Here is a 56,091-nt window from a genome sequence, read left to right as displayed (position 1 = left end):
CCTGGCCGGGGGCCACCTCGTGCACGCGGTCGGCCGGTGCGCCACCTGCCCGCAGGGCGTCGGCGGCCGGAGTGGTGGCCCACACCTGGATGTCCGGCGCGGACCCGAGATGCTCTACGACCACTGGTACGTCCACGTGGTCGGGGTGGTCGTGGGTGATGAGCACGGCCGCGGCGCCCGGAAGCGCGGCGGCGGTGTCGCTGAACGTGCCGGGGTCGATCACGAGGGTGCCGCCGCCGTCGGGCAGGCCGAGGGAGACGCACGCGTGACCGTGGAAGGTGAGCTGCATGCTCGCAGATTACGCCTGACCCCTGGATACGGCAGACCGCCTGGTCGGGGTGCGTCGCGCCCCGTTCCAGACGGCTGAGTCGTGAGGTGTGGTGGTGGCTGTCAGACGGCGGACCTGGCTGCCCGGCGCTGGGCGAGCTCGTCGCCCTCGACGGAGAGGACCTCGGAGGTCTCACCCTGGTCGAGGGTCTCGGTAGGCATCTGGGCCAGGGTGCCTTCGATCTCGCGCCACACCCGCCCGACCGCGATGCCGAACACACCCTGGCCCCCGGCGACGAGATCGATGACCTCGTCGGGTGAGGTGCACTCGTACACGCTCGCGCCGTCCGACATCAGCGTGATCTGCGCCAGGTCGTCCACGCCGCGCTCGCGCAGTGCGGTGACGGCGGTGCGGATCTGCTGCAGGGAGACGCCTGTGTCGAGGAGTCGCTTGACGACCTTGAGCACGAGGATGTCGCGGAAGCTGTACAGCCGGTGCGTGCCGGAGCCGGTGGCCGGTTTGATGCTCGGCTCGACGAGGCCGGTACGGGCCCAGTAGTCGAGCTGACGGTACGTGATGCCGGCGATGTGGCATGCCGTGGTTCCGCGGTAGCCCGTCGTGGCGTCCTGCTCCGTCAGGTCCTCACCGAAGAGGAGACCCTGCGCGCCGTGCGGGACCGTAGCGCGTGTGGCTCTCTCACCGCTGGTGTTCACTGTGCCTCCTGGGGTGTCGTGGCCACGCTAAGGCGCGTCGAAGGTGATTTCAAAGATGCGCGCCGTGAAAGGTTCGGCGTGTCGCGAGTTGGTGGGTTTTCACCCACCAGATTGATCCCTTTTCACCCGGTTCGACCACCACCGCCCTGGGTGCCGCCTCCTGGCGGCCCCAGGAAGTCTTCGGGCGTGACGTGGTCCAGGAAGTCGCGGAACCGCTCGACCTCGGCCTGCTGGTCGACGTCGACGATCTCGACACCGGCCAGGGCGACGATCTCGGCGGAGCACAGGACGGGGCTGCCGGTGCGCACGGCGAGCGCTATCGCGTCGGAGGCGCGGGAGTCGAGGTGGACGCCGTTGCTCAGGACGAGCTCGGCGAAGTAGATCCCGCCTTCCAGGGCGACGATGTCCACTCGTTCGAGCGCGACGCCCACTGCGCCGAGGACGTCACGCAAGAGGTCGTGGGTCATGGGGCGGGGGGTAGCGAGCCCGGCCTGTGCCATGGCGATGGCGCTGGCCTCGCGCGCTCCGATGACTATGGGGATGGCCAGGTCGGCGGCGCTGTCGAGCAGCAGCACGACGATCTCCTGATCTCGCTGCTGCTGTCGGACGCCGAGGATCTCCACGGGAACCATCGGCACGTCGTCAGGCCTCACGCTTTCACCGTACGGCCATTGACGGTCACTCGTCGCGCGCTCGGGACAAATTTCTGGTCACGTACCGGTCGCCCGGTGGCAATGGCGGGTGAATCTTTGTGGCGGTGACGACTCAGCCGAGGTCGTCGATGCCCTGTCGGACCCATGCGGCGTGCAAGCGGGTGAACAGTTCGCCCATGTCGCTGGCCATGCTCGCGGCGCGGCCGCGGGCGGCGCTGGCGTGCTGGCTGCGCAGGGGTGCGACGACCTGGTCCACGAGCGCCACCTGCCGGTCGGCGGCGGTGCGGAAGGAACGCAGGTGGCGCGGTTCGATGCCGAACTCGGCGAGGGCGCCCGCGATACGGGCCACCTCGACGGCGCCCGAGCCGAACGTGCCGCCCGACGCGGGCAGGAGCCCTGCCTGGGCGAGGTTCTGCACGAACTCCTCGGTGACGCCGGCGGCCTCGGCCACGGCCTGCGCGGTCCAGCGGCGTCGGGCGGGCGAGCCCGTACCGGCGAGGCGGGGCGCGGGGTGCTCGGCCGATTCGGGGTCGGCGTCCATCGCGGCGAGGCGTTCCTTGATCACCTTCAGCGGCATGTAGCTGTCGCGCTGCTCGGTGAGGACGAAGCGCAGGCGCTCGACGTCGGCCTGGCTGTACTGGCGGTAGCCCGACGGCGTGCGCACCGGCTCGATCAGGCCCTGCTCCTCGAGGAAGCGGAGCTTGGAGTGCGACACGGACGGGAACTCCTGGCCGAGGGCGCGCAGGACGTCGCTGATGCGCATGGTGGCCTGGCGGGAGATCCCGCGGGGCCAGGGCGCGTCGAGGTCGTCCTGCGCGGCACCGTGCTCCCCACCACGTTCCGGACCGAGTTCCTGGCCGCGCAGCTGGTCGTGCTGCGGGCCCTGCTCGTCATGGGTGCGCTCGTGGGCGCGGTCATGACGCGGTGCGGTGCCGCCGTGGACCCCACGATGGTCGCGTGCGGCTCCGGCCGTCACGGGGCGGGCGTCCCCGCGCCCCACTGCGCCGGCGACTGCGGGCTGGCGTGGAAGGTGAGGCGGAACTTGCCGATCTGCACCTCGTCGCCGGTGACCAGCGTGGCGGCGTCGATGCGACCGCGGTTGACGTAGGTGCCGTTCAGGGAGCCGATGTCACGTACGACGAACGAGTCGCCCTCGCGGACGAACTCGGCGTGCTTGCGCGAGACCGTGACGTCGTCGAGGAAGATGTCGGCCTGCTCGCTGCGGCCGGCGACGCTGCGGCCGGTGTCCAGGAGGAAGCGGGCGCCGAATCCGGGGCCGCGCTGCACGATGAGCAGCGCGGAGTGCCGCGGCAGGGCGGCGACGGCGGCGGCTTCCTCGGGGCTGAGCGCCGTGCGGGGCGACTGCTCGTCTGAGGTCGGGAACGCGATCCGACCCAGGTTGGCCGTGGTATCGGGCCCGACCGGATGGGCGCTGGGGTCCGTCATCAGGTCTCCTCGGGTGCGGTGGTGATACTGCGGCGGTGGTGAGGTGGGTCGCTACGTTCGGACAACGGTCGGGACCGCGTCCGGGTTCCACTCAACCTACCTCGATCAGGATCGAGGCGGGAACCAAAGAAGGGAACCAACCCGGATAAAACTACCCAGGTCACGGCCGTTCCGCATGCCAGATTTCACAGCTCGGCCAGTTGTGGCGGTGATCTCCGCCAGGAACCGGCGCAAACGTGGCGCGAGTCACTTCTCCAGCCACTTCTACTGGGCCGGTTCGGCGTGCTCCGGCTCGCCGGGGATGCGCACGGCATCGACGCTGACCTGGTCCGAGACGGTGGTGGTCGCTTCGCCGCCCTCCTCCCGGATCCGGGGCAGGGCGCCGCCGGGGATCTCGAGGGCGCGGTCGATCGTCTCGGGGTTGCCGATGGCGGTCCACTCGTACGGGGAGGCGATGGCGGCGCCGTCGAGCACGACGCCGCCGCCGGAGTCGACGAAGTAGCTGGTGGTCACCAGCCGTACCCCGTTGACCTCGATCGCCTCGGCGCCGGCGTTGCGCAGCTCCTCCAGGAGGTTGAACAGGACCTGCGCCTCCAGCGGCCGGTCGCCGTCGGCCACGTGGACCTGCACGCCCGGGCCGTGGGCGGGAAGCCGGCCCGAGAGGATCCCCTCTTGCTCTGCGCGCTGCCGCGCGAGGTCACGCGCGGCCTGGTCGCGCCCGTCCTCCGAGCGCAGGTCGTCCCGGATCTCCTCCAGGTCGCTGACCTGTGCGTCGAGCTGGTCGGCGCGCTGGGTCACCTCGTCCAGGAGCCGCACGAGCTCGTCCTGGCGCAGGCTGCTGAGCTGGTCCCCCGTCGACTGCCCCACCTGGACGGCGAGCGCGAAGCCCAGCGCCACGCACAGCAGGCCGGTGAGCAGCTCGGAACGCGTGCCGCGGGGCCGCAGCAGCTGCGCCACCCGCTTCCAGCCCGACGCCGCAGCGGCCGGCTTCGGCTCCGCGTCGTCACGGACATCGTCACGGACATCGTCGTGGACGTCGTCGGCCGTCTTCTCGGCCTCGTCCTGTGCGCGGTCCTTGCCGTTGCCCATGCTCACGCCTTGCAACCATGCCCGTGGGTGCTGGTGTCTCCGTACATCGCCAACACTCTACTCGGGAGCAGATCGCCGACACGCTGGGGCCGGGCCCGGATCTCGGGTCGTCGCCGGGTCGAGGTCAGCTCAGCCGCAGCAGGCGCGTGCCGTGGGCGGGCACGGTCAGGCGCACGCTGCCGTCGCGCACCGGGACGTCGTCCCCTGCCCACAGGTCGTGGGCCCGCCCGCGGCGCTCGCTGCCGACGTCGGAGAGATGGACGGTCACCTCTTGCGGCTCGTCGCCGAGCCAGAAGACCGCGCACACCTCGTGGTCCGGGAAGTCCGCGCGCCAGATCACCAGCGAACCGTCTCGCACGAGCTCCCTGCTACCGGTGCTCGAAAGGAGCCTCAGCACGTCGGCGTTCTGCAGCAGCCCCAGGGTCTCGGGCAGCGTGTCGGGCAGGTGCCCGCCGAACATCAGCGGCGAACGCATCACCACCCAGAGCGTGATCATCGTGCGCTGCTCTTCCAGCGTCAGCTGCGAGTCCCGCTCCTGGCCGACATGCGCACGAACACCAACGCGTCCCAGGGGCAACATGTCCGCGTCGGCCCAGGCACCCGGGCGCTGATGCGGCGCCCAGCGGGCGGCGCGCTGGAACATCTCCTCCAGCTGCGGCCATCCGTCCCACAGGTCGTCGGAGATCCGCCACATCTCCGAGTGCAGCGCCAGCTCGTCCCGGTGCGCCAGGGACAGTTCCTTGCCCGGCGAGAGGCTCAGGACGATGGGTCGTCCGCACCGCTCGATCGCTCGCGAGTAGGCGGCGATCTCGGCACTCTGGGTCGGCGGGTGGAGCACGTCGTCGAGCTTGACGAAGTCCACTCCCCACTCGGCGAACTGCGCGAGCTGGGAGTCGTAGAACGCCTGCGCTCCGGGAGCCGAATGGTCGATGCCGTAGTTGTCAGGGTTCCAGGGGCACACGTTCTCCCGGTCGGCGATCTGGGCCGCCGTGGTGTTCCCGCCGAGTACGGGCAGGTCCAGCTCCACGGCTCTGCGTGGGATCCCTCGCATCATGTGCAGGCCGAAACGCAGCCCGAGGTCGTGGATCCGATCCGCGAGCTCCCGGAACGAGCCGTCGGCGGCCGACGGGAAACGCCCGGGAGCGGGGAGCTGCCTGCCCCACTGGTCCAGCACCGGATCGGATACCGGCTGGTAGGTGTGGACGCCCGCTTCGGGCTCGTACCACTGGATGTCGACCACCACGGTGTCCCAGCCGTACGGCAACAGGTGCTGAGCCATGAACTGGGCGTTGGCCATGACCTCGGCCTCGGTCACCGAGCTGCCGAAGCAGTCCCAGCTGTTCCATCCCATCGGCGGCAGCGCCGCACGGACCTTGCGTTGCGAATTGATGTGCACGTCGCTACCTCACCGCACCGCGTGCGGTGTCTGCATCCGGGTGTCTGCGGCAGACTTCCGGAATCCTTTGGCAGCTCACGCCTTGAAGATGTGCCGGCGGATCGAGGCTGCGTTCGAGAAGATGCGGATACCCAGCACCACCACCACGGCCGTGGACAGCTGCCCGCCCACGCCGAGCTGGTCGCCGAGGAACACGATGAACGCCGCCACCACCACGTTCGACAGGAACGAGACCAGGAAGACCTTGTCGTCGAACAGCCCGTCGAGCATCGCCCGCAGACCTCCGAACAGGGCGTCCAGGGCCGCGACCACCGCGATCGGCAGGTACGGCTGCAGTATCAGCGGGACGGTCGGCTGCAGCACGAGACCGGCGACCACCCCGATCACGAGCCCGACGATCGCGATCATCCGTTGTCCTCCTCGGATCGGTCCTGCGTCGACTGCATTGACTGCGCTGTCCGTACTGACTGTGTTGGCTCTGCCGTTGCTCGCGCGCTCGCTCGCGGGGTTGCCGTCTCCTGCGCACCCCCGGACCGCTCGGAGTGCGCGTACCGCAGCGTCGGGGAACCCGCACCCGGCAGGTCCATCCCCTCGCTCGCGGTCACCTCGTGCTCGATGCCGTACTCCGCGCTCAGCAGCTGCAGGAACCCCAGGCCCGCCGAACGCGCGAACTCGACCTGCATGTCCTCCGGGTCACCCACCGCCTCGACCGTGTACACGGGGCCGTTCAACGGCTGCAGGTCCACCAGGATCGCGTCACCCGCGTTCCGGATCGCCGACAACGACGTCAGCCGCTGATCGTTCACCGCGATCGCCTCCGCCCCCGCCGCCCACAGCTCGTTGACGACGAACTGCACGTCCGCGTCCCGTACCCGCGACTCCGCGGGCGCGTCACCCGGATCCACCAGCCCACCACCCGCGCCGTCCGTCAGCTTCACCACCATGCCAGGACCCCGCACCGGCATCGCACCGTTGACCCAACGGTCCAGCTCGTTGATCTCCACCAACGCCGACGGCAGCAACGCGGCACCCTGCAGCCCGTCCACCTCCGAGCTGAGCGCCGCGGAACGCCGCGACAGCGACTCCACCTCAGCACTGCGCTCCTGGATCTGCTCCATCAGCACCGTACGACCCTTCGTGACCAACGGCTGCGGCGCTCGCAGGTCGAGGACGGCGACGGTGGTCGCGGCACCGAGCAGCACGGCGACCAGCAACAGACCCAGGGCGCTCGCCGTCCCGCGGCGCGACGTCGTCTCCCCCGCCTCCGCGCGTCGCCGTGCCATCAGTGCGTAGCCCGGGTCCAGGGGTCGCTCGGTGACCTCGCGCAGCAGCGTCATCGACTCGTCGGGACGCCGCCCTGCGGGGCGTGCGGTGGTGGTGTGCCGCGCGGGGGCGTGCGGAGCCGTCATGCCGCGGCCGCCAGGCGCCGCACCTGGGCCACGTACTGCAGCCCCGCCAGCCAGTACAGGCCGACGCCCCACCAGGTGAAGGCCCAGCCCACCACGTGCGCGACGGCGCCCAGCCAGCCGGGTACCGCGGCGAGGAGCAGCAGCGGGAACGCGTAGAGCAGGGCGAACGTCGCGACCTTGCCGACCAGCGTCACTTCCAGCGTCCCGTAGCCCAGGCGGGCCAGGACCGGCACCGTCAGCGCGAGCAGCACGTCCCGCGCCACGATCGCCAGCACTAGCCACAGGGGAACCACCTCGCGCCACGCCAGACCGATCAGCGTCACGAAGATGAAGAGCCGGTCGGCGAACGGGTCAAGGATCTGCCCCAGCCGGGTGACCTGGTTCAGGCGACGGGCAAGGACACCGTCGAGCCAGTCCGAGGCGCCCGAGACAGCGAGCACCAACAGCGCCCAGCCGTCCTCGCCCACGACGATCAGCACCGCGAAGACCGGCACGAGCGCCAGCCGCACCAGGCTGATCACATTGGGCACGGTCAGGACCCGGGAGCTCATCTCTGCCCCAGTGGACACGCTCACCGCCCTTGCTCACGCCGGTTTCGTCTCGGCCGCAATACTACGGGGAGAGCGTTGCGTATCCGCACTGGCGCGCCGTCCGACGGCCCGACAACGCCCCTCACCACGCACGACATCACCCAGGTGCACACCCGCGTGCTGCACGTCACGCTCCATAACTCTGTGCCGAAGACCCCGGCACCGGATAGGGTGGTGCCACATCCCCATGGAGTTCGTCGTCTTCCCGTGTGTGCACGAAACGTGCGAGACAGGCCCGCAGCCTCGGCTGCGGGGAAGGTGTTTCGGGAGCGAGCGACGCGAGGGCCCTCACCTCGGCCCTGACTCCGCCCGCGACGACGAACGGTGCATCACTGCATGTCTATCGACACCCATGACCTGATCGCGCCTGCTGAGCAGGACACCGAGCAGGTCACCGCCGACACCGGCGACCAGACAGCCCCCGAGGCCGTCACCACTGAGGACACCACCCCCGAGGACACCACCTCGGAGACCCCGGCCCCCGAGGCATCCGCCCCGGAGCAGGCCGCCGAGCCGGCCACGACCGAGCCCGCAGCGCCCGCCCCGGAGCCCGAGCCCGCCGGCCCGACCTTCGCAAGCCTCGGCCTCCCCGCGCAGCTCATGGCAGCCGTCGACAAGCTCGGCTTCGTCACGCCCTCCGCCATCCAGGCACGCGCCATCCCCGAGCTCCTCGCCGGCCGCGACATCACCGGCGTCGCCCAGACCGGCACCGGCAAGACCGCCGCGTTCGGCCTCCCGCTGCTCGCCGCCATCGACCCCAAGCTCCGCAAGGTCCAGGCCCTCGTCCTGGCCCCCACCCGCGAGCTCGCCATGCAGGTCGCCGACGCCATCGAGTCCTTCGCGACCGAGCTCGACGACGTCCGCGTCCTGCCCGTCTACGGCGGCTCCCCCTACATCCCCCAGCAGCGCGCCCTGCGCGACGGCGTCCACGTCGTCGTCGGCACCCCCGGCCGCATCAAGGACCACCTCGACCGCGGCGCCCTCAAGCTCGACGACATCCGCTTCCTCGTCCTCGACGAGGCCGACGAGATGCTCCGCATGGGCTTCGCCGAGGACGTCGAGGAGATCTTCGGCCAGGCACCCACCAAGCGCCAGGTCGCCCTCTTCTCCGCGACCATGCCGCCGGCCATCCGCAAGGTCGCCGACCACCACATGACCGACCCCGTGCAGATCGCCGTCACCCGGCAGGCCTCCACCGTCACCGCGGTGCGCCAGACCTACGCCGTCGTGCCCTTCCGCCACAAGGTCGGCTCCCTCGCCCGCGTCCTGTCGACATCCGACGCCGACGCCGCGATCGTCTTCACCCGCACCCGTGGTGCAGCAGAAGACGTCGGCTCCGCCCTCATCGAAAAGGGCATCTCCGCCGCCACCATCTCCGGTGACGTCGCACAGAAGGAACGCGAGAAGATCGTCGAGCGACTCCGCTCCGGCGCCCTCGACGTCCTCGTCGCCACCGACGTCGCAGCCCGCGGCCTCGACGTCGACCGCATCGGCCTCGTCGTCAACTTCGACGTCCCCGGCGAGCCCGAGGCCTACGTCCACCGCATCGGCCGCACCGGCCGCGCCGGACGCACCGGCGAAGCACTCACCTTCGTCACCCCCCACGAGCGCGGCAAGCTCCGCAGCATCGAGCGCACCATCCGCGCCTCGCTCGAAGAGGTGGAGATCCCCTCCCCCCGCGACGTCTCGGCCCACCAGGTCAAGCGCGCACTCGGCAAGGTCGCGGCCCGCCGCGAAGCCGGACGCCTCGACATGTACACCGAGATGATCCGCACCTACGCCGAGGAGTCCGGCACCGACCCCGTCGAGATCGCAGCCGCCATGGCGGCGCTCGCGGTCGGCGACGACGGTCCCCGGGCCCGTGCGGAGCAGGAGGAGTACGAGCGCGAGCGGACCGAGGCCAAGTCGGCGGCCGCCAGGCGCACCACCCGCGACGGTGACCGGCACGACCGGTCCGGCGACCGTGGCGCTCCGCGCGGCCGGTCCGAGGGTGACCGCGGCATCCGCCGTCCGGCCCGTGGCACGCGCTACCGCATCGCCGTCGGGCACACGCACGGCGTGCAGCCGGGCGGGATCGTCGGCGCGCTGACGGGCGAGGGTGGCATCACCGGCGCCGACGTCGGCAAGATCGACATCTTCGGCAGCTTCTCGCTGGTGGACATCATCGCGCCCCTCGACACCGAGGCGCTGGACCGTCTGGGCCGTGCCCGCGTGGCCGGCAAGCCGCTCCGCATCACGCTCGACCGCGGTCCCGCGGCGCGTACCGGCGGCGACCGTGACCGTGCCCCCCGGAGCGGTGGCGACCACCGCCGTCCCGACGGCGAGCGTGGCCCCCGTGCCCGCACCACCCCGCACTGGGACGCGCGCACCAGCCGCTGATGCGGTGAACGCAGTCGCATGACGACGGCGGTCGTGCCCACCGAGACCTGATCTCGGTAGGCACGACCGCCGTTCTTTGTCGTTCGGTCGGGTGACCAGCTACGTGCGGTCGGGTTCCGCGGCCTCGCCCAGCTCGGCGATGAGCGCCACCAGGCGGCGCGCCTCGGCCATGCCGTGCTCGCCGTCCGCTCGCTGGATGCCCATCACGGCCAGCACGTCGCCGTCGGCCAGGTCGAGGTGCACCCACGGGTCGTTCAGCCCGAACCGCACGGTCACTATCTCGGCCCAGACGAGCCGGCGGCTCGTGGCGTAGTTGACCACGGTGAGGCCGCCCGGGTCCGGGACGGCGCGCACGGCGCCGAAGCGCCACGCGATCACGGCGCCCACCAGCCCGAAGACGATCATCGCCACGCGGTTCGCGGTGTCCGCCGTGCTCGACGCCAGCGCGACGAACGTGCAGCCGCCCCCGGCCAGGATCGCCAGACCGTACGCCGTCGGCGTGCCGAAGCGACCCCGGAAGGTGCGGAAGCGGTCACGGTCACGGCGAGGGGCGCTGCCTGCTGTCCCCTGACCCGTGCCCGCCCCCGCACCCATGAGGCCTACAACCGCGAGGCGTGGATCGACGTCACGATGATGGCCCGCGCCCCGACGTCGTACAGGGCGTCCATGATCCGGTTCGTCTCCCGGCGCGGGACCATGACGCGCACGGCGCAGGCGTCGCTGTGGTGCTGCGCCGAGACGGTCGGGGACTCCTTGCCCGGCGTGATCGCCACCGCCTCCTCGAGCCGCGACGCGGGGACCACGTAGTCCATCAGCACGTACTCGCGGGCGGTGATCACGCCCTCCAGCCGGCGCGTCAGGATGTCGAGGCCGACGGGCGGCTCGGCGTCCGACTGCCGGATGAGCACTGCCTCCGAGCGCAGGATCGGCTCGCCGAACACCTCGAGGCCGGCGGCCCGCAGCGTGGTGCCGGTCTCGACGACGTCGGCGATGACGTCCGCGACGCCGAGCCGCACGCTCGACTCCACGGCGCCGTCCAGGTGCACGATCGCGGCGGGCTCGACGCCCTGCTTCGCCAGGTGCTGGGCCACGAGCGTGGTGTAGGACGACGCCACGCGCCGCCCGGCGATCTGGCTGACGGAGGTCACGGGGTCGGTCTCGCCCGGACCGGCGGGTGCCGCGTACCGGAACGTGGACCGGGCGAACCCGAGGCCCAGGTGCTCGACGGCGTCCGCGCCGGAGTCGAGCATGAGGTCACGGCCGGTGATCCCGACGTCGACCGTTCCGGTGCCCACGTAGACCGCGACGTCGCGCGGGCGCAGGAAGAAGAACTCGACGTCGTTCTCAGGGTCGGCGAGCACGAGCTCACGGGTGTCGCGGCGCTGGCGGTAGCCCGCCTCGCGCAGCATCTCGGAGGCGGGGCCGGACAGGGCACCCTTGTTGGGGACGGCTATGCGCAGCATGTGGTTGGTTCCTCTCTGGGTGTACGACGGATCTGGGCGCGAGACACAAGGTCCCGCTACAGATGCGTGTACACGTCCTCGAGGGTCAGTCCCTTGGCAACCATCAGGACCTGCAGGTGGTACAGGAGCTGGGAGATCTCCTCAGCGGTCTCGCTGTCCGACTGGTACTCGGCCGCCATCCACACCTCGGCGGCTTCCTCCACTACCTTCTTGCCGATCGCATGGACGCCGGCGTCCAGCTGCGCCACGGTGCCCGAACCCGCTGGACGGGTCTGGGCCTTCTCGGTCAGCTCGGCGAACAAGGTCTCGAAGGTCTTCACGGGCCCAGCCTAGTCGTGGGACGGGGGCGACGGCCGTCCCCGTCCCACGTGGTGGCCACGCGCCGCTATGACGCGGGCCACTTCGACGGCAGTCCGCCGTCCTTGGCCGGGGTCAGCACACCCTGGTACGGCGTGATCAGGTGGAAGCCGTCGACGCCGCCGTCGCCCAAGGCTGCGGACACGAGGATGATCACGGAACCGTCCGCGCCGCCGAGACCGCTGGCCGGGTCGAGCGGGTCGCCCCCGGGGTACCCCTGCACGCTGCACGTCTCCGGCGTCGAGACGACGGCGATCTGCTCCCCGGGCGAGACCTCGAGCTCGGGCTCCGCCTGCGGGTAGCCCGACGGCGGATCAGGCCGCTCGAGCACCTCCTCGACGGTGACCAGCCAGCGGTTGGCGTCGACGCCGTACATCGGCGCCGTGCCGTCCTGCTCCACCACGGTCCCGCGGAGCACAGCGCCTGCGCCGGACGCCGCCTCGGCCGGCGTCTCGAACAAGACCCAGTCGACGCAGGCGTTGGGGTACTCGCCCAGCGGGTCCTGCGACGGATCCAGCGACGTGTCCATGGTTTCCTCTGTGCCCGAGGGTTCCGCTCCCCCGGCCGGCTGCGCCGCCGCGCAGCCGCCGAGACCGCCTGCCGTGACCGCTGTGACGACGGCGCTGACGACCGCCGTCGTCAGCGCCGAACGTGAGGTCGACCGCGGCATCGATCGCCGAGCATGTGTGGTTCTCATACTCCGTACATGTGCCGAGAGCCCCGTCCTTTCAGGCTTTGGTCGGAGTGTTTGCCAAGTGCGGGTGATGTTCTAGGCGCTTGGCACACTATTAATGCAGGACGGGAGCGAGAGTCAGATCGCGCAACGCCGTGGGGGACGGTGGCCTCCACCGCCCATCCGCCGTCCCACGTTCCGGCCATAGCGCCGGCTATTCGGGCAGCCAACCGGCCGGCAGGGAGCCATCCAGATCCGGGGTGAGCACTCCCTGGAACGGCGTGATCAGGTGGAGCTCTCCCTCACCGCCCTGACCGTCCCCGTCGACCAGTAGCACGATCACCGAGCCGTCCGCGTCCCCCAGGCCCGTCGCCGGGTCCAGCGGGTCACCCCCGGGGTACAGACCTCCGGCGGTGCACGTCTCCGGCGTCGAGACGACGGCGACTCGCTCCCCCGGCGAGACCTCGACCTCTGGCCGGGGCTCCACGTCGTTTGCAGGAGCCGGTCGCTCCAGCACCTCCTCGACGTCGAACAGCCAGCGGTGTGCGTCGACGCCGAAAAATCGTGCCGTGCCGTCCCGCTCCACGACGCTCCCCCGCAGCACGACACCGGCGCCGGACGCCGCCTCGGCAGGCGACTTGAAGGTCACCCAGTCGGCGCACGCCTCGCCGCTCGTGGCCGTCGTCGTGGAGCCGAGGACGGCGCAGCCGGTGACCCCACCCAAGAGCGCCGCCGCCAGGGTCGCCGAGGCCGAGGCCGAAGCCACTTGCCAGGGCCGTGAAGGTCTCATACCCGGTCAGTGTGCCCTGGCCGCCTGCTCTTGCGGCTTTTGGCGCGTTGTCCGCCGGAATCTGGGTGCCTTCAGTACGCATGACACACTATTAATGCAGCACTGGAGCGAGAGTGAGACGCGCAGGGTCACCGCCGTGGCGACGGCTGCCTCCACCGCCTTGGCCCCCTGTCCTCGCGGGAGCCCCCACCAGTTGTCCCCGCCCTTGGACTCAGCTGTCACGTACGCTGATCCGATCCATCCTTCGCAGGCGGACGAGCACCCAGCCGACCAGGCGGGAGGCCGCGAAGGACGCCTGCGGAGAGAGATCGCCCATGCCCATGTCGTTCGCCGTCGGCCAGCTGATCCGCGAGCTGCGCGAGTCATTGGGCTGGTCACAGTCACGCTTGGCCTCTGAGGTTTGCCGCGTGGCTGAACGCGACACCCTCACCCGCGAGGACGTTTCCCGCTGGGAGAACGGAAAGCGGACACCTGGACCTTTTTGGCTACGCCACCTAGCGTCGGTCCTTCAGATTCCCCGAGAGACCCTGGAGGACGCCGTGGACCGTCGCAGCTTCCTGACGACGGTCGCCGGGGTAGCCATCGCCCCACTCGTTACCTCGGACCTCATTGAGCGTGGCTTCGCCGCCGCTCTGCGGAGCGACGGGCCAGCCCTGGATGACTGGCTGGAAACCGTAGACACCTATGGCCGCGACTACATGACCGCTGGCGCGGCGGAGATCCAGCGACGGCTGGCCGCCGACCTGGTGGTGCTCCAACAACAGCTCGACGAACCGCGCATGTGGGCCGTGGCCGCGAAGCTGGCCACCCTGTACGCGAAGACATTCCCCGGAAGCGACGGGGCCAAGGCCGTCACCTGGTACCGCCGGGCAGCAGAGTTCGCCGACCGGTCAGGCGACCTCGAAACACGCGTCTGGGTACGCGGCCGGGCGGCCATCGCCCTGGGCTACGAGGGTGCTTCCCTCGGTGTCGCCAACATCCTCGCTGGACAGGCCATCGAGTTGGACGACCGGCCGACGCTGGGCAGAGTCAACGCGATTATGGGACAGGCACACGTCGCAGCAATCCGGGGCGACGATGCAACGGCGCTGACCTTGGTGGAGGACGGGCGGCGGGTGTTCGACCGTGCCGGCACGGACGACGGAGAAAGTGACTACGCCGTGCCGTGGTGGCGGTTCAACGTCTTCACGTCGCTGCTTGCCGCTCGCATGGGTAATGACAGGCTCGCCCTGGAGGCACAAGACGAGGCGCACCACACCTTGCCGGAGACGCTGCCCAGGTTTCGGACGCACCTGGAGATGCACCGTGGCCTCATGCTGGTGCGGTCCGGGGATCGAGACGGGGGCGTCGCATACGCTCAGTCGGCCCTGAACGAGCTGCCCGCCGAGAAGCATTCGCTGACGCTGCGGATGCTCATGGACGAGATCAAGTCTTAGCAGTGGCTACTAGCTTGGCCACTCCCTTGCTCTGACTCGTACCGTGACGCTGGTCACATGACGCGAACCACCCCGACAGAGCCAGCCGACCGGCAGACACACCTGGTCGGACTCGACATAGACGGCACTTTGCTTGTCACCGGTCAGCTCCCCTCACCTGCCGTGGTCGCCTCCATCAAGGCCGCCCGGCACGCGGGGCATGAGCCGGTGCTCGCGACCGGCCGCTCCCTGTCCGGTGCGCTGGCCGCCGCCCGCGTCCTCGAGATCGGGGAAGGATATGTCGTCGCCTCGAACGGCAGCGTCGTCGCCAAGATGGCCCGTGCCGGGTGCGAGGTGACAGGGATACACACGGTCGACGCGAAGGCCGTCGTGCAGCTCGTTTCCGCCGTGCGCCCAGACCTCGCGATAGCAGCCGAGATAGTCGGCGTGGGCTACCACGTCACGAAGCCCTTCCCGCGGCAGGATCTGGGCGGCGAGCAGGTCGAGGTGACGCGGATCGAGAATCTGTGGGCGGAACCAACGCCGCGCCTTGTCATCCACGGCGAGAACGCGCAATACCTCGTGCCGTCGATCCGCACCGGTGGGATGACCGCCACGCGGACCCGCCCGGACTGGGTCGATGTGACGCCTGGCGGCGTGAGCAAAGCGACTGCCCTTGAAGCCATCCGCCGCGAACTCGGCATCCCCAAGAGCCGCACGATCGCCATCGGAGACTCCGAGAACGACATCTCTATGTTGCGGTGGGCCGAGCGAGGCATCGCGATGGGTAACGCGTCTGCGCTGGTCCGGTTCTCCGCCAACTACGCGACCAAGGACATCGACGACGACGGCGCGGCACTGATTCTGCACGCCCTTGCCCGGTCAGACCAAGGCTTCACGGACAGCGAACCGTCGGCCATGTCGACCGCGACCCATTGATCTTGTGGCTGGGCCGTGCCCAGCACCGCCACCCGGCCGCAAGCCCGCTTCTGGCGGGCGCACGTGCAGGCACCACCCGCACAACGAGGAGGAAGCACATGACCACCACCACATCACGCGACCTGCGAGAGGGCAGGGAGCTTGTCGACCCCGAGCTGTTCCACCGGCTCGTCCAGCGCGTCGCTGAGGAGCACGACCACGACCTGATCATGGCCGGTCGGATCATGGACCAGGTCCTCGCGTTCCTCGGGACCACCGCGACTCACCAGGGGCGCCCGCTGTCGCCGTCGGAGATCGTGGACCCGGGGTGGCACGAGTTCATCCTGCACACGGTTGACTACGCCGAGTTCTGCGGGCGGATCGCCGGACGGTTCCTGCACCACGTGCCCACCGACCCTGAGGAGTCTGCGGAGGGCGAGGGTGCCCACGACACGCTCAGTTACACCGTGGACGCCATCGACGCCGCAGGGTTCTTTGTCGACACCGAGCTGTGGCCGACCGTGCACGCGGGCAAGTGCTCGCAGTGCCACGCGGGCTGCACCAGCTCGCCCGCCTGATCGACAGGAGACTCACATGAACCGCCGATCCTGGGACGAGCTGCCCGACGACGTCCGCAACGCCATCGAAGCGCAATGCGGGCCAGTCCGGCGGACGGATACTCCGTCCGCCGGTCGGAACTCGGCTCTGTCCGCGTTGCTGCAGACGGCGGACGGGAGCGTGTTCGTCAAGGGCATCCCGACCGACGTTCGGCTGTTCAACGCCCACCAGCACGAGATCCGCGTCAACACCTGGCTACGACACCGCGTCACCGGTGCCCCACGCCTGCTGTGGACGATCGAGGCCGGAGGCTGGCTGCTCGCCGGGTACGAACCCGTACCCGGCGAGCACGCCGACTTCACTCCCGGCTCGCCCGACATCCCATCCGTGATCGACACCATCTCTCGCCTCGCCGAGGAACTGACCCCGAGCCCCGCACCCGACATGGCCCCGCTCGGCCGGAAGTACGCGCGCTTGGCCGGATGGCAATGGCTCGCCGACAACCACCCGGACGCGCTCGACGCGTGGGAGAAGCAGCACCTCGACCTGCTGGTCCACCTCGACAGCGAGGTGCCGAGCGCGCTGGCCGGGGACAGCCTTGTCCACGCCGACATCCATGAGCTGAACATGCTCGTGGACAACGGCACGGTGCGCGTCATCGACTGGGCATGGTCTAGGACCGGCCCGCCCTGGGTCGATGCCGCGCTACTCACCATCCGGCTGATCGCCGAAGGACACGACCCGGCCGACGCCGAACAATTGGTGTCAGGCACGTGGGGCATGCAGCACGCCAGCGCGACGGCGGATGCCCTCACGACTTTCGCCGCGACCACCTACGGCCAGTGGAGACGCTTCTCCATCGAGTTCCCCAGCCCGCACCGCGAGGCTCCGACCCGCGGCGCACAACGCTGGACCCAACACCGACTTCCCAGTAAGTAGAAAGCCGCCTTCGTCCTCAACGCGCCACCGCAAAGAGGTCACGCAAGGCTGCTGCCGTCGCGACGGCAGCCTCGGCCGCCTCGGCTCCCTTGTCCTCGTTCGAACCCTCAAGTCCCGCACGGTCCAGAGCCTGCTTCTCGTCGTCGCATGTCAGCACCCCGAACCCGACGGGGACGCCCGTGCGCACGCTGACGTCCGTCAGGCCCGTCGTCGCCGCGGAGCACACGTACTCGAAGTGCGGCGTGCCGCCCCGGATCACTACCCCGAGCGCCACCACGGCGTCCGCTCCCCCGGCCGCCGCCCGCGAGGCCGCGACAGGCAGCTCGAACGAGCCGGGCACGCGGACCTCCGTCCAGTCGGCGCCCGACTCCCGCAGCGCCCTCCTGGCCCCCGCCAGCAGCCCGTCCATCACCTGCTCGTGCCAGCTCGCCGCGATCACGACGACCCGCAGGCCGCTCCCGTCCACAGTCACCTTCGGTGCCCCAGCGCCGCTCATGCGCGTACTCCTTCGTCCTCGTTCATGTTCAGGTCTCTTGTGTCGAGCTCGACGTGCACCTCATCCAGGTCCAGGCTGCCGATGTCGTGCCCCAGCACGACCCGCTTCGTCTCCAGGTACCGATGGTTATGCACCCCGTGCCCAACCACGAGGCTCCGCTGCCCTACGACGTCTGTACCCGCCGCTCGTAGACCCGACACCTTCTCCGGGTTGTTCGTCAGGAGCGTCACGCCGTCGAGCCCGAGGTCCGCCAGGATGGCCGACGCCGCGCTGTACTCTCGCGAGTCCACCGGCAGCCCCAGGTCCACGTTCGCCTGCACGGTGTCGCGCCCCGCATCCTGCAGCGCATACGCCCGGATCTTTGCCGACAGGCCGATCCCCCGGCCCTCATGACCACGTAGGTAAATGACGGCACCACCCTCGGCGGCCACGGTTGCCAACGACGCCTGCAGCTGCGGACCGCAGTCGCACCGCAGCGAACCCAACGCGTCACCCGTCAGGCACTCCGAGTGCACCCGCACCAGCGAGCCCCGCACCGAGCTACCCGCCGTGCCATCGTGCGCTGAGCCCAGCGGCATCAACGCGAGGTGCTCCGCACCAGAACGCAGATCGCGGTAGGCCACTACGCGGAATTCCCCGTGCCGCGTCGGCAAAGACGCCTCCCCAACCCGGTGCACGCGCACGCCAGGATCGGCATCCGCCACTACGACCGGGTCGTGCGTCTGGCGCCACGCCACCAGATCAGCAACAGTCAGCACCACCAGACCGGCCTCCTCCGCCAGGGCACGAGCCTCGGGCAGCCGCATCACCGCACCGTCGTCCCGGACCAGCTCCGCGATAGCGCCCACCTCGCCCAGGTCTCGCGCTGCACCACCCGCCAACCGCACCAGGTCCACGGTGGCCTCTGTGTGCCCGGCTCGCTCCAGCACCCCGCCGGCGCGGGCCCGTAGCGGAAGCACATGTCCCGGCCGAATCAGGTCCCGCGCGCCCGACGCGGGGTCGCCTAGCGTCCGCAGCGTCAGCGCCCGGTCCGACGCCGAGATCCCCGTCGTCACGCCCACAGCAGCGTCCACGGACACCGTGTAAGCCGTCCTCCGCGGGTCTTCGCTGCGCTCCACCATCAGCGGCAGCCCGAGCGCGTCCGCCCGGTGGGCCGGCATCGGCGCACATACGTATCCGGACGAGTGCCGCACAGTCCACGCGACCCACTCGGCTGTCGCGGTCCTCGCGGCGAAGACGACGTCGACCTCGTTCTCCCGGCCCGCGTCGTCGGCCACCAGCACGGGCCTCCCCGCGGCGAGCTCTGCAAGGGCTCGCTCGACCAGGTTCGTGTCTGCCTCGTTCGTCTCTGCCGGGCCCGCGGCGTTCACCGTGCTCATCGTGCGGCCCCGGTCAGGTCGCCGACGCCGACCGACGCATCCGCTGCGACCGACCCGCCCGGCACCGACACCCCTGCTGCAAGGAGCCGCTCGACGTACTTCGCGAGCACGTCCACCTCGACGTTCACGACGTCGCCCGGGACCAGCCTGCCGAGCGTCGTCGCGGCGAGCGTGGTCGGGATGAGCGACACCCCGAAGCCGCCGTCGGACACCCACGTGACGGTCAGCGAGACGCCCGCCAGCGCGATCGAGCCCTTCTCCGCGACGTACCGGGTGAGGGCTGCGGGAGCGGAGAACTCCAGGTCGTCCCAGCGCGGGCCGGGCGTGCGGCGCACCAGCGTCGCGATGCCGTCGACGTGCCCCTGCACCACGTGCCCGCCCAGCCTGCCGTTCGCGGGCAGTGCGCGCTCCAGGTTGACCACCGAACCCGGGACGAGGCCGCCGAGCGAGCTGCGGCGCAGCGACTCGGGCATGATCTCCGCGACGAACGAGCCGTCCGCCACGGAGACGACGGTGAGGCACACCCCGTCGACGGCGATCGAGTCACCAGGTCGGGCGTCGGACGCGGCGAGCGGGCCGGCGACGGTCACGACGGCGTCCGCACCGTCGTCACCATCGGGGCGGACGAGCGCGACGACGGAGCCGAGCTCCTCGATGATTCCGGTGAACATCAGATCTCCTCCTTGGTGTGCCGGCTGAGCCGGCCGGGCTGGACTGGCTGGACTGACTCGGTGGCCGCCGTGGCCTCCGTGGGCCGGGCGGGCTGAGCCCGACGCGCTACCAGGAGCACGTCGTCGCCGAGCCGGGTCACGTCGTGGGTGGTGAAGCGTGCGGCGTCGCCGATAGTGGTGACGCCCAGGTCGCCGACGGCGGTGGCGCCCACACCGAGCAGCACGGGTGCCACGTACGCGTGGAGCTCGTCCACCGCGTCGGCGGCGAGCAGCGCGGTCGCCAGGGTGGGGCCGCCCTCCACGAGCAGGTGGCGCACCTCGCGCTCCGCGAGCCGGCCGAGGACGGCGTCGAGGTCGTGCTCGGGCAGCTGCAGCAGGGCGCCGCCCGGCCCGCGCAGGCGAGCGCCGGCGGGCACCGCGCGACGGCCGACGACGACCCGGAGCGGCTGGTGCTCGAAGAGGCCGCCGTCGATCGTCCGTGCGGTGAGCGACGGGTCGTCGGTCAGGGCGGTCCCCGTGCCGACGGCGATCGCGTCGACCTGCGCGCGGATCGTGTGGGCGTGGGCGCGGGCCTGCGGGCCGGTGATCCAGCGGCTCGTGCCGTCCGCGGCGGCGACCCGCCCGTCGAGGCTGGTCGCGAGCTTGAGGGTCACGTAGGGACGTCCGGTCCGGACGGCGTGCAGCCACTGGCGCAGCAGCTCCTCGCCCTCGTCGGCGAGGATGCCGGTCGTCACCTCGATCCCTGCGGCGCGCAGCCTGGCCGCGCCACCCGTCGCCACCGGGTTCGGGTCCGCGACCGCGACGTGCACCTCGGCGACGCCGGCGTCGATCAGCGCGTCGGCGCAGGGTCCGGTCCGGCCGTGGTGGGCGCAGGGCTCGAGCGTCACGACCGCTGTCGTGCCCCGCGGGTCGACGCCACGCGAACGTGCGTCGGCCAGCGCAGCCGCCTCCGCATGCGGTGTGCCCGCGCCACGGTGGAAGCCCTCGGCGACCGGGTGACCGCCCGGGTCGAGCAGCACGCAGCCGACGCGCGGGTTCGGGCCGTAGGCCGGGCCCTGTGCGGCCAGCGCGAGAGCGCGGCGCATGGTGGTCCGGAGCGTCGTCGTCCCGAACGTCGCGGCCGCATATGCCGCGGCGCGGCCCTGCGGTGGCTGGGTCATGCTGTCCTCCCCGAGCTTGGGTGCTCCGGGGTGGACGACGGGGCGCGGACGAGGCCAACCGGCCCTGCCCGCGCGCACGACGTCACGACGACGCACGCCCCAGGGGACGGCGACGCCGCACGTGCTTCCTCCCATCCGGACTTTCACCGTCGGTCCTGGAGTTTCACCAGATCAACCGGCCCTCCTTGCGGAGGACGCGGGTCGCGGACTGTCACCGCCGGCTCGGAATTACACCGACCCCGGAGCACGTGTGCGTACTGCTGCGTGCCAGCATGCCATAAACCTCGCGGACGTCGGCATGGCTTGCGTCACACCCCGTCACACCCTGGCCGTGATCCGCCGCCGACGGATCACCCACTCGGCGACCGCCGCGTTGATGACCCATGCAGCAGTCATGAGCACCGTGTTGGTGACCGGACCCGGTATGCCCGCGAACACGACGTACGGGCCGAGCAGCAGTGCCTGCGTACCCGCGCCCATGGCCAGCGCGTAGGCCCGCATCATCCACGCCGGGTGCGCCACGAAGTCGTGCCGCAGCGCCGCGCGCACCCCGAGGACCAGCGACACCACCATCACGACGCCGACCACATAGCGGACCCCGTTGACGACCACCGTGTCCTTGGTGGGCAGGTCGTAGAACGCGGTCATCCAGAGCCCCGTCAGCGCGACCCCGAGCCCGGCGGGGAACAGGACGCGGCCGGCCAACCGGTGCCAGCCGCGCCGGCGCAGGCTCGGGACGAACTGGAAAGCGCCCAGCATGCTGTAGACGGTCACGCAGACGATGTGCACCAGCACCGGGATCGGCTGGGTCACGAACCGCGCGTTGTCAGCGGTGACCAAGGGGTCGGCGGCCAGCTCGGAGACGCGTACGGCGCCGCCGAGGGCGGGGATGAGCGCGAGCAGGAGGAGGCCTGCGGGAACGAGCCATTGGCGGCGGCTGGTGAGCTTGGTCGTCACCTGGGATGTGGTCATGGTGCGAGCCTGCTCCGCCAGACCCCTGCGGGTCATGGGCCCGCGGACCAGTCTCGGCCTGGCCGAAAGTACGAGTGCAGGCCGAGTCAGAGCCGAGTCAGGACCGGGTCAGGGCCGGCGCGTGGAGTGCGCCGGGCGGACACGCCCCGTGTCGTACGCCCAGAGCGCCACCTCCACGCGGTTGCGCGCCCTCAGCTTGGTCATCAGGTTCGCGACGTGGGACTTCACGGTGCTCAGCGTGACGAACAGCTCGCGCGCTATCTCGGTGTTCGTGCGGCCGACGGCCACCGCCAGCAGAACCTCCTCCTCGCGTGCGGTGAGGGGGTCCAGCGGCTGGGCGGGCAGGTCGCGGGGACCGGTGTCGGCAAAGGCGCGCAGGAGGCGCGTGGTGACGCTCGGGGCGATCAGGGCCTCACCGGATGCGGCGGCCTCGATCGCCTGGGCCAGGAGCGCCGCTCCGGCGTCCTTGAGCAGGAAACCGCGAGCCCCGGCGCGCAGGGCCGCGTACACGTACTCGTCCAGGTCGAACGTGGTGATCACGACGACGGCGAGCGGCTCCGCGACACCGGGACCCGCGAGCAGCCTGGTGGCCTCGATGCCGTCGATGTCCGGCATCCGGATGTCGAGCAGGGCGACGTCGGGGCGCAGCCGCTGCGCCAGCTCGACGGCGGTCCGGCCGTCGGCGGCCTGCCCGACGACCTCGATGCCCTCCTGGGCGTTCAGGATCATGGTGAGGCCCGTGCGGACGATCTCCTGGTCGTCCGCCACGAGGACCCTGATGTTCCCGACGGTCATGCGCCCGGCAGTCATGCGGCGCCCGAGAACGGGAGCATCGCCTCGACGGTCCAGCCGGCAGCGTCAGGTCCGGCGTCCAGGGTGCCGCCCAGCAGTGCCGCACGCTCACGCATGCCGGCCAGCCCGTACCCGCCGTCGCCCGGAGCGTCTGGCGCACCGCCGTCGTCGGACACCCGGAGCCGGACGGACGTCTCACCGACGGTGACGCGGACCGCGATCCGGGTGGCGCCCCGAGCGTGACGGCGTGCGTTCGTGACCGACTCCTGCGCGATGCGCTGCACCGCGCCGCCCACGGCCGCCGAGACCCGGGTGGAGTCGCCCTCCAGGTCGACCTCGACGCGCGGCACGGTGGCGTCGGCGAGGCGTTCGACGTCGGCCAGCGTGGGCCCGGGAGCGAGCTCGTCCGCCTCGTGGGCACGGTCGCCGCCGTCCTCGCCGGGGCGCAGCTCGTCCGACCGCAGGACGCGGACCAGCGTGCGCATCTCGGCCAGCGCACGGGAGGCCTGCTCCTCGATCACCCGCAAGGCGTCGACAGCCGCTCCGGGATCGGTCTGCGACACGGCGAGCCCGGCCTGTGCCCGCACCGCCACCGCCGAGATGTGATGCCCGACGACGTCGTGCAGGTCCCGGGCCAGCCGCTCCCGTTCGAGCAGCACCACCTGCTCGCGTTCGCGCCGCCGCGCGCCGGACCGGTACCGGAGCGCCAGGCCGAGCGCGAACGTCGAGCCGAGGATGAGGCAGCCGACGCCCACGTCGGCGAGCGTGAGGAAGCCGAGCGCCGCGTTCGTCCCCATCTTCGCGAGGATCACCACCGCGCCGAGCACCATCGCCCGCCCGGTCCCCCACCGGAACAGCGCGTACGCCAGGACCAGCATGAAGACGTTCGAGGCGAAGGCCAGGTCGCGGCCGAGAACGAGCGCCGGCGCCGTCGACGCCACGAACGCGACGACGACCGTCGTCAGCGGGTGCGTCCGGCGCCACAGCAGCGTCGGCGCGAGCACGACGACGGTGGCGAGCTCCAGCCACCGTCCCTGGACGTCCGGCCGCGTGACCACCTCGATCATGGCCCCGGCGACGACAATCGCGACGAGCACCCAGTCCCGCCACACGCGCACTGGCGGATCGGCGGGCCGCGGTTCGTCCCAGACCGAGCGGATGGCGGACACGCGCTCATGCTACGAGGGCCAGGGGCATCACCGGATCAGGCAAAAGTACGAGCCGGGCTCCCCCGGTCCGGGCTGTTGGTGACGCGATTGATCGGGAGGATGCTGTGCAGCACGCGCTTGGCACACTTTTTTATCTGGGTGTCGAAGCGAGTCATGGCCGGCGACCGGCGAGCCCCGCGGCCGGCCCGGCCTCCGGTTGACTCAGTGCGTGTGCTTGCTCGCCAGCTCGCGCAGCGTCGCGATCTCGGCGGGGATGTCCTCGGCCCCGTACACCGCCGAACCCGCCACGAAGACGTTCGCCCCGGCCTCGGCCGCGCGCTCGATCGTCTCTCGCGACACTCCCCCGTCGACCTGGATCCACACGTCGAGACCTGACTCGCTCACGGCCTCCCGGGCGCGGCGGATCTTCGGCAGGGTGCCCTCGATGAAGGACTGCCCGCCGAACCCCGGCTCGACGGTCATCACGAGGATCATGTCGATCTCTGCGAGCAGGTCGAGGTAGGGCTCCACCGGCGTCGCCGGGCGCAGGGCGACGCCGGCCCGCGACCCGAGCTTCCGCAGCTCCCGCGCCAGGCGCACCGGCGCCTGCGCCGCCTCCGCGTGGAAGGTGACCGACGCCGCCCCCGCCTCCGCGAACGCGGGCGCCCACCGGTCGGGGTTCTCGATCATGAGGTGCGCGTCGAGCGGGATCGGCGACACCTTCGCGAGCCGCTCGAAGATCGGCAGCCCCAGCGTCAGGTTCGGCACGAAGTGGTTGTCCATGACGTCGACGTGCGCGTAGTCGGCGTCGGCGATCCGGCCGAGGTCGCGCTCCAGGTTCGCGAAGTCGGCGGACAGGATGCTCGGGGCGATGAGGGCTGCCATGATGCCAGCGTAGAGCGCGATTCTCTGCACCACCGAACCGCATACCCAACCGCGCAGTCCCCACAGTCCGGGAGCAACGATGATCCCCGAAGTGAACTACTGGGCAGTGCTCGTGGCCACGCTGTCCACGCTTGTCGTGGGCTCGCTCTGGTACACGCCGAAGACGTTCGGTACCCGCTGGATGCGGCTGGCGAAGGTGGACCCCAAGGCCGCCGAGGCGGCGGGCATCTGGCCCATCGTCGTCACCGTCATCGTCAGCTTCCTGACGGCGTGGGTGCTGGCCGGCGCCGTCTACATCTCGTGGGAGTTCTACCAGGGCGCATTCCTCACGGCGTCCGTCGTGACCGCCGTCCTGCTCTGGATCGGCTTCACCGCCGCGCGCATGATCACGCACGACGCCTTCGAGGGCCGTCCCCCGGCGCTCACCACCCTGAACCTGGCCCACGAGCTCGTGACGATCCTGGTCATGGCAGTGATCATCGGGGTGTGGCCGCCGGCGGGCATGTAGAAGTTCACCCACCAGGCTTGCCGGATCCCGGATCTGCCGGCGGGACGCGCCGCTAGTCTCCCGACGTGGCTAAAGGGCGGGAGCAGGGCGGCGAGGTGCTGAGCAGTCGGCACCGGCGCGTCCGGTCGGTGCGCGCGACGTTCCGCGTGGACGAGATCAGGGCGCGGTCGACGCCGCAGCTCGTCGCCATCGTGGGAGCTATGGCAACCCTGGCGACCGGATCCTTCTGGACGACGATCTCGCAGGTCCGTGCCGGCGCACCGTTCGACTGGCGATTGCCCGCCGCGCTGGTCGTCGACCTGACGGTGGTCGTCTGCCTGCCCGGGGTGGTCATCGCAAGCGGCGAGGTCGTCCGGCGCCTTCGGCACCTCCTCACCGCGGACGACGATGGTCCGCTGGTCACCCGGTCCGCACGAGCCGCCGCCCGGTTCGCGGCCCAGGCCCGCACGGACACGGGCGACTGGTTCGACAGCCTGGACACTCGTCTCGTGCTCGTCATGCTGATCACCCCGCCCCTGTACGTGGGGTTCGGCGTCTTTCTCGTCGTCGACGGGATCCGGCACGGCTGGACCTCGGACGTGCGGGTTCTTGTTGCCGTCGGGGTCGTCGCGCTCGCGCTCGTCCCGCTCTCCGTCCCGGCCGCGCTGAGGTCGCTCGTCCGCCGACGCCGCAGACATCGTGGACGGACGGAGTGACGCGCCGGCAGAAGGAGACGCGCCGGGCGATGGAGCGCCAGATCGCGGCTCGCGAGCTACGGGCAGAACCGTCACGCTGGGTCAGGGCACGGGCTGGTCTGGCCGCACAGCACGACCGGACCCGGGCAGCCCTCGGAACTGCCAGTGTCGGTGGTCTCCTGACGGCCGTGTGCATCCTTGTCGCCTTCGCGATGGCTGCTGCCGTCGTGACGTTCAGCCTGGTCCGGAACGAGATGATCCTGGAGAACCGGGGTGTGCAGGTCACGGCGGAGGTGGTCGACTACACCACGCCACGTCGCGGCTCGGGCACAGTGACCGTCCGGTCCCTCGAACCGCCCTTCTACTTCGAGACCGACCTTGACCGGTGGCCGCGTGGGCTCGGTGTCGGCCAGCAGATCGACGTGGTCTTCGATCCTCACGACCCTGGACACGCGGTTGCCGCCGGTACGCCGCCCGAGATCTCTGTCATCCTCGGCGTCGCGGCCTTCGACCTGTTTGGTCTTGCTTGCCTGCTTGCCGCGCTCCTTCCAGCCGGCGAGCTCGTGCGGCGCGTCTTCGCGCGAGCTCGAGGCCACCGTGCACCGAGCAACTCTGCACCGACCGACCGCGCAACAAGCGACGAGCACCGCCCCGAGAGCCAGCCGCCTCGTGGGCGCCGGAAAAGCCCGCTCTCCGGCCTCGAACCAGGGCAGGTCGTCTTCCTGCTGGTCGCCGCACCCGTGAGCGCGGTGCTCGCCGGCATGTTCGCCGCGAACGTCGCGGGCGACGCGGCGGTGCTCCGGGAGTTCGGAGTCCACGCGCGAGCTACGGTCGAAAGGAGCTCCTGGGGTGCCGGCGGCCACTGGCTCGACGTGCGGTTCTCCCCGCCGGACGGCTCCGTGGTGAGGACAGGCGTCACACCACGCGACCGCGTCTACTACGAGGGCGAAACGCTGGACGTCGTCTACCAGGCCGACGCGCCTCGAAACGCCCAGGTACCAGGAGATTCCGGCTGGCCGGCGCAGGCACAGTTTGCCTTGGCCGTCTTCATCGTGTGCGCCGCCGGGTCAGCGGTGGCCGTCCCCGTCGCCGTCATCGACCTGGTGCAGCGCTCCCGGAGAGCCCGAGCTGCCCCGACCGGCAGCCCGACCGCAGGCTGACGGCCGGGCCCGATTCGGCGTCAGCCCACCTTGCGCAGCAGCGTCAGGTGCATCGCGTCCGTGCCGTGCACGTGCGGCCACAGCTGGACGTCGTCGCGGTCCGACAGAGGAATTTCCTCGGTGGCGCCGCTGGCGCTGACCACGGACCGCACGGCGGCGGCCGTGTCGAGCCGCTCGACGTCGTCGCGCTTCTTCAGCACGTCGGAGACCACCAGCTGCGTCTCGGCGAGGTGCGGCGAGCACGTCACGTACGCCACCACTCCCCCGGGCCGGACGGCGTCCAGCGCCGAGGCGAGCAGCTCGCGCTGCAGCCCGGTGAGCGCGGCGAGGTCCGACGGCGTCCGCCGCCACCGGCTCTCGGGCCGACGGCGCAGCGCACCCAGGCCGGTGCAGGGCGCGTCGACGAGCACCCGGTCGTAGGCGCCGGGCTCGTCGGCACCCACCTCACGCCCGTCGCCGGTGCGCACCTCCTCGACCGCGCCCTCGGGCATGGCCGCGAGGGCGTTCGCGACGAGACGGGCACGGTGCGGCGCCACCTCGTTGGCGACCAGCGTCGCGCCGCGCTGGGCGGCCAGTGCCGCCAGCAGGGCCGCCTTGCCGCCCGGGCCGGCGCACAGGTCGAGCCAGCGCTCGTCACGGCCCTCCAGAGGCGCTTCCGCGAGGGCGAGGGTCACGAGCTGCGAACCCTCGTCCTGCACGCCGGCGAGACCCTCCCGGATGGCTGGGATCCCCGCGGGGTCCGAGCCCTCCAGGCGCAGCGCGGTCGATGCCCAGCGCCCGCCCACCAGCTCGGCGTCGCCCCACGCGGTCTCGTCCGAGACGTCGACCAGGCCCGGCCGCGCCACCAGCGTGACGCGCGGCGGCACGTTGTCGGCGGCCAGCAGGGCGCCGATCTCGTCGACGTCGCGGCCGTTGCCTGCCAGTGCCTCGCGCATCGCCCGTGCGATCCACATCGGGTGCGACTCGGTCGCCGCGAGACCGGCCAGGGCGTCGGGCGCTTCCTTCGTGAGCACCGCGAGCCACTCGTCGAGCGAACGCTCCGACACGCGGCGCAGCACCGCGTTCACCATCTGCGCGGGCCCGGCGCCCACGCGGTTGCGCGCGAGCCCCACCGTCTCGGAGACGGCGGCGTGCACGGGCACCCGCATGCCGAGGACCTGGTGCGATCCGAGCCGCAGGACGTCGAGCAGCGCCGGGTCCAGCCCGGGCAGCGGGCGGTCCACACAGGTCGCCAGGATCGCGTCGTACCGGCCGCGCAGGCGCAGCGTGCCGTAGGTGAGCTCGGTCGCGAAGCCCGCGTCCCGCCCACGGATCTGCCGCTCGCGCAACAGCGGGGGCAGCACGAGGTTCGCGTACGCGTCGGACTCGTCGACCTCGCGCAGCACGTCGAACGCGGCCATCCTGGCCGGGTCGGTGCGCTTGCGACGCTCCGACGGCGCCTGCGACGTGCGGGGGCGCTCGCCGGGCCGGGACCGCGCCGCGCTGCGTTCCCGGCCTTGAGAGTTCCGGCGCGGATCGCCGCGGCGCGGATCGTCCTGGGGCGGGTGAGATGAGGTGTTCGGCACCCCCCGATCCTACGTTGACGCGCCTGGTCAGCCGTCTCTGCACGCATCCGGCCGCAGCACCATGGGGAGATCTCCCCATCATCCCGCCAAGCCGGTCGCCTCGACGGCTCCTAGCCTTTCGTCCGCGCGGTGACAGATGCGCACCATCGGACGAGAGCCACACTGGAGGAAACATGTTCGGGAAGAAGCTGGCCCGCGGCGCCCTGGTCGCAGCGGCGTCGATCGGGCTCGTGCTGGGGGCGATGCCGAGCGCATCCGCCAACGACATGTCCTGGACCCTGACGAGCACCTCGGGCACGGTGCTCGCGAAGGCGTTCGCGGACGACTCGGCCAACCGGGTCCAGGCTTGGGACACCTACACCAACGACCGCAACGTGCGGCTCGACGTCTGGCGTGTCGGGAACGAGGGCGGCACGCACGTGTACTGCCGGGACAACGTCGCCGTGGACGGCGTCAAGTGTGACAAGGCGATGATCTGGGTGGAGGACACCCGCCTCGCCGGGCGGCTCTGCGAGATGAGCGGTTCGACGGCGACGCGCTGCACCGGCGTCAAGGAGTTCTACAACTGAGCGCAGGCCTGAGCTGAGCCGACCTCGATCTGAGCCGCCCTCGATCTGAGCCGCCCTCGATCTGAGCCGCCCTTGATCTGAGCCGACGTGGTCCGCACCGGTGCGGACCACGTCGGCTCAGCGGATCAGGCGGCCGCGCCACCCAGCACGAGGCCCGCCTCCACGAGCGGGCGTCCGCCGCCACGTGCCCAGTCGGGCGCGGGCATCGCCTTCTTCCCGACGGGCCGCACCTCGCCGAGCGCGACGGCGTGCGTGGCCGTGCCGACCAGCACCTCGTGCTTCAGCGCGCGCACCTCGCCCGCCCGCAGGTCGGTGACCTCCGGGCGGGGAGCGACCGGCCCGAGGCCCAGGCGGGTGCCGTCCGGCAGCACGGTCCACGCGCCGGGCGCAGGCGTGCAGCCCCGCACCAGCCGGTCGATCGCGAGCGCCGGGTCGGTCCAGGCCACGCGGGCGTCGTCGGTGGTGAGCTTGGGTGCCACGGACACGCCGTCGGCGGGCTGCGGCTGGGGCTGGAGGGCGCCGTCCTCCAGCGCGTCGAGGGTGGCCACGAGGAGCTCTGCGCCGGAGACCGCGAGGCGGCCGAGGAGGTCGCCCGACGTGTCGGTGGGGCGGATGGTCTCTGTGGCCGTGCCGAGGACGGGGCCGGTGTCCATGCCCTCGTCGAGCAGGAACGTCGTGGCGCCTGTCACCTCGTCGCCCGCGATCACCGCGCGCTGGACCGGAGCGGCACCGCGCCAGGCGGGCAGGACCGAGAAGTGCAGGTTGATCCAGCCGAGGCGGGGCACTGCCAGGACCGCGGGCCGCAGGATGTGGCCGTACGCGACGACGGGGGCGGCGTCGATCTCCAGCCCCTGCAGCCGCTCGATGAATTCGTCACCGCGCGGGACGTCCGTGATGACGGGGATCCCGGCCTCCTCGGCGCGGGCCCGCACCGGGCTCGGCGTGAGCTTGCGGCCGCGGCCCGACGGCGCGTCGGCGCGGGTCAGGACGGCAACTACCTCGTGGCGCGAGGCGAGCAGTGCCTCCAGCGAGGCGACGGCGGGTTCGGGGGTTCCTGCGAAGAGAAGACGCACCGGGTCAGTCTAGGTTCGGCCGCCCGGCGCGGTGGCCTCGGGCTGCTGTTCCGCTACCGGGAGCCCCAGCGCGCGCAGGTCCTTGCGGAGGGCGGCCGTCGTCGTGAACACGACACCGTGGAACCCGACGCCGCGCGCGGCGTCCACGTTCACGTCCTTGTCGTCGATGAACACCGCGCGGGCCGGGTCGACGTCGAACCGTTCCACGACCAGCTCGAAGATGCGCCGGTCGGGCTTGGCCATGCCCTCACGGCCGGACACTATGACGTCCTCCATGAGCCCGATCGCCGGCGCGGCGGGCTCGGCGCTGTGGAACGTCTCGGCCTGCCAGTTCGTCAGCCCGTACAGCCGCAGCCCGAGGCCCTTCAGCTCGGCCACCAGCTCTGCCGATCCCTCGATCGGTCCGGTCAGCGACAGCTCGTAGTTCTCGACGTACCGGCGCAGGTCTTCGACAAGGTCCGGGCGGGTGCGCTCCACGCGCTCGAGCAGCACGGAGTACGGCGTACCGGCGTCGGCCGCGTGGTTGATCGTGTCGAAGTCCACCGCCTCGAAGAAAGCCTCGATCTCGGCCCGGGGCCGGCCCGCGTACGGGCCGAACGGGTCCCAGCCGACCAGGACGTTCCCGAAGTCGTAGACCACCGTGTCGATGCCGGTAGCGGCCTCCGGTCGGGTCGTCGAGTTGAGGGCCGCGGTGGTCGCGGGGTCGGCAGAACTCACAGCATCTCCTTCGGGTCGAGCTGGACACGGACCGTCCCGCCCTCACGGCGTGCGGAGCGGACGGCAAGGCTCGCCTTGAGCCTACGGGCGAGCTCGTCGCCCTGGGCGAGCGGTACGCGCAGCACGGTCCGCACGGGCAGGTCCAGCGCCTGCAGGCCGGCCGCGCCGCCCCGGCCGGACGACGGCGCCCCCGCCCCCCGGCCTCCAGGCCTGCGCCCGACGGCGTCCGGGTCGAGCTCGACGGGGCCCAGCACCCCCGAACCCGCTCCTGGATCCTCGCGCAGCCCGACCCGCGCGACGACGGCCTCGACAGCCGTCCGGTCCCCGGTCACCGCCGCGACGCGCACGGCCGGCGGGAGGTGCAGCTCGGCCCGCTCGTCGAGCTCGCGCTCGGCGAAGCCCGCAGGGTCCCAGCGCACCAGGCCCTGCGTGGGGCCAGGAGCGCCGTCGCCGACGAGCAGCACCTGCCCCTCCGGCCCGGGCCGGACCAGGGACGCGGCGGCCAGCCAGCGGTGCAGGGCCTCCGTGCCCGAGGCGAGACCGGTGCCGCCCGTCATCACTGCCGCGTCGAGGAGGAGGGCGGTCGCGTAACCGGACTCGGCGACCGGCTCCGCGCCGGGCGTCGCGACGACGAGCGCGGGCGTGCCGGGGACGGCGTCGAGCACACCACCCGGCGCCGTCGCAGAGGACAGCCGTACCGGCACGCCGGAGAACGCGCGCCCCAGCTCCTCTGCCGTGCGGGCGGAACCGACCCGCACCGACCGCAGGCCGGTCCAGCCGCACTCCTCGCAGTGCCACCCACCCGCCAGCCGGCCGCACCACGAGCACTGCGGGGCGCCGTCGGCGTGCGGGAGACCCAGCGGGCCGTGGCAGTGGCCGCACCGCGCAGCCACCCGACAGCGGGAGCACGCCACGACCGGCAGATAGCCCGACCGCGGCACCTGCACCAGCACGGGACCGCGCTCCAGGGCGTCGCGGGCGGCCTTCCAGGCCACGGACGGCAGTCTGGCCGCTGCGGCGGCGCCGTCCCGCGCGAGCTCCACCGAGGTCAGTGCCCGGACGCGCGGCGCGCGGGACCGGACGACGTCCCGGGGCGCCGCTAGCTCACGGGCCCAGCCAGACGCCAGCAGTGCCTGCGCCTGCACCGTACGCCCTGGTGAGCCCAGGAGGAACGCCGTGTTCTCCCGCTCCGCGCGCAGCGCCAGCACCTCGCGGGCGTGCGGGTACGGGGAGTGCGGCTCGGCAAGGGTCTCCTCGCCGTCGCCCCACAGGATCACCAGCCCGAGGTCCGTGACCGGCGCGAACATCGCGGCCCGGGTACCGACCACCACGCGTGCGGCGCCCCGCAGGGCGCGCAAGAACGCACGGTAGCGGGGGGCCGGGCCGTCGTCCGCGAGGAGCCGCACGACGTCGTCCGCCGCGAGGCCGGCGTGCTCCAGCGCCGCGGTGACACGCCCCGCGTCCCGGGCATCCGGCACGACGACGAGCACTCCGCGGCCACCCGCGACGCATGCCTGGACGGCCTGCGCGACGGCGTCCGCCCAGTGCGGCGTGGCCGCACTCGTGTCCGTGCCGACACCCGGCAGCGCCGACCACACCGCACGCGGCGCCTCGCCCGCCATGATCCGGCGCAGGTACGCCTCTCCCCCGCGATACAGGGCCCAGGCCGTGGACGACGGCGCGACCTCTGCGGGTTCCGGGGTCTCGACAGGCTCGACCAGCGCGGCGGCGGCCGGCACGGGTTCCTTCTCGACGCGCGCGTGCCGCGGCGGCAGCGCGAGGCGCAGCACGTCGGCCAGGGTGCCCGCGTAACGGTTCGCGACGGCCCGGCACAGGTCCAGCACCTGCGGTGTCAGCACCTGCTCGTCGGACACCACCTTGCGCAGCGGCACGAGGCGGCCGTCGTGGTCGGAGGTCTCCTGGCGGGCCACCACGTACCCGGCGACGTCCTGCCGCCCGAAACGGGCCTTGACGCGGACGCCGGGCTGGGCGTCGTCGGCCATGGTGACCGGGACGAGGTAGTCGTACGCCTGGTCGAGGTGTGCGGGCTGCAGGTCGAGCACGACGTGCGCCACCGGGAGCGTCTGAGTGATCGGGACGCCGCTGGTCTCGGCGTTGTCGAGCGGGTTCCGGGACCCACCACGCCCACGGCCGCCAGCGGGCACGGCGCCCACCTCGTCCAGCCCGAGCAGCGCTCCGTCCGGCAGCGTGTCCTGCTCCGTGTCCCCGTTCACGTGCCTATCCCACCACGCGCCACCGACATCCGAATCCGGGCCCGTCGGCGGTCAGCCACCGCCGGAGCGGGCTGCCGTCAGAACAGGCCCAGAACAGGCCCAGAACAGGCTCAGAACAGGCTCAGGAGGTCCTCTACGCGGTTCGTGCGCTCCCACGTGAAGTCGGGCAGGTCGCGCCCGAAGTGCCCGTACGTCGACGTCGCGCGGTAGATGGGCCGCAGCAGGTCGAGGTCGCGCACGATGGCCGCCGGACGCAGGTCGAACACCTCGCGGATGGCGGCGGTGATCCGCTCCACGGGCACGGTCTCCGTGCCGAACGTCTCGACGTAGAGGCCAACGGGGTGCGCCTTGCCGATCGCGTAGGCGACCTGCGCCTCGCAGCGCCGCGCCAGCCCTGCCGCGACCACGTTCTTGGCCACCCAGCGCATGGCGTACGCGGCGGACCGGTCCACCTTGGAGGGGTCCTTGCCCGAGAACGCGCCGCCGCCGTGCCGCGCCATGCCGCCGTAGGTGTCGACGATGATCTTGCGGCCCGTCAGCCCGGCGTCGCCCTGGGGCCCGCCGATGACGAACTTGCCGGTCGGGTTCACGAATCTCTTGGCGCCCGACCACTCGAGCCCAGCGGACTCCAGCACGGGAGCGATCACGTGCTCGGCGATCTCGACGTGCAGCTTCTCCTGCAGGACGTCGGCGTCGTGCTGCGTGGAGAGCACCACCGTGTCGACCGCGACGGGGCGGTCGCCGTCGTACCCGACGGTGACCTGCGTCTTGCCGTCCGGGCGCAGGCCCAACACCTCGCCGGACTTGCGTACCGCGGCCAGCCGCTCGGAGAGGCGGTGTGCCAGCCAGCCGGCCACCGGCATCAGGGACGGCGTCTCGTCGGACGCGTAGCCGAACATGAGGCCCTGGTCCCCGGCGCCCTGGGCGTCGAGGGGGTCCAGGTCGCTCGTGTCGTCGCGCATCTCGAGGGCCTTGTCGACGCCCTGCGCGATGTCCGGCGACTGCTGGCCGATCGACACGGAGACGCCGCACGAGTCTGCGTCGAACCCGATGGTCGACGAGGTGTAGCCGATCCCGCGCACGACGTCCCGCACGATCTGCGGGATCTCGACGTAGGCCTCGGTGGTGACCTCACCGGCGACGTGCACCAGGCCGGTGGTGACCATGGTCTCCACCGCCACGCGCGAGGTCGGGTCCTGCTCCAGGAGCGCGTCGAGGATCGCATCACTGATCTGATCGCACACCTTGTCCGGATGACCCTCGGTCACGGACTCGGACGTGAACAGACGCAGCTCGCTCATGCGCCCCAGCCTACTGTCTCGCACAGCGAACAGTCGATCCTGAAAGGTGAGACGGGGATCACGGCTGAGGCTCGATCAGCACAACAGGTCAGAGCAGCAGGTCAGGGCAGCAGCTTGACGACGGCGTCCCAGACGGCGTCCGCCACCTCGCGCTTCGTCCCCGACGCCGCACCGACCACGTCGCCGGTGCCGTCGAGCAGCGTGACCTCGTTGCTGTCGGTGCCGAACCCACGCCCGGAGCCGACGGCGTTGACCGCTATCAGGTCGGCGCCCTTGCGCCGCGCCTTGGTGCGGCCGTGGTCCAGCACGCTGCCGGACGCGTCGCCGGTCTCGGCGGCGAAGCCCACCACGACCTGGCCGGCGCGCAGGCGCTCGTGCGCGAGCTCGGCCAGGATGTCTGGGTTCTCGAGAAGCTCGATCGGCGCGGGCCCCTGGCCCGGCACCTTCTTGATCTTGGCGTCCGGCGTGCTCGCGGGCCGGAAGTCGGCCACGGCGGCGGCCATCACCACGACGTCAGCGGCGCCGGCGGCGTCCCGCACCGCGGAGCGCAGCTCGGCGGTCGACTCGACCCGTACGACGGAGCACGCGAGCCGGCCCGCCGCACCGCGCACGGACTCGACCTGGTCGGTCACGTCCTGGGCGAGGTTCGCCGCGACCAGGGTCACGTCCGCGCCGCGTGCGGCGGCCGCCTGTGCCAGCGCGACACCCTGCCTGCCGCTGGACCGGTTGCCGATGAACCGGACGGGGTCGATCGGCTCGCGTGTGCCGCCGGCGGAGACGACCACGCGGCGGCCGGTCAGGTCCTGGGTCTCGACTGGCTCGACCAGCGGTTGCGGGGTCTCGACCAGCGCGAGAGCCTCGCGCGCGATGTCCTCCGGCTCCGGCAGGCGGCCAGATCCCGTGTCCGTGCCCGTGAGCCGGCCAGATGCGGGCTCGATCACGTGCACGCCACGCTCACGCAGCGTCGCGACGTTCGACCGGGTCGCGGGGTGGTCCCACATCTCGGTGTGCATCGCCGGGGCGAACACCACCGGGCAGCGGGCCGCCAGCAGCGTGGTGGTCAGCAGGTCGTCGGCGAGGCCGGCGACCGCACGCGCCATGAAGTCCGCGGTCGCGGGGGCGACGATCACGAGGTCGGCGCCCTTGCCCAGCGCCACGTGCTGCACGCCGGGGACGTCGTCGAACACCTCGGTGCTGACGCTCTCGCCCGACAGCGCCTCGAACGTCGGCGCGCCCACGAACTCGAGGGCGGCGTGGGTGGGGATCACCCGTACGGCGTGGCCCTGCTCGCGCAGCAGGCGCAGCAGGAGGACCGCCTTGTACGCGGCGATCCCCCCGGTCACGCCGAGGAGGATCCTCATCGGTGGTTACCTCTCAAGAACCGTGCAGCTCAAGAACTGTGCGGCCCAGGAGCCGGGCAGCTCAAGAACCGTGCGGGGAGTCCGGTCAGGCCGGGAACTCGGGCAGCGGCTGCTCGGCCTTGGCCGCCGCGGCGGCGTCGGCCTGCGCCTGGACCTCTGCCGGGTCGACCTCTTCGATCGTGAGGAGGCCCTGGGTGATCTCGCGCATCGCGATGGAGAGCGGCTTCTCCTGGTTGCGGGTCTCGACGAGCGGACCCACGTTCTCCAGCAGGCCCTCGTTGAGCTGCGAGTAGTAAGCGTTGATCTGACGGGCGCGCATGGATGCGTACAGCACGAGGCCGTACTTCGAGTCGATGCGCTCGAGCAGCTCGTCGATCGGCGGGTCGGTGATGCCCTCGGGGGCGGCGACGGTTCCGGCCATGGTGAAGCTCCAGAAGTCTGAGGTACGGGGGAAAGTCCGAGGCACGAGTCTACCTGCTCGATCGCTCGGACGCGGCAGGCCGGACCTGGTCCGGCCTGCCTTTGCCTGCGCGGGCCTGCTAGCCGGCGACAGGTGTGGTGGAACCCACACCCATCGCCACACCCATCACAGCGACGAGCGCGTCCGTGGCGCGGTGGACGTCGTCGTTCACGATCGTGACGTCGAACTCCTCCTCCGCGGCGAGCTCGACCCGGGCGGTGGCGAGCCGGCGCTCGCGCTCCTCGCTGCCCTCGGTGCCGCGTCCGACGAGCCGGCGGACCAGCTCGTCGAAGCTCGGCGGGGCGAGGAAGACGAATCGGGCTTCAAGACCCGAGGCCGTCACCGCGTCACGCACCTGGCGTGCACCCTGGAGGTCGATCTCCAGGAGGACGGGCACCCCGGCGGCGAGTTTTTGCTCGACCGGCCGCCGGGGCGTCCCGTAACGGTTGTGACCGTGCACCACTGCCCACTCGAGCATCTCACCGGCGGCGACCATACGGTCGAACTCCTCCGGTGACACGAACAGATAGTGCACTCCGTCCACCTCGCCCGGGCGCGGCGACCTGGTGGTCGCCGACACGGAGAGCCAGACCTGGGGGTAACGGTCCCGCACATCGGCGGAGACCGTACCCTTGCCCACCGCGGTGGGTCCTGCGAGCACGGTCAGCCGTGCGGGTTGTGACGTACTGATCTCAGCCAAACCTCTCGATGAGCGCCGCCGACTGGTGCGGTCCGAGGCCTCGGACGCGGCGGGTCTCGGCGATCCCGATCTCTTCCATGATCGCCCTGGCCTTAACCTTACCGACCCCGGGCAGTGACTCGAGCAACGAGACGACCTTGAGCTTGCCGACGACGTCGTCCTTCTGGCCCTGCTCGATGACCTCCTTGAGGGAGCCCTGCGAGTACTTGAGCTTGTTCTTGATCACTGCCCGAGCGCGACGCGCCTCGGCGGCCTTCTCGAGTGCTGCCGCACGCTGCTCGGGGGTGAGGGGAGGTAGTGCCACGCAAGTCACCTACTCGTGTCTCGACCGGCCTCCTGGGCTAGGACGTCCGGTCCTCGCTCGGGCCGGATGCCCAAGTCCGTGACCTGGTCCGCGACCGGTCTGGTGTGAACTGCTGCATCGAAAGTAGCCACCGCCCCACCGGTCGGCAATCGCAGAACGCCACTTCGTGAAAACTCATACACATGGGCTTTTACGCATTTGGTACATTCCGCAACAAAGCGCCCTCGATCCATAGCGATCGAGGGCGCTTTGTCCTGCGGACCAGTTTCAGCTCCGCAGTGCGGTCTTCGCCTCCTGCGCGGCCGTTCGTGCCGCTCTCACCAGTGCGTCCGGGTCCGGTCCGGCGGCGAGCACACCCCTGGACGACGACGCCAGCACGTTCCGCCGGGCGTCCCCGAACGTCGTGGCGAGCTCCCGCTCCCCCGCCCCCTGGGCACCCACACCGGGGGCCAGGAGGGGTCCGTTGACGGCGACGAGGTCGGTGCCCGTGGCGGCGACGGCGTCACCGATCGTCGCGCCCACCACGAGGCCGACGGAACCCATGGGCTCCGCACCCGCGTTGAGCACCGCGGCACGCGCGGCCATGAGGGCGGCCACCGTCCCGCCCGGGGCGCCGTCCGGGCCTGCCTGCCCTGAGATCTCGGTGCGGGCGTGCTGCACCTCGAAGCCCTCCTTGTTGGAGGTGAGGCACAGCACGAACAGCCCGCGGCCGGTGGCCGCCGCCAGCTCGACGGCCGGCGTGAGCGAACCGAACCCGAGGTACGGCGACACCGTGAGGGCATCCCCCGCGAGCGGCGAGCCGTCCGCGAGGAACGCCTCGGCGTAGGCGCCCATCGTCGAGCCGATGTCGCCCCGCTTGGCGTCCACGATCGTCAGCGTGCCGGAGCCCCCTGAGCCCCCAGCGCGAGCCGCCGCGATGACCTCCTCCAGCACCGCCAGGCCACGCGAGCCGTGCCGTTCGAAGAAGGCCGCCTGCGGCTTGAACGCCGCGACCCTGCCGCCGAGCGCGTCCACCACCCGCAGCGAGAACTCGCGCAGCCCGTCGACGTCGCACCGCAGGCCCCAGGCCTGAAGGAGTGACGCGTGCGGGTCGATGCCGACGCACAGCGGACCGTGCTCGTCCATCGCTGCGGCGAGCCGGGCGCCGAACGGCACGACGTCGCTCACGCGCTCGCCCCCGCCAGCTTGGCCGCCGCCAGACGCGCCACCGTAGCGGCCTGGTGCTCCTGGAGGCTCGCCACCTCGAACGGGCCGGCGAGCACCGCCTCGATGCCCTGCACCGCGGCGGCGAGCTGGTCCACCGTGGTCGCTATCGGCTTGTCCGCCGCCGTCGTGGCCGCGCGGATCTCGTAGCCGTCCGCGCGGGCACCCTGGCCCGAGGGCGAGTTCACCACGAGGTCGATCTGCCCCTCGGTGATGAGCCCAACGACCGTGAGCTCGCCGTCCGGCCCGCGGCCCTCGGTGTGCTTGCGCACCACCGTCGCCTCGATGCCGTTGCGGCGCAGCACGGTGGCGGTGCCCTCGGTCGCCAGGACCTTGAAGCCGAGCTCCACCAGGCGCTTCACGGGGAAGACCACGTGCCGCTTGTCGCTGTCGGCCACCGAGACGAACACCGTGCCCGACGTCGGCAGCCCACCGAACGCCGCGGCCTGCGACTTCGCGAACGCGTGCGGGAAGTCCTTGTCGAAGCCCATGACCTCGCCCGTCGAGCGCATCTCCGGGCCGAGCACCGAGTCGACGACCAGGCCCTCACGGGTGCGGAACCGCTTGAACGGCAGCACCGCCTCCTTGACCGCGAGCGGCGCGCCCAGATCGAGCGTCGCGCCGTCGTGCTCCGGCAGCAGGCCCTCGGCCCGCAGGTCGGCGATCGAGTCGCCGACCATGACGCGAGCCGCCGCCTTGGCGAGCGGCGTGCCCGTCGCCTTGGAGACGAACGGCACGGTGCGCGACGCGCGGGGGTTGGCCTCCAGGACGTACAGGACGTCGCTCACGAGCGCGTACTGGACGTTCAGCAGGCCACGCACCCCGACGCCCCGGGCGATGGCCTCGGTGGAGCGCCGGATGCGCGCGATCTCGGTCTCGCTCAGCGACACCGGAGGCAGCACGCAGGCAGAGTCGCCCGAGTGGATGCCCGCCTCCTCGATGTGCTCCATGACGCCGCCGAGGAACATCTCCTCGCCGTCGAACAGCGCGTCGACGTCGATCTCCATCGCGTCGTCGAGGAAGCGGTCGATCAGCAGCGGCGCGGCGAGCGTGCCGTGCGCGCCGGAGTCGGCGTGGGAGACGGCGGCCGCCTCCAGCGCACGCTCGACGTACCCGGTGAGCTGGTCCTCGCTGTAGACGATCTCCATGCCGCGACCGCCCAGCACGTACGACGGGCGGACCAGGACCGGGTAGCCGATGCGGTCGGCGATCTCGCGGGCCTGCGGGAGCGACCGCGCGGTGCCGAAGGCCGGGGCGGGCAGACCGGCGTCGAGCAGGACCTGGCCGAAGAGGCCCCGGTCCTCCGCGGCGTCGATCGCCTCGGGGCTGGTGCCCAGGATGGGCAGGCCGGCCTCGGCCAGGCGCCGCGCGAGGCTCAGCGGCGTCTGCCCGCCCAGCTGCACGATGATGCCCTTGACCGGTCCGGCCGCGAGCTCGGCCTGGTAGACCTCGAGGACATCCTCGAAGGTCAGCGGCTCGAAGTACAGCCGGTCGGCCGTGTCGTAGTCCGTCGAGACGGTCTCCGGGTTGCAGTTGACCATGACGGTCTCGTACTTGTCCTTGAGCGCCAGGGTGGCGTGCACGCACGAGTAGTCGAACTCGATGCCCTGCCCGATGCGGTTGGGCCCGGAGCCAAGGATGATCACTGCCTCGCGCTCGCGGGGCGCCACCTCTGTCTCGGAGTCGTAGCTCGAGTAGTGGTACGGGGTCTTGGCCGCGAACTCGGCGGCGCAGGTGTCCACGGTCTTGTAGACCGGGCGGACGCCGAGCGCGTGCCGGATCTCGCGGACCGTCACCTCGCCCGAGGAACCCATGCCGCGCAGGCGCGCGATCTGGGCGTCGGACAGCCCGTGCCGCTTGGCGTGCCGCAGCACGTCCTCCGTGACGGTGGGCGACGCCGCGACCTCGGCGGCGACCTCGTTGACGAGCTGGATCTGGTCGAGGAACCAGGGGTCGATCTTGGTGGCGTCGAAGACCTGCTCGAGCGTCGTCCCACCGGTGGCGATCGCCCGCAGCGCCTGCTGGACGGCGACCATGCGGCCCTCGGTGGGCCGCTCGATCTCCTTGAGCAGCGTCGCCAGCTCCTCGCCCGACGGGGCGTCGCCGTCCCAGTGGAACTGGACGCCGCCCTTGTCGATGGAGCGCAGGGCCTTGCCCAGCGCCTCGGTGAAGTTGCGGCCGAGCGCCATGGCCTCGCCCACGGACTTCATGGTGGTGGTCAGCGTGTCGTCGGCGGCGGGGAACTTCTCGAACGCGAACCGCGGGACCTTGACCACCACGTAGTCGAGCGTGGGCTCGAAGCTCGCGGGGGTCACCTTGGTGATGTCGTTCGGGATCTCGTCGAGCGTGTAGCCGACGGCGAGCTTGGCGGCGATCTTCGCGATCGGGAAGCCGGTCGCCTTGGAGGCGAGCGCGGACGAGCGGGAGACGCGCGGGTTCATCTCGATGACGATGATCCGCCCGTTCTCCGGGTCGATAGCGAACTGGATGTTGCAGCCGCCGGTGTCGACGCCGACCTCGCGGATCACGGCGATGCCGATGTCCCGCAGCTTCTGGTACTCGCGGTCCGTCAGCGTCATCGCGGGGGCCACGGTGACGGAGTCGCCGGTGTGCACGCCCACGGGGTCGACGTTCTCGATGGAGCAGACGACCACCACGTTGTCGTTGCGGTCGCGCATGAGCTCGAGCTCGTACTCCTTCCACCCCAGGATGGACTCCTCCAGGAGCACCTCCGTGGTGGGCGAGTAGTGCAGGCCCTGCCCGACGATGCGGTGCAGGTCAGTCTCGTCGTAGGCCAGGCCGGAGCCGAGGCCGCCCATGGTGAAGGACGGGCGCACGACCATCGGGTAGCCGAGGATCTCCGCTGCCTTCAGGGCCTCGTCGATGGAGTGCACGATCTCGGAGCGTGCGGACTCGCCGCCGCACTTGGCGACGACGTCCTTGAACTGCTGGCGGTCCTCGCCCTTCTGGATGGCGGGGATGTTGGCGCCGATCAGCTCGACGCCGTACTTCTCGAGCACCCCTGCCTCGTCCAGCGCGATGGCGGCGTTGAGCGCCGTCTGGCCGCCGAGGGTGGGCAGCAGCGCGTCGGGGCGCTCCTTGGCGATGATCGTGGTGAGGACCTCGGTGGTGATGGGCTCTACGTACGTGGCGTCCGCGAACTCGGGGTCCGTCATGATCGTCGCCGGATTCGAGTTCACGAGGATGACCCGCAGGCCCTCCTCGCGCAGGACGCGGCAGGCCTGGGTGCCCGAGTAGTCGAACTCGCAGGCCTGGCCGATGACGATCGGGCCGGACCCGATGACGAGGACCGAGGAGATGTCGGAACGGCGAGGCATCAGTGGTTCTCCTCGGTGTTGATGGCGGTGTCGATCGGTGCGGTCTTGAGTGCGGGCGGCCAGGCCGCCGGGTTCGTCAGCAGGCCGACGAACCGGTCGAACAGGTACGCGGCGTCGTGCGGGCCCGCGGCCGCCTCCGGGTGGTACTGCACCGAGAAGGCGGGCAGGTCCAGGCAGGTCAGGCCTTCGACGACCTGGTCGTTGAGCCCCACGTGGGAGACGACGACGCGGCCGTAGCGGCCGCCGTCGTGCGGCGCCGTCGAACCCTGCTCGTCGAGCGGGGCGTCGACCGCGAAGCCGTGGTTGTGCGCGGTGACCTCCACCTTGGCGGTGGTGCGGTCGAGCACCGGCTGGTTGATGCCGCGGTGCCCGTAGTCCAGCTTGTAGGTGCCGTACCCGAGCGCGCGGCCCAGGAGCTGGTTGCCGAAGCAGATGCCGAAGAACGGGATCCTGCGGTCCAGGACCTCGCGCAGCAGCTCTACCTCGTGGCTGGACGCGGCAGGGTCCCCTGGGCCGTTGGAGAAGAAGACGCCGCGCGGGGCGTCGTCGGGCAGCGCGGTGAACACGCCCTCGATGTCGGCGACGGTGGAGGCCTGCGGCACGACGACGACGCGGACGCCGCGCTCGGCGAGGCGGACCGGCGTCATGGTCTTGATGCCGAGGTCGACGGCGACCACAGTGGCGACGGGGGCCGCGCCCGGGTTGTTCTCCAGCCACTCGCCCTGGGGCTCCACGGTGTAGGTCTCCTTGGTGGAGACCTCACGGGCCAGATCGGCGCCCGCCATCTGCGGGGAGGCCTGCACCTGGGCCACGAGCTCCTCGACGGAACGCGGGTAGCCGTCGCGGACCAGGTCCTCGCCCGAGAAGATGCCTGCGCGCATCACTCCCTCCTCGCGCAGCCGGCGGGTCAGGGCGCGGGTGTCGACGGCGGAGATGCCGACGATGCCCTGCTCGGCGAGCTCCTCACCGAGCGAGTGCTGCGCGCGCCAGCTCGACACGCGGCGTGCGGGGTCGCGGACCACGTAGCCGGAGACCCAGATCTGGCCGGACTCGGGGTCCTCGTCGTTCACACCGGTGTTGCCGATGTGCGGCGCCGTCATGACGACTATCTGCCGGTGGTAGGACGGGTCCGTCAGCGTCTCCTGGTAGCCGGTCATGCCGGTGGAGAAGACGATCTCGCCGAACGTGGTGCCGGTGGCGCCGTACGCGCGGCCGCGGTAGGTCGTGCCGTCCTCGAGGACGAGCGCTGCGGACTCCGCGGCGGTCTGTGCTGCGGGTGTCATCGGGATGGTCACCGGGCCTCCTGCTGGTGCGGGTCTTGCGGGTGCGGGTATTGCTGAGGGTCCTGCTGGGGCTGCTGCTGGTACTGGGGCTGCTGCGGCTGCTGGGCGGCCAGCAGGTGCCGGACGGCGTCGACGAGCGCACCGCGGTCCTCGGCGCGCCGGGTGCGCAGGCCGGTGTCGACCAGGGCGGCGGCGACGTCGTCGGCCTCCGGGACCGCCCAGGTCAGGACGACGAGCCCGTCGGCGCCGACGTACTTGCCGGCCATGCCCGGGGCGAGGCTCGCACTGCGGATGGTGTGCACGGGCGCCCAGAGGTCGTCGGCGCCCTCGCGCTCGACCAGGACACCGCCGTCGTGCACGGACACGAGCGCGTTGGACCGGTCGCCGAGTCCGTGTGCGCCGACGCGGGCAAGCCAGTCGCCGTGCAGCGTGGTGGAGACGTAGACCGCCTCCAGCGGGCCGAACCGAACGGGGCCCGGCTGGTCCGCGCCCGTCTGGTCCGCGCCGGGGACCGCTGGCGGCCGCGGCACGAGCGTGGTGGTGCGCTGCGCGAGCCGGCGTCGGCCGATGAGCGTCACGTACAGCACCAGGAAGATCGCCAGGAGGACCAGCAGGGCGACGGCCAGGGTCTTCATCGGGTGGCTCCTTCGAAGGGCTTGCTCTCGACGACCGTGCCGTCGAGCACCGTCGCGCGGCCGCGCAGGAACGTCGCGACCACGCGGCCCGGCAGCTCCATGCCCGTGAACGGCGTGTTGTCGCTGGCGGTGACCTGTGTGCGGCCGTCGATCGCCCGGGTCGCGGACGGGTCGACGAGGGTCAGGTTGGCGGGCTCGCCGACGGCGACCGGGCGGCCCTGGCCCCGTCCGTGCTCACCGTCGATCCGGCCGATCCGGGCCGGGTTCTCCGAGAGCACGCGGGCGACGTCGGCCCAGGTCATGCGGCCCGTGTCGACCATGGTCTGCTGCACCACGGACAGCGCGGTCTCCAGACCGGTCATGCCGAACGCGGCCGAGGCCCACTCGCAGTCCTTGTCCTCGACCGGGTGCGGGGCGTGGTCGGTGGCGACGATGTCGATGGTGCCGTCGGCCAGGCCCTCGCGGACCGCCTCGACGTCCTTCGCGGTACGCAGCGGCGGGTTGACCTTGAACACCGGGTCGTAGTCGCGGGCGAGCTCGTCGGTCAGCACGAGGTGGTGCGGCGTGACCTCGGCGGTGACGTTGATGCCCCGGCCCTTGGCCCAGCGGATGATCTCCACCGACCCGGCAGTCGACAGGTGGCACACGTGCAGGCGGGAGCCCACGTGCTCGGCGAGCAGCACGTCGCGCGCGATGATCGACTCCTCGGCGACGGCGGGCCAGCCCGTCAGACCGATCTGCGCGGAGACGACGCCCTCGTTCATCTGCGCGCCCTCGGTCAGGCGCGGCTCCTGCGCGTGCTGGGCCACGACGCCGTCGAACGCCTTGACGTACTCCAGCGCGCGGCGCATCAGGACCGGGTCGTGCACGCACTTGCCGTCGTCCGAGAAGACGCGGACGCGGGCCGCGGAGTCGGCCATGGCGCCCAGCTCGGCGAGCTTCTCGCCACCCAGGCCCACGGTCACCGCACCGACGGGGTGCACGTCGACCCAGCCGGCCTCCTGGCCCAGCCGGTAAACCTGCTCGACGACGCCCGCGGTGTCCTGCGTCGGTGTCGTGTTCGCCATGGCGTGCACCGCGGTGAACCCGCCCGCCGCGGCGGCCCGGGTGCCGGAGAACACCGTCTCGGCGTCCTCCCGGCCGGGCTCGCGCAGGTGGGTGTGCAGGTCGACGAGCCCGGGCAGGAGCACATGCCCCTCCGCACGGACCTCGTGGGCGCCCTCGGGCACCTCAACCGTGCCGGGAGCCCCGATCGCGGCGATCACTCCGTCCGCCAGGACGACGTCGACCGCGTCCGTGCCGTAGGGAAGCACCCCACGCAGCACGTAGGTCGTGGTTGAAGGGGCGCTCACAGAGTGTTCCTCTCGTCGGTGCTGGTGTCGCCGGACAGCAGCAGGTACAGGGCGGCCATACGGACGGCGACGCCGTTGGCCACCTGCTCCACGATCACGGAGCGGGGGTGGTCAGCGGCGGCCGCGGAGATCTCCAGGCCGCGGTTCATCGGACCGGGGTGCATCACTATCGAATGGTCGGGCAGCACCGCGAGGCGGCGGGCGTCGAACCCGAACTTGCGGCTGTACTCCATGGGGCTCGGGAAGAACGAACCCGAGCCGCCCGACATCCGCTCGCGCTGCACCCGCAGCATCATGACCGCATCGGGCTGCCACTGCTCGAGCGTCTCGTCCAGGTGATACGACACGCGGCAGGGCCACGTCTCCACGCCCACCGGGACCAGCGTCGGCGGCGCGACCAGCGTCACCTCGGCGCCCAGGGTGCGCAGCAGGTACACGTTCGAGCGGGCGACGCGCGAGTGCAGCACGTCCCCGACGATCGCGATGCGCAGCCCGGAGAGGTCCGCGCCCGCCGAGGTATCCGTGCCCCGACCGTCCTCGCCGACGTTGCCCACCAGGTGCCGGCGGATCGTGAACGCGTCCAGCAGCGCCTGAGTCGGATGCTGGTGCATACCGTCGCCCGCGTTGAGCACACCGGCGTCGAGCCAGCCCGCATGGGCGAGCTGGTGCGCGGCGCCCGAGGCCGAGTGGCGCACCACCACGGCGTCGGCGCCCATGGCGTGCAGGGTCAGGGCGGTGTCCTTCAGGGACTCGCCCTTGGACACGCTGGAGCCCTTGGCGGAGAAGTTGATGACGTCCGCGGACAGGCGCTTGGCCGCCGTCTCGAACGAGATCCGGGTGCGCGTGGAGTCCTCGTAGAACAGGTTCACGACGGTGCGTCCGCGCAGCGTCGGCAGCTTCTTGTTCTCGCGGGACTGCGTGGCCGCCATCTGCGCCGAGGTGTCCAGCAGCAGGATCGCGTCGTCCTTGGACATGCCCTGGGTGGTCAGGAGGTGCTTCACGACGTCACCCCGCTGATGACGACGGAGTCGGTGCCGCCGTCGACGTCGGACAGCCTGACCCGCACCCGCTCGCTGCGCGACGTGGGCAGGTTCTTGCCCACGTAGTCCGCGCGGATCGGGAGCTCGCGGTGACCACGGTCGACCAGCGCGGCGAGCTGCACCACGCGGGGGCGGCCCAGGTCGTTCAGGGCGTCGAGCGCGGCGCGGATGGTGCGGCCGGAGAAGAGGACGTCGTCGACCAGGACCACCACCTTGTCGTCGATGGTGCCGTCCAGGCTGCCCGGCAGGACCGTCTGCCCGACGGCGCGCGTGGGCTGACGGCGCAGGTCGTCGCGGTACATGGTCACGTCGAGGGTGCCGTACTCGCCGCTGAACGAGGGCTCGATCTGCGTCAGGCGCTCGGCCAGCCGGTGGGCGAGCTGCACTCCACGCGTCGGGATGCCGAGCAGGAGGAGGTCGGCGGCGCCCTTGTTCCGCTCCACGATCTCGTGGGCGATGCGAGTCAGGGCCCGAGCGATGTCGGCCTCGCCGAGCACCGTCCGTGCGGCGGTGCCGGGGTCCGTGCTCTGGGTGCTGCTGGACTCGGCGCTCTGGGCGCTGTTCTGGGTGCTGCCGGGGGTGGCGCTGGATTCGGGCATGCGGCTGCCAGGATTCATCTGGCGACCTCCTTCTCCGCCTCACGGGACGGGATTAAAGGGAGTCTGACAGCCACCACCCTAACCCGCCGCCCATGCGCCGAGAGCCGGGGTCGCCGCCCGCCGAAGCGGTGTTGCTCACATCCGGAGGGCATGGTGGGCGGCAGGCTTCTGGGTGCCCGCACCGAGGTCGGCACCGTCAGTCCCGTAGCACCGCGGCGGCCAGACTCGCGGCGACGGCCACCAGCGCAAGCACCATCCCCACCGTCCCCGGCCAGCCGGCCAGCGCGAACCCGACCCCGCCGAGCCAGCCGAACAGGCTGGACCCCGCGTAGTACGCCAGGTTGTAGATCGCGGCCGCCTGGGTCCTGGCCTGCGGCGCGGCGACCGGGGTCCAGCCGCTGGCCACCGCGTGCGCCCCGAAGAACCCGGCAGTCAGCACGACCAGGCCCGCCAGGACGAGCGGCAGCCAGCCCGGCAGCGTGGCCGCCACGCCGACCGCCATCACGCCCGTCGAGACGATCAGCACCCGGCGCCGCCCGTGCCGCATCACCAGGCGGCCCGTCCGCGCCGAGGACCACGTGCCGGCCAGGTACGCGAGGAACACGAGGCTCACCACGCCGGACGACAGCCCGAACGGCTCGTCGGCCAGCCGGAAGCCGAGGTAGTTGTAGACGGCCACGAACCCGCCCATGAGCAGCAGGCCCTGCGCGTCGAGCACGAGGAGGCGCGGGCTGAGCAGCACCTTGAGCCGGCCGGCGCGGCCGCCGTCCGGCACGTGCTCCTCTGATGGCGCGTGGTTGTTCGGTGGCGCCTGGTCCTTCGGTGACGCCTGGTCCCGCGGTGCCAGCCAGATGAACACGCCCGTCGCGACCAGGCAGGCGACCGCAACGGCGCCCACCCCGGCGCGCCAGCCGAAGAGCTCGGCGACGCCGCCCGCCACGAGCCGGCCCAGGAGCCCGCCCATCGAGGTGCCCGCCACGTAGGTCCCCGCGGCGCGTGGCACCGCGGACGCCGCACCCGCGTCGATGAGCGTCTCGGTCAGGTACGCCATCGCGACGGCGGGCACCCCGGCGACGAGCAGCCCTTCCACCGCCCGCCCCGCGACCATCAGGCCGAACGTCGGCGCGAACGGGATCGCGAGCCCGACCGCCGTCGCGCCGAGCATCGCGAACGTCATCGCCCGCACCCGGCCGACGCGGTCGGCCACCCAGGCCCAGGGCAGCACGCCGACGGCCAGGCCGAGCGTGGCGGCGGAGACGAGCAGCGCGGTCGCGGAGGCCGACGTCGCGAGCTCGCGGGCGGCGTCGGGCAGGACGGACTGCGGCGCGTAGAGCTGCGCGAACGCAGCGGTCCCGGCACCGAACAGGGCGACGAGCAGACGTCGCTCGTCGAACCGTTCAGCGCCGGGACCGGTGCTGCTCACGCGTACTGCAGGCTCACGCGGACTCTCACGCCAGCAGAGTCGGCTTCAGGTCCTTGACCCGGCCGAGGAGGCCGTTGACGAAGGCCGGCGAGTCGTCCGTCGACAGGTCGCCCGCGAGGTCGACCGCCTCGTCGACCGCTACGGCGTCGGGCACCTCGTCGTTGAACAGGACCTCCCAGGAGCCGATCCGCAGCAGTGCGCGGTCGACGGCGGGCATGCGCTGGAGCGTCCAGCCCTGCGAGTACGTCTCGAGCACCTCGTCGATGCGGTCGCGGTGCGCGAGCACACCCTCGACGATGTCGACCGTGTACTGCGGCACGGCCGCCTCGGTGTGCGGCACCGCCACGCGGTCGGCGAGGAGCTTCAGCGGGTCGATGCCCCGCTGCTCCGCCTCGAAGAGGATGTCGGCGGCGCGCTTGCGCGCCTTGGTGCGTGCGCCCATGGTCTCTTTCTGCTACTGAAGTTCGCTACTGGAGCTCTGCTACGAAACCTGCTGGTGGGCTGCCGTGCGCCGGTTGCCCGTCAGCCGCACGTCACTCCGTGACGCGACCGAGGTAGTCACCGGTACGCGTGTCGACCTTCACCTTGACGCCCTGCTCGAGGAACAGCGGGACCTGGATCTCGGCGCCCGTCTCGAGCGTCGCCGGCTTGGTGCCACCGGTGGACCGGTCGCCCTGCAGGCCCGGCTCGGTGTAGGTGATCTCGAGGACCACCGACGTCGGCAGCTCGATGTACAGCGGCGTGCCGTCGTTCGAGGCGAGCATGACGCTCATGCCCTCGAGCATGTAGTCCTTGGCGTCGCCGACCGTCGCCGCAGGCACGTTCACCTGGTCGTACGTGTCGTTGTCCATGAAGACGAAGTCCTCGCCATCCATGTACAGGTACTGGAAGTCGCGACGGTCGACGTTGGCCGTCTCGACCTTGATGCCCGCGTTGAACGTCTTGTCGACGACCTTGCCGGACAGCACGTTCTTCATCTTCGTTCGGACGAACGCTCCACCCTTGCCCGGCTTGACATGCTGGAACTCGATGACGGACCAGAGGTTGCCGTCGATGCGGAGCACAGTGCCGTTCTTGATGTCGTTGGAGGTAGCCACGTTCGTCTTCCTGTGTCGGTGAAGGTTTGCACCCAGGGCGCGCCGACAGGAGGCCGGCGGCTGGGGTGATCGAGCCAATTGATCGAGCTGGGTGATCAAGCAGGTGTCAAGCAGCAGCGGTCAAGTCTAACGGAAGGCTCGGATCTGGCCGACCGGTCAGAGCACCAGAGTGTTGATCACGACTAGGCCCAGTAGGCCCATGGCGACCGACCAGATGAGCGAGGCGAGCGTCCCCACGACGAACCGTTCCGACGCGATCGGCTGGTCACGCAGCTCCGCGTAACGACCCAGGCCCTTGATCGCCACCACCACCGCTATGCCGTACGGGTAGCCGGCGAGCAGGGCGCCGGTGATCGCCAAGCGTTCCAGGAGCCCCAGCCACGCTCCGCCGCGCAGGATGTCCACAGCCGCCGGGTTCATGGTGCCCGTCGGCGGTTCGCTGCCCTCGCCGGACGGCTCGTTCCTGGGCACGCTCCCGGCCGCGCCCTCGTCCGGTTCCAGCGCCTGCGGATCGACCGGCGGCTGATAGCGCGCCCAGGGCAAGTCTCCCTCGCTTGCCCGACGGAGCACCCAGGGCACCACCCACGAGCCCACGACGACGCTCAGCAACAGTGTGATCAGCCAGATCGCTATCGTCGCGACCCAGCGCCACCCGTCGATGTTGTCCAGCGTTTCCCAGGTCACGGCGTCAGGCCCTCTCGCTCGTCGTGCACGTCGACTTCCGGCTCACCGTCCGGCACGCTGCCCACCGTCTCGCTGTGCTCCGCAAGCTCGGCGAGCAGCCGCACGACGATGGGACGCACGCCCTCTTCTTCCTGCCACAGGGCAGCACGGACCCGTTGGCTCACCGCCTGCTCGCTGATCTCGAGCGTCTGCGCGGCGATCTTCTGCCGACCGGGCCGACCGGCGAGCGACGCGAGAGCGTCGACCGCTTCCCAGCCTTGCGGTGTCCGACGTGCGCGAATCGCGCCGAGCAGTCGCAGGAGCGATTCGATCTCTCTTGCCCGATTCGAACCACCCGCGCCATCCGGCCCCTCTACGGCGACCGAAATGCCCTTTGTCCGCGATTTGGCGCGCTCCACAGCGTCGCGCGCTCGATAGAACGCCGGTCCCCGCGCATCACGAGACACCTTGGGCAGGGGCACCTCCACGGATCCGACTCCGATCCCGACACTCCAGCCCTGATCACGCAGTAGGTCGAGCGTGAGATCGACGGCGAGCTCGGCCCCGTCGGCCGTGCCGTCCAGGACCCCTTGGACCTCATCGCCAACAGTTCGCTCGAACGCCAACTTGAGCCCAGCACGACCGCGCGTCCAGCTCTCCAGACGTGCAAGCAGACTTGGAACGTTGTCCGCCGAGTGCGTCGAACCTCGCTGGTCGACAGTCAGGACAATCATGGATCAACCACACACACTGGATAAATCCCAATCAAGGTTGAAGGCTTGATGAGTCGCGATCAAGGCATAGACCTTGTTCGACACCTTTTCAGCATCGTGTCCGGCCACTCCTAGTCTCTCACCTGTACCGTTGCGGATACGCAACAGTACCTAGATTCGAACGCATCAAGTCTGAGACCTGGATCGGGGGCCTCGATGCATCCATCCCACCGGCTCCGACATCGCGCCCGGAGGCGCGCGTCTGCCGCGCGTGATCAAGCGCCCATTACAGAGCAGGCGGAAGTCGAGCAGGTGATGTTGCAGGAGGCGCGTGACGAGGTCATCTCGGCCGACCAGAAGGCGTCCGTGATTCTCGCGGTGCTTGGCCTCGGGTTCGGCGCCGCGCTGTCTGGCCTGGTCGCCGGCGAGTGGCATCCCGACGAGCTCGCACCCTGGAGTCAAGCCATGTGGTGGAGCGGCCTAGCAGCCGGCGCCCTCGCCGTCTACTTCGCTGGCTCTGCCGTCTGGCCCCGGTACACGTCGGCTGACGTGAACGACGGTGTGCACTACTGGGGTCATGCCGCACGGTTTACTACCCTCACGGCATTGAACGAGGCGCTCACCGCGCAACGCATCGACCATGTCGCGCGCACAAGGCATCAGCTCTGGCGCTTGTCCCATGTCGTCGCTCGAAAGTTCCGCCGGATCCGCCTGGCCATGGGGTTCGCGGTAGCTGGGGCGATCCTCGCGCTCGCGAGCACGGTGAGCGGGTAGGGCAGGGCCGGGACTCTCTCGACAGCCAAGCGTGACGCCTTTCCGACGGCGCTTCTCAAGTGGACGCCGTCCACGCTGACCAGTCCGCGCTCCGCGAGCCGGGCTACGCCTCCAGCTTCGCCGCGATAGCCGACAGCGCCAGCCGGTAGGAGTCGAAACCGAACCCCGCGACGGTGCCCGTCGCGATCCCGGCAACCACCGAGTAGTGCCGGAACGACTCCCGCGTGGCCGGGTTGGAGAGGTGCACCTCGATGAGCAACAGGTCCGCGGTGGTGACCTGGGCAGCGGCGTCGCGCAGCGCGTACGAGTAGTGCGTGAACGCGGCGGGGTTGAGCACCACGTGGGCACCGGCGTCGACCGCCTCGTGGAGCCAGCCGACGATCTCCGACTCGCCGTCGGTCTGCCGCACCTCGACCTCCAGCCCCAGCTCCTCGCCCCACTGCGCGGCGGCGATCTTGAGGTCTGCCATGGAGGCATGGCCGTAGATCTCGGGTTCGCGGACGCCGAGCCGGCCGAGGTTGGGACCGTTGAGAACCAGGACACGGGGCAGTGCAGAAGCCATGGCCGCGAGCCTAGTGGGCCGAGGAGCCGGCCGCCGCCGTCACGCCCCGTCCGGCTCCAGTCCCTCCACCAGGAGCGTCCGCGGCCCTGGGCCGGCCTCAGCGAGCTCGTCGTGCGGGTTGGTCAGCGCGCAGCGACGCAGCGAGAGGCAGCCGCAGCCTATGCAGTCGGTGAGATGGTCACGGAGCCGGGAGAGCTGCTCGATCCGCGCGTCGAGATCGTCGTGCCAGGCCTGCGAGATGCGCCGCCAGTCCTTCGCGGTCGGCGTACGGTCGCCGGGGAGCGTGCCGAGCGCCGCGCCGATGTCCGCGAGCGGTATCCCCACGCGCTGCGACACCCTGATGAACGCCACGCGCCGCAGCGTCTCGCGCAGGTACCGGCGCTGGTTTCCCGACGTGCGGCGGCTCGCGATCAGCCCCTTACGCTCGTAGAAGTGCAATGCTGACACCGACACGCCGCTCCGCGCGGCGAGATCACCGACCGTGAGCTCGTCACGGTCCCACGGGACGGCGGGACTGGGTGCTTCCACAGGTGGCCTCCTCAGGCTCTCCAGGACTCCGGCGACGACGCTCCGGCGACGTCGGCGGACGCCGTAGGGCCGCTCGCACGGGCGCGATTGACCTCAACTTTGGTTCAGGTTAGAGGATGACCGCATGTACGCCATCAGACACCACTCCTTCGGGCCGCCCGAGGTACTCACGCTCGAGCAGATCCCCGATCCCGCACCCGGCCCCGGCGAGGTGCTCGTCGACGCGGTAGCGCACGGGGTACACCTCGTCGACGCGAGCATCCGCCGCGGCGAGGAGGGCCCTCCGCTCCCCCTGCCGAGCCTCCCGACGGTCCCGGGCCGGGAGATCGCGGGCACCGTCTCCGACGTCGGCCCGGGGGTCGATGCCTCGTGGACCGGACGGCGCGTTGCGGCACACCTCGGCCGCGTGCCCGACGGCGGCGGGTACGCCCGGCGCGTCGTCGTCGGAGCCGACAAGCTGCATGTGATCCCCGACGGTCCGGACGACACTCCCCTGGACCCCGCCGACGCGATAGCCATGATCGGCACGGGCCGGATGGCCGTCTACACCCTCGACATCGCGGCTGTGACCCCCGCCGACGTCGTTGTCGTGACCGGTGCCGCAGGCGGGCTTGGCACACTATTCGTGCAGGAGGCGCTCGGTGTCGGCGCGCGCGTCGTCGCCCTGGCGAGCAGCGGGCCCCGCCTGAAGGTCCTGGAGGACCTGCTGGCAGGCACGGCCTCCGGTTCACGGCTCGCCCTCGTCGACTACTCCGTCCCCAGCTGGGCGGACGTCGCACGGGCCGCGCTCGGCGGCTCGCCCGCAACGCTCGTGTTCGACGGCGTCGGCGGCGACCTCGGCACCGCCGCCACAGCACTGCTCAACGACGGCGGAGCGGCCACCACCTCCGCTCCCGCGCGGCTCGTGGCCTACGGCTGGGCGTCCGGCGAGCCGAACCGGTACACGTCCTGGGCGGAGGCCGATCAGATCGATTCCGAGATCGAGGTGCGCTACGCCCTCGGGCCCGACGCTCCCCCGATGCCCGACCAGCGCCCCTACCAGGAGCGCGCGCTGGCTCGTGCGGCGTCCGGCCAGTGGCGGATCGCGACGCACCGCGTGCCGTTCGCCGAGGCCGCCCGGGCTCACCGGGAGCTCGAGGAGCGTCGCACCACCGGCAAGGTGGTGCTGGTGTGACCGCAACAGTTCCTCCGTCGCCGTCGGGCTCTCCCTCGGCGACTCCGCCGGACACTCCCTCGGCCACGCCGTCGGGCACGCTGAGCCGGGCGGCGCAGCGCCTCGTCCTCGCCGGGATGGTCGCGCTCTGCTCGCTGGGGGCGTTCGAGGCGCTCGCGGTGTCCACGGCGATGCCGACGGTCGCCGTCGAGCTGAACGGGCTGCGGTACTACACGCTGGCGTTCGCGGTGACCTTCGCGACCAGCGTGGTCGGGATGCTCGCGGCCGGGCGCTGGTGCGACCGCAGCGGCCCGTCGCCCGCGATGTGGACCGGCGTGGCACTCTTCGTGGTCGGGCTCGTCGTCGCGGGGACGGCGACCGACATCGGCACCCTCGTCGCGGGGCGCGCGGTGCAGGGCGTCGGCAACGGGTTGTACGGGGTCGCGCTGTACGTCCTGGTCGCTCGCGTGTTCGCCGCCGAACGGCACCCTGCAGTGTTCTCGGCGTTCGCCGCGGCGTGGGTAGTGCCCGCGATCGTCGGGCCGGGACTCGCCGGGCTCCTCGTGGACCACGTGGGCTGGCGCTGGGTGTTCCTGGGCGCCGCCGCGCTCACGGTGCCGGCGGCGCTCCTGATGCGCCCCGGCCTCACGGCCGCCCGCGGGTACCGGCCGGATCCTACAGACGGCGCGGTCCCGGACGGCACGGTCCCGGACGGCACGGTCTCAAGTGGCGTCGCAACCTCGAACGGCACAACCTCGGAGCGCACGGTCTCGGAGGATGTGGTCCCAGTCGGCACGACCTCGAAGGAGACCAGCACAAACAGCGACCGGCGCGATGCGGCTGCCGCCGGTCAATCGGGTTCTGCCCCACTGCACGCACTGCGCCTCGCCCTGGCCGTGCTGCGGGCCGAACGAGGGTTGCCCGCCGTCGTGTCGGTGCGGGCCCTGGTGTCGGCGGCGTTCGTCGGCGCCGAGGTGCTGCTGCCCCTGCTACTCGTGCACGAGCGGCATCTGAGCCCCGGCGGTGCGGGCCTGATCCTGACGGTGGGAGCGCTCGGCTGGTCCGGGGCGTCCTGGGTGCGCGGCCGCAACCTGCTGCACCTCAGCCACGCCGGCTATGTGCGGCTGGGCGGAGGCCTGCTCGCTCTCGGGATGATCGGCGCGGCCGTGCTCGTGCTCCCCGCCGTGCCGGCCGGGGTCGGGATGGCGTTCTGGGTGTTGTCCGGCAGTGGGATGGGCCTGGTCTACCCCACCCTGTCGGTCCTGACACTCGAGCTGGCGGCGCCGCACGAGCAGGGCTCGGCCTCGTCGGCGCTCCAGGTCGCCGACGCCGCCGCCGCCGCCGTCGCGTCCACCGCGACCGGGGCGCTCCTGTGGGCCCTGCACGACGTCGTGGGGCTACCCGCCTACGCGGCGGTGCTCGGACTCACCGGACTGCTGGCGATGATGACCGTGCTGTTGGCGGGACGGACACGACACGTCAGGGATTGAGGGGGCGCGAGGCGGCCTGACTGGTCGCAGGGTCAGGCCGGCGAACTAGGCGGTCAGGTGGGACTGCCGGGTCAGGTGATCGGGCGGACGCGGCATCCGGATCAGGCGGATCGGGTCACGCCGGGTCCGGCCGGCCGGTCGGTCGGCTTCGGCGCTTGGCGGCGGCTCGGCGGTCTGGTCGGTGCCCGGTGGAGGCTGGGCCTCGATAGGTTCGGGTAGTCGGATGCGGTGGCCGCGGGCGTCAGTGAACGCCCAGCCGGTCTCGAGGAGGGCGCCGGCAGTGGCGTTGGTGGCGGGCTTGCCGGTCCAGTGCATGGTGATGCCCTTGGCATCGACGAGCTGGTGGTGGTATCAGCACAACAACGCACTGTTCGTCACCGAGGTGTCTCCTCCGTCGGCCCAGTGGGTGATGGCGTGGTGGACCTCGCACCGTGAGGGTGGTTGGTCGCATCCGGGGTAGACGCAGTGCTGGTCGCGGGCGATGACGGCGCGTCGCATCTGCCCCGACACGGTCCGTTGGGCGCGTCCGACGTCGAGGACTGCGCCGTCGGGTCCGAACACGATCCGGGTCACTGCACTGGCACACGCCAACCGGCGCACCAAGGCGCGCGGGGCACGACCACCGGTCTCGGTGAACACCGGACTCCCGGGTGACAACAACCCGGACACGGTCGCACCTGCTGTACTCCAGCCACCCGGACTTCCGTTCAGTCCTCCGGCCGGTGGCCCTGCGACCCCCGCATCGGCACCCGTGCTCGGACCCTCACCGGTGCCGGTGCCGGTGCTCGTGTCCGGATTCCTCGGCCCCGTGCCCGGGTGGTTGCCGCGTCCAGGTGTCGTCTGTCCGCAAGACAGGCACAGGCCGTCCCGGGTCCGGGTGACCTGAGCGACGAACTCGCTCCAGGACACCGTGACGTTCAGGTGCGGCGCGATCAACGCCCCCGGGGAGGCCTGGTTCGTGTCCAGGACGACCCGGGCGACGTCCGCGAGGCCCTGCGCGCGACGCTGCGTCGTGGTGCGGGTGTCTTCCGTTGACGGGGCGCCCAGGACCGC

At 71.3% G+C, this 56,091-nt stretch carries 60 protein-coding genes and 1 riboswitch (1 of these 61 only partly in view); of the genes, 12 read left to right on the top strand and 48 right to left on the bottom strand.

What is annotated here, in order from left to right; translation table 11 throughout:
• The 10 genes from AB0F70_RS21160 to AB0F70_RS21115 form a co-directional block, all read right to left on the bottom strand.
• Positions 1-289: the start of an MBL fold metallo-hydrolase gene (locus AB0F70_RS21160; RefSeq protein ID WP_357452812.1), read on the bottom strand. The gene continues 389 nt to the left of window position 1, outside the view; 289 of the gene's 678 nt are visible here — the first part of the coding sequence; it begins with the start codon at positions 287-289; its stop codon lies beyond the left edge, outside the window.
• 101 nt (positions 290-390) lie between these two features.
• Positions 391-981 (bottom strand): MerR family transcriptional regulator, encoded by a 591-nt coding sequence (locus tag AB0F70_RS21155; RefSeq protein WP_357452810.1) that lies wholly within the window; start codon positions 979-981, stop codon positions 391-393.
• 122 nt (positions 982-1,103) lie between these two features.
• Positions 1,104-1,613 carry a bifunctional nuclease family protein gene (locus AB0F70_RS21150; protein ID WP_357452955.1) on the bottom strand — a complete coding sequence of 170 codons (510 nt, stop codon included), beginning with the start codon at positions 1,611-1,613 and terminating at the stop codon, positions 1,104-1,106.
• 133 nt (positions 1,614-1,746) lie between these two features.
• On the bottom strand, positions 1,747-2,610 hold the full coding sequence (locus tag AB0F70_RS21145) for a MerR family transcriptional regulator (RefSeq protein WP_357452808.1): 864 nt from the start codon (positions 2,608-2,610) through the stop codon (positions 1,747-1,749).
• On the bottom strand, positions 2,607-3,080 hold the full coding sequence (locus AB0F70_RS21140) for an FHA domain-containing protein (RefSeq protein ID WP_357452805.1): 474 nt from the start codon (positions 3,078-3,080) through the stop codon (positions 2,607-2,609). Before AB0F70_RS21140 ends, AB0F70_RS21145 begins: the two co-directional genes overlap by 4 nt.
• 264 nt (positions 3,081-3,344) lie before the next feature.
• A complete protein-coding gene (locus tag AB0F70_RS21135) occupies positions 3,345-4,169 on the bottom strand; it encodes a DUF881 domain-containing protein (protein ID WP_357452952.1) in 825 nt (274 codons plus the stop codon).
• Between the two features lie 124 nt (positions 4,170-4,293).
• Positions 4,294-5,565 carry a glycoside hydrolase family 27 protein gene (locus AB0F70_RS21130; protein WP_357452802.1) on the bottom strand — a complete coding sequence of 424 codons (1,272 nt, stop codon included), beginning with the start codon at positions 5,563-5,565 and terminating at the stop codon, positions 4,294-4,296.
• A 75-nt stretch (positions 5,566-5,640) separates the two neighbouring features.
• On the bottom strand, positions 5,641-5,973 hold the full coding sequence (locus AB0F70_RS21125) for a small basic family protein (RefSeq protein WP_108494149.1): 333 nt from the start codon (positions 5,971-5,973) through the stop codon (positions 5,641-5,643).
• Entirely contained in the window at positions 5,970-6,974 is a 1,005-nt protein-coding gene (locus AB0F70_RS21120) for a DUF881 domain-containing protein (protein ID WP_357452799.1), read from the bottom strand. The genes AB0F70_RS21125 and AB0F70_RS21120 overlap by 4 nt, the downstream gene beginning before the upstream one ends.
• The gene (locus AB0F70_RS21115) at positions 6,971-7,543 is read right to left on the bottom strand and encodes a CDP-alcohol phosphatidyltransferase family protein (protein ID WP_357452796.1); all 573 of its coding nucleotides are present in this window, start codon (positions 7,541-7,543) and stop codon (positions 6,971-6,973) included. The genes AB0F70_RS21120 and AB0F70_RS21115 overlap by 4 nt, the downstream gene beginning before the upstream one ends.
• Positions 7,544-7,900: 357 nt before the next feature.
• Between AB0F70_RS21115 and AB0F70_RS21110 the strand changes: the two genes are divergently transcribed.
• A complete protein-coding gene (locus AB0F70_RS21110; RefSeq protein ID WP_357452793.1) occupies positions 7,901-9,943 on the top strand; it encodes a DEAD/DEAH box helicase in 2,043 nt (680 codons plus the stop codon).
• A gap of 99 nt (positions 9,944-10,042) precedes the next feature.
• Here AB0F70_RS21110 and AB0F70_RS21105 read toward each other — a convergent pair whose 3' ends face one another.
• From AB0F70_RS21105 to AB0F70_RS21085, 5 genes are all read right to left on the bottom strand, one after another.
• Positions 10,043-10,537, bottom strand: coding sequence for a PH domain-containing protein (locus tag AB0F70_RS21105; protein ID WP_357452790.1), 495 nt, complete (start codon positions 10,535-10,537; stop codon positions 10,043-10,045).
• Between the two features lie 5 nt (positions 10,538-10,542).
• The gene (hisG, locus tag AB0F70_RS21100; protein WP_357452787.1) at positions 10,543-11,406 is read right to left on the bottom strand and encodes an ATP phosphoribosyltransferase; all 864 of its coding nucleotides are present in this window, start codon (positions 11,404-11,406) and stop codon (positions 10,543-10,545) included.
• Positions 11,407-11,462: 56 nt separating this feature from the next.
• Positions 11,463-11,726: a phosphoribosyl-ATP diphosphatase gene (locus AB0F70_RS21095; protein ID WP_357452784.1), complete on the bottom strand. Its 264-nt coding sequence runs from the start codon at positions 11,724-11,726 to the stop codon at positions 11,463-11,465.
• A gap of 65 nt (positions 11,727-11,791) precedes the next feature.
• A complete protein-coding gene (locus AB0F70_RS21090) occupies positions 11,792-12,433 on the bottom strand; it encodes a hypothetical protein (protein ID WP_357452781.1) in 642 nt (213 codons plus the stop codon).
• Positions 12,434-12,650: 217 nt separating this feature from the next.
• The gene (locus AB0F70_RS21085) at positions 12,651-13,202 is read right to left on the bottom strand and encodes a hypothetical protein (RefSeq protein WP_357452778.1); all 552 of its coding nucleotides are present in this window, start codon (positions 13,200-13,202) and stop codon (positions 12,651-12,653) included.
• Positions 13,203-13,540: 338 nt separating this feature from the next.
• Between AB0F70_RS21085 and AB0F70_RS21080 the strand changes: the two genes are divergently transcribed.
• The 4 genes from AB0F70_RS21080 to AB0F70_RS21065 all read left to right on the top strand — a co-directional run bounded on the left by AB0F70_RS21080 (position 13,541) and on the right by AB0F70_RS21065 (position 17,056).
• Positions 13,541-14,662, top strand: coding sequence for a helix-turn-helix transcriptional regulator (locus AB0F70_RS21080; RefSeq protein WP_357452775.1), 1,122 nt, complete (start codon positions 13,541-13,543; stop codon positions 14,660-14,662).
• Positions 14,663-14,719: 57 nt separating this feature from the next.
• Complete coding sequence (locus AB0F70_RS21075; protein ID WP_357452771.1) at positions 14,720-15,580, top strand: HAD-IIB family hydrolase; 861 nt, start codon at positions 14,720-14,722, stop codon at positions 15,578-15,580.
• A 98-nt stretch (positions 15,581-15,678) separates the two neighbouring features.
• Positions 15,679-16,137, top strand: a complete 459-nt coding sequence (locus tag AB0F70_RS21070; protein WP_357452768.1) for a hypothetical protein — start codon at positions 15,679-15,681, stop codon at positions 16,135-16,137.
• A gap of 16 nt (positions 16,138-16,153) precedes the next feature.
• Entirely contained in the window at positions 16,154-17,056 is a 903-nt protein-coding gene (locus AB0F70_RS21065; protein ID WP_357452765.1) for an aminoglycoside phosphotransferase family protein, read from the top strand.
• Positions 17,057-17,072: 16 nt separating this feature from the next.
• Here AB0F70_RS21065 and ribH read toward each other — a convergent pair whose 3' ends face one another.
• The 8 genes from ribH to rpe form a co-directional block, all read right to left on the bottom strand.
• Positions 17,073-17,552: a 6,7-dimethyl-8-ribityllumazine synthase gene (ribH, locus tag AB0F70_RS21060; protein ID WP_357452762.1), complete on the bottom strand. Its 480-nt coding sequence runs from the start codon at positions 17,550-17,552 to the stop codon at positions 17,073-17,075.
• Entirely contained in the window at positions 17,549-18,931 is a 1,383-nt protein-coding gene (gene ribB, locus AB0F70_RS21055) for a 3,4-dihydroxy-2-butanone-4-phosphate synthase (RefSeq protein ID WP_357452759.1), read from the bottom strand. Before ribB ends, ribH begins: the two co-directional genes overlap by 4 nt.
• Positions 18,928-19,602, bottom strand: a complete 675-nt coding sequence (locus AB0F70_RS21050) for a riboflavin synthase (protein ID WP_357452756.1) — start codon at positions 19,600-19,602, stop codon at positions 18,928-18,930. The genes ribB and AB0F70_RS21050 overlap by 4 nt, the downstream gene beginning before the upstream one ends.
• Entirely contained in the window at positions 19,602-20,687 is a 1,086-nt protein-coding gene (ribD, locus tag AB0F70_RS21045; RefSeq protein ID WP_357452949.1) for a bifunctional diaminohydroxyphosphoribosylaminopyrimidine deaminase/5-amino-6-(5-phosphoribosylamino)uracil reductase RibD, read from the bottom strand. The genes AB0F70_RS21050 and ribD overlap by 1 nt, the downstream gene beginning before the upstream one ends.
• A gap of 192 nt (positions 20,688-20,879) precedes the next feature.
• Positions 20,880-21,014: riboswitch (FMN riboswitch) on the bottom strand.
• A gap of 66 nt (positions 21,015-21,080) precedes the next feature.
• Positions 21,081-21,734, bottom strand: coding sequence for a DUF2306 domain-containing protein (locus AB0F70_RS21040; protein ID WP_357452753.1), 654 nt, complete (start codon positions 21,732-21,734; stop codon positions 21,081-21,083).
• Between the two features lie 108 nt (positions 21,735-21,842).
• Positions 21,843-22,529 (bottom strand): response regulator transcription factor, encoded by a 687-nt coding sequence (locus AB0F70_RS21035; RefSeq protein ID WP_357452750.1) that lies wholly within the window; start codon positions 22,527-22,529, stop codon positions 21,843-21,845.
• Between the two features lie 11 nt (positions 22,530-22,540).
• Positions 22,541-23,695, bottom strand: coding sequence for a sensor histidine kinase (locus AB0F70_RS21030; RefSeq protein WP_357452747.1), 1,155 nt, complete (start codon positions 23,693-23,695; stop codon positions 22,541-22,543).
• Positions 23,696-23,896: 201 nt separating this feature from the next.
• A complete protein-coding gene (gene rpe, locus AB0F70_RS21025; RefSeq protein WP_357452744.1) occupies positions 23,897-24,559 on the bottom strand; it encodes a ribulose-phosphate 3-epimerase in 663 nt (220 codons plus the stop codon).
• 79 nt (positions 24,560-24,638) lie between these two features.
• Here rpe and AB0F70_RS21020 point away from each other — a divergent pair, with 79 nt between their 5' ends.
• The 3 genes from AB0F70_RS21020 (at position 24,639) to AB0F70_RS21010 (ending at position 26,901) form a co-directional block, all read left to right on the top strand.
• A complete protein-coding gene (locus AB0F70_RS21020; protein ID WP_357452741.1) occupies positions 24,639-25,067 on the top strand; it encodes a DUF1761 domain-containing protein in 429 nt (142 codons plus the stop codon).
• Positions 25,068-25,132: 65 nt separating this feature from the next.
• Positions 25,133-25,762, top strand: a complete 630-nt coding sequence (locus tag AB0F70_RS21015) for a hypothetical protein (RefSeq protein WP_357452738.1) — start codon at positions 25,133-25,135, stop codon at positions 25,760-25,762.
• 167 nt (positions 25,763-25,929) lie between these two features.
• Positions 25,930-26,901, top strand: coding sequence for a DUF3592 domain-containing protein (locus AB0F70_RS21010; RefSeq protein WP_357452735.1), 972 nt, complete (start codon positions 25,930-25,932; stop codon positions 26,899-26,901).
• A 20-nt stretch (positions 26,902-26,921) separates the two neighbouring features.
• Here AB0F70_RS21010 and AB0F70_RS21005 read toward each other — a convergent pair whose 3' ends face one another.
• Positions 26,922-28,466: a transcription antitermination factor NusB gene (locus tag AB0F70_RS21005; RefSeq protein ID WP_357452732.1), complete on the bottom strand. Its 1,545-nt coding sequence runs from the start codon at positions 28,464-28,466 to the stop codon at positions 26,922-26,924.
• A 173-nt stretch (positions 28,467-28,639) separates the two neighbouring features.
• Here AB0F70_RS21005 and AB0F70_RS21000 point away from each other — a divergent pair, with 173 nt between their 5' ends.
• Entirely contained in the window at positions 28,640-29,035 is a 396-nt protein-coding gene (locus AB0F70_RS21000; RefSeq protein WP_357452729.1) for a hypothetical protein, read from the top strand.
• A 125-nt stretch (positions 29,036-29,160) separates the two neighbouring features.
• On the opposite strand, the gene fmt is transcribed toward AB0F70_RS21000, so the two are convergent.
• The 20 genes from fmt to AB0F70_RS20900 form a co-directional block, all read right to left on the bottom strand.
• Positions 29,161-30,108 carry a methionyl-tRNA formyltransferase gene (gene fmt, locus AB0F70_RS20995; protein ID WP_357452726.1) on the bottom strand — a complete coding sequence of 316 codons (948 nt, stop codon included), beginning with the start codon at positions 30,106-30,108 and terminating at the stop codon, positions 29,161-29,163.
• A 9-nt stretch (positions 30,109-30,117) separates the two neighbouring features.
• On the bottom strand, positions 30,118-30,825 hold the full coding sequence (locus tag AB0F70_RS20990; protein ID WP_357452723.1) for an HAD family phosphatase: 708 nt from the start codon (positions 30,823-30,825) through the stop codon (positions 30,118-30,120).
• Positions 30,822-33,059, bottom strand: coding sequence for a primosomal protein N' (locus AB0F70_RS20985; protein ID WP_357452720.1), 2,238 nt, complete (start codon positions 33,057-33,059; stop codon positions 30,822-30,824). The genes AB0F70_RS20990 and AB0F70_RS20985 overlap by 4 nt, the downstream gene beginning before the upstream one ends.
• A 110-nt stretch (positions 33,060-33,169) precedes the next feature.
• Positions 33,170-34,360: a methionine adenosyltransferase gene (metK, locus tag AB0F70_RS20980; protein ID WP_357452717.1), complete on the bottom strand. Its 1,191-nt coding sequence runs from the start codon at positions 34,358-34,360 to the stop codon at positions 33,170-33,172.
• Positions 34,361-34,461: 101 nt separating this feature from the next.
• Positions 34,462-35,721, bottom strand: coding sequence for a bifunctional phosphopantothenoylcysteine decarboxylase/phosphopantothenate--cysteine ligase CoaBC (gene coaBC, locus AB0F70_RS20975; protein WP_357452714.1), 1,260 nt, complete (start codon positions 35,719-35,721; stop codon positions 34,462-34,464).
• Between the two features lie 85 nt (positions 35,722-35,806).
• A complete protein-coding gene (gene rpoZ / locus AB0F70_RS20970) occupies positions 35,807-36,142 on the bottom strand; it encodes a DNA-directed RNA polymerase subunit omega (RefSeq protein ID WP_129788923.1) in 336 nt (111 codons plus the stop codon).
• Between the two features lie 118 nt (positions 36,143-36,260).
• The gene (gene gmk, locus AB0F70_RS20965; RefSeq protein ID WP_357452946.1) at positions 36,261-36,872 is read right to left on the bottom strand and encodes a guanylate kinase; all 612 of its coding nucleotides are present in this window, start codon (positions 36,870-36,872) and stop codon (positions 36,261-36,263) included.
• Between the two features lies 1 nt (position 36,873).
• Complete coding sequence (gene mihF / locus AB0F70_RS20960) at positions 36,874-37,185, bottom strand: integration host factor, actinobacterial type (RefSeq protein ID WP_116675126.1); 312 nt, start codon at positions 37,183-37,185, stop codon at positions 36,874-36,876.
• 267 nt (positions 37,186-37,452) lie between these two features.
• The gene (gene pyrF, locus AB0F70_RS20955; RefSeq protein WP_357452707.1) at positions 37,453-38,352 is read right to left on the bottom strand and encodes an orotidine-5'-phosphate decarboxylase; all 900 of its coding nucleotides are present in this window, start codon (positions 38,350-38,352) and stop codon (positions 37,453-37,455) included.
• The gene (gene carB, locus AB0F70_RS20950; RefSeq protein WP_357452704.1) at positions 38,349-41,726 is read right to left on the bottom strand and encodes a carbamoyl-phosphate synthase large subunit; all 3,378 of its coding nucleotides are present in this window, start codon (positions 41,724-41,726) and stop codon (positions 38,349-38,351) included. The genes pyrF and carB overlap by 4 nt, the downstream gene beginning before the upstream one ends.
• The gene (gene carA / locus AB0F70_RS20945) at positions 41,726-43,009 is read right to left on the bottom strand and encodes a glutamine-hydrolyzing carbamoyl-phosphate synthase small subunit (protein WP_357452944.1); all 1,284 of its coding nucleotides are present in this window, start codon (positions 43,007-43,009) and stop codon (positions 41,726-41,728) included. Before carA ends, carB begins: the two co-directional genes overlap by 1 nt.
• An 8-nt stretch (positions 43,010-43,017) precedes the next feature.
• Positions 43,018-43,644, bottom strand: coding sequence for a hypothetical protein (locus AB0F70_RS20940; RefSeq protein WP_357452701.1), 627 nt, complete (start codon positions 43,642-43,644; stop codon positions 43,018-43,020).
• On the bottom strand, positions 43,641-44,996 hold the full coding sequence (locus AB0F70_RS20935) for a dihydroorotase (RefSeq protein ID WP_357452697.1): 1,356 nt from the start codon (positions 44,994-44,996) through the stop codon (positions 43,641-43,643). The genes AB0F70_RS20940 and AB0F70_RS20935 overlap by 4 nt, the downstream gene beginning before the upstream one ends.
• Positions 44,993-45,997, bottom strand: coding sequence for an aspartate carbamoyltransferase catalytic subunit (locus tag AB0F70_RS20930; RefSeq protein ID WP_357452694.1), 1,005 nt, complete (start codon positions 45,995-45,997; stop codon positions 44,993-44,995). Before AB0F70_RS20930 ends, AB0F70_RS20935 begins: the two co-directional genes overlap by 4 nt.
• On the bottom strand, positions 45,994-46,653 hold the full coding sequence (gene pyrR, locus AB0F70_RS20925; protein WP_357452691.1) for a bifunctional pyr operon transcriptional regulator/uracil phosphoribosyltransferase PyrR: 660 nt from the start codon (positions 46,651-46,653) through the stop codon (positions 45,994-45,996). The genes AB0F70_RS20930 and pyrR overlap by 4 nt, the downstream gene beginning before the upstream one ends.
• Positions 46,654-46,831: 178 nt before the next feature.
• Positions 46,832-48,058, bottom strand: a complete 1,227-nt coding sequence (locus AB0F70_RS20920; RefSeq protein WP_357452688.1) for an MFS transporter — start codon at positions 48,056-48,058, stop codon at positions 46,832-46,834.
• A gap of 25 nt (positions 48,059-48,083) precedes the next feature.
• Complete coding sequence (nusB, locus tag AB0F70_RS20915) at positions 48,084-48,500, bottom strand: transcription antitermination factor NusB (RefSeq protein WP_357452685.1); 417 nt, start codon at positions 48,498-48,500, stop codon at positions 48,084-48,086.
• 91 nt (positions 48,501-48,591) lie between these two features.
• Complete coding sequence (gene efp, locus AB0F70_RS20910) at positions 48,592-49,155, bottom strand: elongation factor P (RefSeq protein WP_357452682.1); 564 nt, start codon at positions 49,153-49,155, stop codon at positions 48,592-48,594.
• A gap of 156 nt (positions 49,156-49,311) precedes the next feature.
• Positions 49,312-49,839, bottom strand: coding sequence for a hypothetical protein (locus AB0F70_RS20905; RefSeq protein ID WP_357452679.1), 528 nt, complete (start codon positions 49,837-49,839; stop codon positions 49,312-49,314).
• Positions 49,836-50,552, bottom strand: a complete 717-nt coding sequence (locus tag AB0F70_RS20900; protein ID WP_357452676.1) for a hypothetical protein — start codon at positions 50,550-50,552, stop codon at positions 49,836-49,838. The genes AB0F70_RS20905 and AB0F70_RS20900 overlap by 4 nt, the downstream gene beginning before the upstream one ends.
• Positions 50,553-50,846: 294 nt before the next feature.
• Between AB0F70_RS20900 and AB0F70_RS20895 the strand changes: the two genes are divergently transcribed.
• Positions 50,847-51,305 (top strand): Pycsar system effector family protein, encoded by a 459-nt coding sequence (locus AB0F70_RS20895; RefSeq protein WP_357452673.1) that lies wholly within the window; start codon positions 50,847-50,849, stop codon positions 51,303-51,305.
• A gap of 103 nt (positions 51,306-51,408) precedes the next feature.
• Here the strand turns inward: AB0F70_RS20895 and AB0F70_RS20890 are convergent, their stop codons facing one another.
• Entirely contained in the window at positions 51,409-51,867 is a 459-nt protein-coding gene (locus AB0F70_RS20890; protein ID WP_357452670.1) for a type II 3-dehydroquinate dehydratase, read from the bottom strand.
• Between the two features lie 39 nt (positions 51,868-51,906).
• Positions 51,907-52,395: a redox-sensitive transcriptional activator SoxR gene (soxR, locus tag AB0F70_RS20885; protein WP_357452667.1), complete on the bottom strand. Its 489-nt coding sequence runs from the start codon at positions 52,393-52,395 to the stop codon at positions 51,907-51,909.
• A gap of 124 nt (positions 52,396-52,519) precedes the next feature.
• Here soxR and AB0F70_RS20880 point away from each other — a divergent pair, with 124 nt between their 5' ends.
• Both AB0F70_RS20880 and AB0F70_RS20875 read left to right on the top strand, forming a co-directional pair.
• Positions 52,520-53,569: a zinc-binding dehydrogenase gene (locus AB0F70_RS20880; protein WP_357452664.1), complete on the top strand. Its 1,050-nt coding sequence runs from the start codon at positions 52,520-52,522 to the stop codon at positions 53,567-53,569.
• Positions 53,566-55,038: an MFS transporter gene (locus tag AB0F70_RS20875; protein WP_357452660.1), complete on the top strand. Its 1,473-nt coding sequence runs from the start codon at positions 53,566-53,568 to the stop codon at positions 55,036-55,038. Before AB0F70_RS20880 ends, AB0F70_RS20875 begins: the two co-directional genes overlap by 4 nt.
• A gap of 45 nt (positions 55,039-55,083) precedes the next feature.
• On the opposite strand, the gene AB0F70_RS20870 is transcribed toward AB0F70_RS20875, so the two are convergent.
• Positions 55,084-55,353 carry a hypothetical protein gene (locus tag AB0F70_RS20870; RefSeq protein ID WP_357452657.1) on the bottom strand — a complete coding sequence of 90 codons (270 nt, stop codon included), beginning with the start codon at positions 55,351-55,353 and terminating at the stop codon, positions 55,084-55,086.
• Positions 55,354-55,389: 36 nt separating this feature from the next.
• On the bottom strand, positions 55,390-56,091 hold a 702-nt coding region (locus tag AB0F70_RS20865), incomplete at its 5' end, for a DUF222 domain-containing protein (protein ID WP_357452654.1).

The sequence above is a fragment of the Promicromonospora sp. NPDC023805 genome (assembly GCF_040639635.1).
Classification (GTDB): domain Bacteria; phylum Actinomycetota; class Actinomycetes; order Actinomycetales; family Cellulomonadaceae; genus Promicromonospora.
This window is presented reverse-complemented; position numbering and strand designations above follow the sequence as displayed.

Bases quoted from the DNA above. Each gene is read 5' to 3' on its own strand.
- AB0F70_RS21040 (WP_357452753.1), bottom strand. From the start codon at position 21,734: ATGACCACATCCCAGGTGACGACCAAGCTCACCAGCCGCCGCCAATGG.
- rpoZ (WP_129788923.1), bottom strand. From the start codon at position 36,142: ATGGCCGGAACCGTCGCCGCCCCCGAGGGCATCACCGACCCGCCGATC.
- AB0F70_RS21020 (WP_357452741.1), top strand. From the start codon at position 24,639: ATGATCCCCGAAGTGAACTACTGGGCAGTGCTCGTGGCCACGCTGTCC.
- AB0F70_RS20900 (WP_357452676.1), bottom strand. From the start codon at position 50,552: ATGATTGTCCTGACTGTCGACCAGCGAGGTTCGACGCACTCGGCGGAC.
- hisG (WP_357452787.1), bottom strand. From the start codon at position 11,406: ATGCTGCGCATAGCCGTCCCCAACAAGGGTGCCCTGTCCGGCCCCGCC.
- AB0F70_RS21050 (WP_357452756.1), bottom strand. From the start codon at position 19,602: ATGTTCACCGGAATCATCGAGGAGCTCGGCTCCGTCGTCGCGCTCGTC.
- AB0F70_RS21125 (WP_108494149.1), bottom strand. From the start codon at position 5,973: ATGATCGCGATCGTCGGGCTCGTGATCGGGGTGGTCGCCGGTCTCGTG.
- AB0F70_RS21075 (WP_357452771.1), top strand. From the start codon at position 14,720: ATGACGCGAACCACCCCGACAGAGCCAGCCGACCGGCAGACACACCTG.
- metK (WP_357452717.1), bottom strand. From the start codon at position 34,360: ATGAGCGAGCTGCGTCTGTTCACGTCCGAGTCCGTGACCGAGGGTCAT.
- pyrR (WP_357452691.1), bottom strand. From the start codon at position 46,653: ATGAATCCTGGCAGCCGCATGCCCGAATCCAGCGCCACCCCCGGCAGC.
- carB (WP_357452704.1), bottom strand. From the start codon at position 41,726: ATGCCTCGCCGTTCCGACATCTCCTCGGTCCTCGTCATCGGGTCCGGC.
- AB0F70_RS20870 (WP_357452657.1), bottom strand. From the start codon at position 55,353: ATGCACTGGACCGGCAAGCCCGCCACCAACGCCACTGCCGGCGCCCTC.
- rpe (WP_357452744.1), bottom strand. From the start codon at position 24,559: ATGGCAGCCCTCATCGCCCCGAGCATCCTGTCCGCCGACTTCGCGAAC.
- carA (WP_357452944.1), bottom strand. From the start codon at position 43,009: ATGACACCCGCAGCACAGACCGCCGCGGAGTCCGCAGCGCTCGTCCTC.
- AB0F70_RS21065 (WP_357452765.1), top strand. From the start codon at position 16,154: ATGAACCGCCGATCCTGGGACGAGCTGCCCGACGACGTCCGCAACGCC.
- AB0F70_RS20940 (WP_357452701.1), bottom strand. From the start codon at position 43,644: ATGAAGACCCTGGCCGTCGCCCTGCTGGTCCTCCTGGCGATCTTCCTG.
- AB0F70_RS21105 (WP_357452790.1), bottom strand. From the start codon at position 10,537: ATGGGTGCGGGGGCGGGCACGGGTCAGGGGACAGCAGGCAGCGCCCCT.
- AB0F70_RS20880 (WP_357452664.1), top strand. From the start codon at position 52,520: ATGTACGCCATCAGACACCACTCCTTCGGGCCGCCCGAGGTACTCACG.
- AB0F70_RS20895 (WP_357452673.1), top strand. From the start codon at position 50,847: ATGTTGCAGGAGGCGCGTGACGAGGTCATCTCGGCCGACCAGAAGGCG.
- AB0F70_RS21120 (WP_357452799.1), bottom strand. From the start codon at position 6,974: ATGACGGCTCCGCACGCCCCCGCGCGGCACACCACCACCGCACGCCCC.
- AB0F70_RS20890 (WP_357452670.1), bottom strand. From the start codon at position 51,867: ATGGCTTCTGCACTGCCCCGTGTCCTGGTTCTCAACGGTCCCAACCTC.
- AB0F70_RS21080 (WP_357452775.1), top strand. From the start codon at position 13,541: ATGCCCATGTCGTTCGCCGTCGGCCAGCTGATCCGCGAGCTGCGCGAG.
- AB0F70_RS21090 (WP_357452781.1), bottom strand. From the start codon at position 12,433: ATGCCGCGGTCGACCTCACGTTCGGCGCTGACGACGGCGGTCGTCAGC.
- AB0F70_RS21000 (WP_357452729.1), top strand. From the start codon at position 28,640: ATGTTCGGGAAGAAGCTGGCCCGCGGCGCCCTGGTCGCAGCGGCGTCG.
- AB0F70_RS21150 (WP_357452955.1), bottom strand. From the start codon at position 1,613: ATGGTTCCCGTGGAGATCCTCGGCGTCCGACAGCAGCAGCGAGATCAG.
- ribD (WP_357452949.1), bottom strand. From the start codon at position 20,687: ATGCGCCGCGCTCTCGCGCTGGCCGCACAGGGCCCGGCCTACGGCCCG.
- AB0F70_RS21110 (WP_357452793.1), top strand. From the start codon at position 7,901: ATGTCTATCGACACCCATGACCTGATCGCGCCTGCTGAGCAGGACACC.
- AB0F70_RS21070 (WP_357452768.1), top strand. From the start codon at position 15,679: ATGACCACCACCACATCACGCGACCTGCGAGAGGGCAGGGAGCTTGTC.
- AB0F70_RS21135 (WP_357452952.1), bottom strand. From the start codon at position 4,169: ATGGGCAACGGCAAGGACCGCGCACAGGACGAGGCCGAGAAGACGGCC.
- nusB (WP_357452685.1), bottom strand. From the start codon at position 48,500: ATGGGCGCACGCACCAAGGCGCGCAAGCGCGCCGCCGACATCCTCTTC.
- ribH (WP_357452762.1), bottom strand. From the start codon at position 17,552: ATGAGCGGCGCTGGGGCACCGAAGGTGACTGTGGACGGGAGCGGCCTG.
- AB0F70_RS21140 (WP_357452805.1), bottom strand. From the start codon at position 3,080: ATGACGGACCCCAGCGCCCATCCGGTCGGGCCCGATACCACGGCCAAC.
- coaBC (WP_357452714.1), bottom strand. From the start codon at position 35,721: ATGAGGATCCTCCTCGGCGTGACCGGGGGGATCGCCGCGTACAAGGCG.
- AB0F70_RS21035 (WP_357452750.1), bottom strand. From the start codon at position 22,529: ATGACCGTCGGGAACATCAGGGTCCTCGTGGCGGACGACCAGGAGATC.
- ribB (WP_357452759.1), bottom strand. From the start codon at position 18,931: ATGAGCACGGTGAACGCCGCGGGCCCGGCAGAGACGAACGAGGCAGAC.